This window comes from Nonomuraea sp. NPDC049504 (assembly GCF_040676845.1).
Lineage (GTDB): Bacteria > Actinomycetota > Actinomycetes > Streptosporangiales > Streptosporangiaceae > Nonomuraea > Nonomuraea salmonea.
The window spans coordinates 171,379-229,049 of the sequence record NZ_JBFAPT010000018.1; the positions used below are offsets into that span (position 1 = coordinate 171,379).

Sequence of the window (57,671 nt, forward strand, 5' to 3'; positions counted from 1 at the left end):
TCCCCGCGGGCGCGGGCCGGCCGCACATGGGCCTGGCCGAGCGCCGCATCGCAGCGAGCGTCATCAACCACGGCGTGCCGCGGGTGATCCCCGCCGCCGTCACTCCAGGGGTCGCACACGCCGACCTCGAGGAGGGCGCCCGCTGATCCCGAACCGCTCAACGGCGAGTGGTCGCCCGGAAAACCCACCCGAATCCGGTAGGAGAGCTCCCGTCATGCGAACCCCCCCGCACCTGCCCGCCCGATCCAGGCATGACCGTACCGACCGGGCCAGGCGCCACCCCTACGGGCTGGACATGCCCGCGCAAGCCGCGCCGCACGGCACGATCGACTTCACCGCGGACTTCCCCGCCGACTACGCACCCGGCCGCTTCAGCACCCCGTTCGACGCGCCCCCGCCACCCGAGGCGGACGAGTTCGTCGAGCAGCGGCTGCTCGGCATCAGGGAGATGTCCAACCAGGCCATCGGCTCCATCGACGACCTGCTTCAGCACACCGTCTGAGTCGTGCCCCAGCGGCCCCCGACGCAGGGAGCCGGAAGAGCGAAACCGCACCACTTGAGGAGAGTCATGCAGGACCTTTCGCGCCCGGAGCTGCGGTCGCGTGACGTCGGGGGCCACCAGCCGCGCACCGTGGCGGGCGTCGAGACGCCACGCACCCTGGACGAGGTACGCACCCTCGTCAGGCAGGCGACGGCGGACCGCCGCCGTCTCTACCCGATCAGCACCGGCAGGAACTGGGGCATGGGCTCGGCCATGCCCGTCACCGACGACAACCTGGTCGTCGACCTCGGCGCGATGAACCGCATCCGCGGTCTCGACCTCGAGGCCGGCTACGCCGTCATCGAGCCCGGCGTCACCCAGCGCCAGCTCGCCGAGGTGCTGCGCGGCACCCCGTGGATGCTGAACGTCACCGCCTCGTGCGCCGACACCTCCGTGATCGGCAACGCGCTCGACCGCGGCGACGGCTGCATCCGCTCCCGCGTCCACGACGTGGCCGGGATCGAGGCCGTGCTCGCCGACGGCAGCGTGGTCACCACCGGCGGGCTCGACCCCGCCGGCCGCTACCACGGCAGGGTCGCGGGGCCCGACCTGACGCAGGCGTTCGTCCAGCACAACCTCGGCATCGTCACGGCGATGGCTGTCTCGCTGGTGCCGCGCCCCGAGACCATCGCGCTCGTGCACGGCCGCATGCCGGCCCACCAGGCCGGGGTGGCGCTCGAGGCGATCGCCGGCTTCCTGCGCCGCGGCAACCCCGCCGACGGCCTGATGCGCGTCCGCGAGCTGGCGCTCGTCCCGTCCCACGGCGACTGGACGCTCCCCGGCGGCGTCGACCCGAGCCTGTTCACCGTGCTCGGGCCGCTCATGGGCGGCGACGCCACCGTGGAGCTGGCCGAGGAACTGCTGCGTAAGTCGCTCATCGAGGTCGAGGGCGCCGAGGCGCTGCGCGTGGTGGACGCCGCGGAAGTCGGCCCGCACGACCCGCTCTACGCCAGGGCGCTCATGTCGCTGGGCATCCCCACCTGCCTCGGCGTGCACAACGCGCTCGGCGTGACGTCCTGCGACCAGATCGATGACGGCCCGATGGGCTTCCTCGCGCTGCTGCCGCTCATGCCGCTGCAGGCACGCAGGACCGAGCACCTCGTCGGCGCCCTGCAGAGCGCCGTGGACGCGCACACCACCGCTCTCATGATCGAGTGGAACCTGGTCAGCCCGCACATCGGCAACGGCGTCATGCAGATCTTCTTCGACCGCGGCGCCCCCGGCGCGGCACACCGCGCGCACCAGCTCCGCAACGACGGCAACTGCGTGCTGCGCGGCAACGGCTGCGCCATCTACCGCTCCGACATCGACCACGCCGCCGCCGACGTCTGGTCCGAGACCAGCACCGCCGGCCTCGGCATGCTGCACCGGCTCAAGACGGCGCTCGACCCGGACGGCCTGCTGTCGCCCGGCCGGTACGGCGCCTGACACTCGCCGGCAGACCTCGCAGATCGCGCCGCCCCGGCGCGCGGCCGGAGCGCCCCGGGGCGGGAGAACGGCTCGACGCAATCCAAGGAGGACCCACGTGCGTTCGTCACCAGCGGCCGTCAGGCCCACCACCACGAGCCGGCGTCACGGCGTGATGCTGCGCCTCGTCGGTGCCGGTGTCATGTTGACGGTGATGGCCGACACCACGGCCACCACCCTGGCGGTGGGAGTACTGAAGTACACGCCCGCAGGCGCCGGCATGCCGCTCGGTGATTTGGTCTGGCTGACCAGCGCGGCGTTCATCCCGATCGCGGCGCTGCTGGCCACCGCCGGCCGCTGGGCCGACCTGTTCGGCCGGCGGCGCGTGCTGGCGGTCGGGCTCGTGGTGTTCGTGCTGGGCGGCATCGCCACCGTCGCCGTGGAACCCTGGTCGTACGTGCTGGCCGCACGGGCCGTCCAGGGCGCGGGCGCCGCGGCGATGATCCCGGCCAGCCTCGGGCTGCTGCTCGGCGAGCTGCCCGAGTCGCAGCGCAGGGGCGCGATCGCGCTGTGGAGCTCGGCTTCAGGGCTCGGCTGCCTGCTCATGCAGGCCGGCGGCGGCTGGCTGGCCGTGGCCGTCGGCTGGCGCGCCCTGTTCCTCCCCAACGTGGTGATCGGCGTGCTCCTGCTGATCGCCTGCATCGGGCTGCCGGCCGGCAAGCGCGGCAACGCCAAGGGCGTGCCGGACGTCCTCGGCGCGTGGCTGCTGGCCGCCGGCATCGCGGTGATCGTGCTCGCCATCTCCAAGGCCATGGCCTGGGGGACGGACGTGCTGTGGCTGGGGCTGGCCGCCCTCGCCCTCATCGGCGGCGCGCTCGCCCAGGCCAGGCACCACCGGCTGCCCGCCATCGACCTGGCGCTGTGGCGGCGGCCCAGGTTCGTCTGGGGCTGGCTGGCCACCTGGGGCTTCGGCGCCCTGTCGTACGGGCTGCTCACCGTGCAGCCGCTCTACCTGCTGCACCTCGGCTACCCGATGCTGGAGGTGGCCATGTGGCTGACTCCGACGTCGGTGGCCGTGGTCGTGACGAGCTTCCTGGCCGGAAAGCTGGTCAAGCGGGTCGGCGCGTACGGCCTCATCTACGCCGGGTCGCTGCTCTGCGGCGGCGCCTGCGTGCTCGTGCTGACGCAGGCCGGGCCCACCGTGTGGGGCCTGATCGCCAGCGTCGTGGTCGGCATGGGCGTCGGCGCGCTCGCGCCGGGCACCTCCGTCGCCACCACCCTGGCCGCCCGCCCCCACCAGTACGCCTCCGCGGTCGGCGCGGCCACCATGGCGCGCATGGTGGGCGGGGCCGTCGGCGTCGCCGTCGTGTCGGTCGTGATCGACCACCCGTTCATGACCGGGCCCTTCGCGGGCCTGGCCGGCGCGCTCGCCCTGTGCGTGGGGATCTCGGTGCTGATCGGCGCGCTGGCGCTAACCAAGATCACCAGGCAGCGGCCCGACCCTGGCGACGTGATGGTGAAGGTGCCCCGCCGGATGCTGCTCGAACTGCGCATGACCCTCGCCACCGTGGCGGCGGAGGCCGACGCGCTGCTGCCGGTCGAGACCCGTGCTCCCTCCGCAACTCCGTCCGCGCACCCCTCTGCCGCCCCGCACACGGATCATGTCCCGCGGCCGCGTGCGGCCGAACCGGGGCCGCTCGCCGGGACCCGCGGACATACGAACTAGTTCCACCCATTCAGAAGGGCTCTCGTCATGGCTACCACATCGTGCGACGTAGCGATCGTCGGCGCCGGGCTCGGCGGCTGCTTCCTGGCCTTGCTGCTGGGCCGCCGCGGGCAGCGCGTCGTCGTCATCGAGCAGGGACCCTCGGTCCCGAGCGCGGGCGCCGACTTCCTCAAGCCCCCGGGACTGCGGGTGCTCGCCCGGCACGGCCTGGCCGACCTCGTCGGCCGTAACGGCCTGCGGCGCGACACCATCCGCTACTACCACGATGGCGACCCCATCCAGGAGATCCGCTTCCCCGACGGCGGCTTCCTCATCCGCCCCTACCGCGAGCTGGTCGAGCTCATCTACACCTCGTGCGCGATGGCGGGCGTGGAGTTCTGGTTCGACGCCGGCATCGACGACCTCGCCACCGGCGAGGGCCGCCCGGCCGAGCTGACCCTCCACGACGGGCGGCGGTTACACGCGGGCGTGGTCATCGGCGCCGACGGCACCAAATCCGCCGTCCGGCAGGCGCTCGCCATCGAGCAGTGCACGATGCCGTACGAGCGGGTGCTCATGCGGGTGGCGACCGTGCCGCTCAGCGCCAGCGTCGCGCAGCTCAACCGGCTGTACTTCAGCTCCGACGGCTGGTTCACCTACTTCTACCCGATCAGCAGGGACGAGGCCCGCGTCTTCGTCGGCCTGCCCCCCGAGGACGACAAGGAGATCTTCCAGGACGGCATCCCCGCGCTGCTCGACGAGCTGAAGAAGTTCGTTACCGACAGCTCCGACACCTTCAACCACCTCCAGGCGGCGACCTGGCAGCGCATCAAGGTGTCGTCGCTGCGCGTGGAGGCGTACCACCGGGGCAACGCCGCGCTGCTCGGCTCGGCCGCGTTCGCCTGCCACCCGATGACCGGCATGGGCATGAGCTACACGCTGCGCGACGCCGAGATACTCGCCGACGTCATCTGCGCCGCCGGCGGCGACGCCGAGCTGCTCGACCGGCTGCTGTACGCCCGCTACGAGCCGCGCAGGCACGCCCACCGGCAGCTCATCGACTACGGCGACGCGCTGGCCGCGACCTTCCGCGACCGGGCGTCCTACCTCGCGGCCTTCCGCCCCGACCTGCACATCCACGGAGAGGCCTGTGCCGTGCCCGACGCGCCGCAGCTCGTCTGAGCCGCGCCCCCGCCGCCCGCCGTTCCCCACCTGGTGAGGTCGTCCAGTGCCGCGCTGAGTGCGGTGGCAGCCCGATACCCAGGCGGCGGGGGCGCACATACGGTAGTGCTGGCCCTACCGTGAAATCGGGTGACAGCCGGGGTTCGCAGGACGCCTATCGACCGGAATGCTGGGAAGAGATCACATTTTCCCCTCGGCATCCCGGAGACGCATGTGACTGTGACGGAGACCTCCCGCCCCGGCTCTGGGCAGCGGGGCAGCGACTACGCGCGGCTGTCGCGGCGTATCGCCCAGGCTGGGCTGCTCGAGCGGCGGCCCGGCTACTACGCGGCCAGGATCACCCTGGTGGCCGCGCTGTTCGCGGGCACGTGGGCGCTGTTCGCCGCGCTCGGCGACTCGTGGTGGCAGCTCGCCGTCGCCGTGCTGCTCGCGGCGGCCTTCGGGCAGGTCACGCTGCTGGCCCACGACCTGGCGCACGGGCAGATCTTCCGGTCCCGGCGCACCAGCAGGAACGCCGGGCTGATCGTCGGCAACCTGGCCGTCGGGCTCAGCTACGGCTGGTGGATGGACAAGCACACCCGCCACCACGCCAACCCCAACCACGAGGACCACGACCCCGACGTCTCACCCGACTTCCTCCTGTGGTCGGAGCGGCAGGCCGCGGCCAGCAAGGGGCTGCCCCGGTTCATCGGGCGCTACCAGGCGTGGCTGTTCTTCCCGCTGCTCACCCTAGAAGGCGTCAACCTCAAGGTGTCGAGCTTCCGCGCGCTGCGCAGGCCCACGCTCAAGAACCGCGCGATCGAAGGGGCGCTGCTCGGCGGGCACGTGCTGGCGTACCTGGGGGCGCTGCTGCTGGTGCTGCCGCTGCCCAAGGCGCTGCTGTTCTTCGCCGTGCACCAGGCCTGCTACGGCGTCTACCTCGGCTGCACCTTCGCCCCCAACCACAAGGGCATGCCCGTGCTCACCGCTGAGGACGAGCTGGACTTCCTCCGCAAGCAGGTGCTGACCTCCCGCAACGTCCGCGGCGGGCATCTCGTCACCACCGCGCTCGGCGGGCTGAACTACCAGATCGAGCACCACCTGTTCCCCAGCATGCCCACCGCGAACCTGCGCAGGGCACGGCCCATCGTCCGCGACCACTGCGCCTCGCTCGGCATCGACTACGTCGAGTGCGGGCTGCTGGAGTCGTGGGGGCAGGCGCTGCGGCACCTGCACGAGGTCGGCCGGCCGCTGCGCCGGGTCAGGACGTGACGATCAGCTCCAGGCCGTCGAAATCCTCCGTGACCTGGTGACCGGCCTCCACCAGCACCGTGCGCAGCGCGAGCTGCACCGCGTCCCTGATGGTGGAGTACCTGACCAGCTGCTCCGCCGAGCGGCCCCAGGTCACCACCACCCCGCGGGCGGGGTCGTGCCAGACCCCGAGCCCGCCGTCGGCGGTCAGCAGCGACGGCTCGACGCTGAAACCCGCCTCCGTCAGCTCCTGCCGGACCACGCGTTCGAGGTCCTGGCCGGCGCCCGTGGCGACGCTCGTGGCGACATCCGTGGGGGTGTCCATCCGGATCCGCTGCCCTCACCCGCGCGCTCCGAACCTCGGGACCGCGAGAAGTGTGTGGAAGGATGTCGCCTGTGTCCCCCGCGACATCCCAGGCCCCATCCCCGGCCTCGCACCCGGTCCCGCACCCGGTCCTGCAGCCGGTCCCGCACCCGGTCCCGCACCCGGTCCTGCAGCCGGTCCGCCCAGCGGCCCGGACCCTAGGCCCGGCCGACGGCGCGCCGGCGATGGGTGCGCGGCCGGCCGCTGTGCCAAGGGCCGGTGTGTCGAGGGCCGGTGTGTCGAGGGCCGGTGTGCCGAGGGCCGGTGTGGTGCTGCGGCTGGCGCGGGCCGTCGTGTTCGCGACGGTCTGCGGTGCCGTGTCGGTGGGCGGGCATGCGCTGGCCGGGGGAGGGGCGGTGCCGTTCCCTGTCTATCTGGCCGCGGTGCTGGCGACGCTCGCGCTGGCGTACCTCGCCGACGGGCGGGAGCGCGGCCCCGGCGCGGTGCTCGCGGCGACCGTCGGCACCCAGATGCTGCTCCACCAGCTCTTCGACCGCCTGGCGCCCGGTGAGGCGGCCGGGCACGTCCACGGTCATCCGGCCGCCGGCATGCTGCTGGTCCATCTCACGGTCGCGGTGCTCAGCGCCTGGTGGCTGCACCGCGGCGAGAGCGCGCTGTGGCTGATTCTCCGCCTGTACGGCACCCCGTTCCCGGCCGTCCGGCTGCTCGTCACCGCGGTCGCCGTACCCGATGCCCGGCCGCCCGCCTGGCGCCCGGCCACTCCCGAGACCGCGCCCCTTCTGGGCCGTCTCGTCTCCCGCACGATCAGCAGGCGAGGACCGCCCGCCGGCGGGCGTCACTGACGCCCCACGGCGCCTTTTCACCCTTGGCCTGTGTCCGGACGTCCGGCGCCACGGGCGCGGTCGTCCGGAAGATCATTCTGGAGACCTGACATGGCATTCTCGCCCCATTTCGCTGGGCTGCGCTCTCTCCTCGCCACCCTGTTCGCCGCCGCCTTCATAACGGGCCTCATGGCATCGCCCGCGCTGGCCCACGATGCGCTCAAGCGCAGCTCGCCCGCGAAGGACGCCGAGGTCACGGCGCTGGAGGAGATCGAGCTCGAGTTCACCGCGAGCGTCAAGTTCCCGTTCGTGGTGCTGCACGACGCGTCCGGCAAGCAGCTCCAGCTCGGCGAGCCCGAGCTCGACGGCCCGCTCGTCACCGCCGGCGTCACGCAGCCCCTGGCGCCCGGCTCGTACACGATCGGGTGGCGGGTCGTGTCCTCCGACGGACATCCCATTGAGGGCGAAATCCCGTTCAACGTGAAAGGATCTACATCTCCGTCCGCCTCGCCCACGGTGACCGGCGAGACGGCCGCGGCACCGGCGACCGGAGCCACGGCCGGACCGTCCGAGCCGGGGAACCCCGGTGCGGACACACCGGCAGGCGCCACGACCACCGACGAGGCGCCGGCGGGTGTGCCCGCCTGGATCTGGGGCGTGCTGGCGGTGCTCGTCGTGCTGGGCGTGCTCGTCTGGTTGAAGACTTCGCGCCGCGGCCCCGACCGGGAGGAGCTGGATGCGGATTGAGCAGGCGAGGCAGGTCGCCCGGCAGTGGGTGCTCGAGGAGGGCGCGAAGCTGCCGGGGTTCGGCGGGGCGTTCCTGACCGGGTCGGTCCTGTGGGCCGACCCCGGCGACGAGCTGGCCGTGTCCTCCGACGTGGACGTCATGGTCGTCGCCGACCCCGCCGCTCACATAGGGCACATCGGGAAGTTCCACTACGAAGGGGTGCTGCTGGAGGTCTCCTCCATGGTGGCGCCCCGCTCCGTCCACGACGTGCTCAGCGACTACCACCTGGCCGGCAGCCTCCATCTGCCCGGCCTGCTCGCCGACCCGACCGGACGGCTGAGCGAGATCCACCGCGTCGTGGCCCGCGACTTCGCCGAGCGCCCCTGGGTCCTCGCCCGCTGCACCGGCGCCATGGACCGCGTACGCGGCTGGATCAACGGCATCGACGAGTCCGCCTCGCTGCCCGCCCAGGTCACCTCGTGGTTGTTCGGCACCGGCGTCACCACTCACGTGCTGCTCGTGGCCGGGCTGCGCAACCCGACCGTACGCCGCCGCTACGCCGCCGTCCGCGACCTGCTCGCCGAGCACGGGCGGCTCGAATACCACGAGAGCCTGCTCGACCTGCTCGGCTGCGCCCACCTGAGCCGCGCCCAGGTCGAGGGGCACCTCGCGATGCTGGAGAAGGTGTTCGACGCCACCGCGCCGCTGCGGGTGCCCGCCTACCGGTTCGACACCGACCTCAGCCCGGTCGCCCGCCCCGCCGCCATCGACGGCACCCGCGAGCTGATCGCCGCCGGCCTGCACAGGGAGGCGGTGTTCTGGCTGGTGGCGACGTACGCGCGGTGCCTGGACAAGCGGGCGCTGGCGGGGGAGCGGGGCTTCGAGGACGGGTTCGGCGAACTGCTCGCCGACCTCGGCGTGGCGACGCCGGCCGACCGCCGCCGACGCGCCGACCGGGTGCTGGCCGCCCTGCCCGGCCTCTGGCAGACCGCCACCACGCTCTTGTCAGCTTCTCGGTCGTGAACGACCGAGCTTGCAGCTCCTCGCCGTCGATGGCTTCGACGGTCCGGTCCGCGTCAGGCAGCGTGACTCACTGCCCAGCCCGTCGCACCGCGTGAGGCGATGTTCCGGGCTGCGTTGACGTCGGCGTGCTCAGCGAAACCGCACGACGTACACGAGAAGGTGGCCTGGTCAGGCCGGTTGCGCTTGTCCACATGCCCGCAGTGCGAGCACTGCTGTGAGGTATGGGCCGCATCCACGGCGATCACTCAAAGGCGTTTCTGCCCGGCTCCTGCGCAAGGAGTACGGCGCCCTCCCGAGCGTGAACGCCCGGGGCTCCACGCCACATTCGGCTGAACCGGCATGAACCGGCAGGGCTCAGGCGCGGCGCAGGGTGCGGGTCAGGCCGGTCGCGATCGTCGTCGCCAGCACCCACCCGGCGGCGATCAGACCGTAGGCCAGCCATTGCGCCCCGCCACCGGGGTTGAACGCCTTCTCCTGCCCGAAGTCGATGATCGGCAGCAGCAGGTCGAGCGTGTAGACCAGCGGGTTGAACTCGGGCGCCTCGCCGCGCTTGAGCGGCGGCGGCCGGTCGAGCCAGAACACCGCCGTGCCGACGGCGAGCAGCGCCAGCAGCCACCCGGCCGCGCGCAGCGGGCGGAAGCCGTAGCCGACGGTGACGTCCTGCAGGTGGCCCCAGGCGCGGGCGTACCAGGGCAAAGTGGCGCGGCGCTGCTGCTGCCCGGCCAGCATGGTCGCGCGGGCGTCGGCGTCGCCGCCCAGCCGCCGGTACATCGCGGCGAGCTGCTCGTAGGCGTTGGGACGGTAGCCCTCGGGGTCGCGGCGCAGCCAGGCGATGCGCTCGGCGGCCGGCAGCATGGGGTCGAGCACCTCGTACGACGCGCCGTCCATGCGCAGCTCGCCCGGCCAGACCGCCGGGTCGTCGCGGAGGACGCCGATGCGGGCGTGGCCCAGCTCGACCCGGCCGCGCACCGGCGCGGCGGTGCGCATCGCCAGCTCGCGGGTCTCCAGCCGCCAGCCCTTGAGCGCCACGTCGCCGGGCGCGGCGAGGGTGGCGTCGTCGAGGCACAGGCGGCTGCCGATCTGGGCGTTGGTCAGGCGGACCCGGCCCTCGGCGGTGAACCCGTCGCACAGGTTGAGCACCTTGCCGACGGTGATGCCGTTGGCCGACAGGGCCGCGCCGCCGGGGTTGACCAGCCGCGCGCCCTCGAAGTGGGCGGGCCCGCTGACCGAGGCGTCGAGCAGGCTGATCTCGCCCTCGGCGACCAGGCCGTGCCGGCCCACCAGGGCGCCGTCGACGGTCAGGCCGTCGCCGGCCAGCGCCTGCCCGCCGGGGTTGACCAGGTGCGCGCCGTCGAGGCTGAGCGTGCGGCCGACGGCGGCGGCCCGCAGCCACACGGCGCCCTCGGTCTCGGTGTGCGCGAGGAACAGTCCGCTCTCGGCCTTGAGCCCGCCGCCGTGCACGGCCAGGCCGCCGGGGTTGCGCAGCTTCGAGCCGCGCAGCGTGAGCGGCCCGCCGACGCGCGCGAACCGCAGGCTGACCTCACCCTCGACCTCCATGCTGCGGGCGAACAGCCCCACCTGCACGTCGAGGTTGGAGCCGCCGAACGCCAGCCCGCCCGGCGCGCGTAACCTGGCGCCGTCGAAGTTCACCGCCGCGCCGACCCTGGCGGCGGTCAGCACGATCTCGCCGTCGCAGACGAAGCCGTCCTGTGCGCGCAGGCTGCTGCCGACGTCGAGGTGCTCGGCGTTGATCGCGGCGCCGCCCGGATGGTCGAGCCGCGCGCCGCTGAGTGAGAGCGTGCCGTTGATGTGGGCGCCGGGCAGGCGCAGCTCGCCGGTGACGTGGCAGCCGTTGAGCCGCAGGTTGCCCTCGACCTGCGCGTTGGACGCGATGAGGCCGGGCAGCGTGGAGCCGGTCAGGCTGATGAAGCGGGTGCGGGCCTGGTAGAGGTCGGGCACCTCGTCGAAGACGCAGTCGTGCAGCAGGATCGGCAGGTCGAGCTCGGCGAACGCCAGGTGCAGCCGGCCCGTGACATGGGCGCCCGACAGCCGCAGCGCCGGCTTGGCGCCCGGCTCCGTGCGCTCGGCGAGCAGCAGCTCCGCCAGCACCTCCGCGCGCACCGGTCCGAGCGGGCCCGCGTCGACCTTCGCGCCGCGCGGGATCGCCTCGGAGACGGCCTGCTCTGCCGGGGTCAGCTCGCGCACGGCGTCACCCGCGTACGTCGAAGCCCAGGCCGGCGGCCACGATGGCGGCCTGCGCCGGGTCGATGCGGGTCTCCTTCAGCGTGACCTCTCCGGGCTCCAGCGTGAGCAGATCGCTGCCCCGCAGGTCGCACCGGGTGAGGTCGGCGCCGCGCAGCAGCGCCCCCGACAGGTCGCACGAGCGCAGGGACGCCTTCTCCAGCCGGGCCTCCGACAGGTCGGCCTCGCGCAGGCGCACGCCGTCGAAGGTGCTGCCGCGCAGGTCGGCGCCGTAGAGCGAGGTGTAGGACCAGTCGCCGCCCGTCGCCTTGAGCAGCCCGAACGTGCAGTCGGCGAAGACGGCGCCGGTCAGCTTGCAGCCGGTGAACGTGGCGTCGAAGAACGAGCAGTGCGTGAAGACGCAGCCGGCGAAGCTCGCGTCCCGGTGGACCGAGACGTTGAAGCGGACGTTCTCGAACCGGCACTCCTCGAACGAGCAGCCCTGGTCGGTCAGCTCGGTCATGTCCACCTCCTGGAACAGCACCCGGTGATGGCGCTCGCCGGAGATCTCCCGGCTGTCCCAGTCGGCGGACCTGACCGTCCGCTCCATGGAGCCCTGTCGTTCTGTCATCCGAACACGGTATCGGATGCGGGTGACGCTACGCCGCCCGTTCCGCGATGGCGGTGATCAGCGGCTGCACCAGCTTGGCCGCCAGCGGGCCGAACGCCGCGAGGATGAGCACGTACGCGGCGGCCAGAGCACCCAGGTCGGGGTGCACGCCGGCGCCCACCGCCAGACCGGCGATGACGATGTTGAACTCACCGCGCGGGATCAGGGCGATGCCGGCACGTGCCTGACCGGCCTTGGCGATGCCCGCCCGCCTGGCCGCGTACGCACCGGTCAGCAGCTTGGTGATCATGCTGACCAGGGCGAGCAGCGCCGCGAGGCCCGCCACCGGCAGGATCTTCGCCGGGTCTGTCTGGAAACCGAAGAAGACGAAGAACACCGCCGCGAACAGGTCGCGCAACGGCGCCAGCAGCGCGTGCGCGTCCTCGGCGAGCTGCCCCGACAGGGCGATGCCGACCAGGAAGGCGCCGACCGCCGCCGACACCTGAAGCTGCTGGGCGAGGCCCGCGACCAGCAGGGCCAGGCCGACCACCTTGAGCAGCATGACCTCGTTGTTGGGGCTGCGCACGAACGCCTCGATGTAGCGTCCGAACTTCAGCGCCACGACGAGGACGATACTCACGGTGAGCAGCGCGATGCCGACCGAGATGGCCCCGCTGAGCAGGCTCAGCCCGGCCAGCATGGTCGTCAGGACCGGCAGGTAGATCGCCATCGTCAGGTCTTCGAAGACCAGCAGCGACAGCACGGTGGGCGTCTCCCGGTTACCGATCCACCCCAGGTCGGACAGCACCTTGGCGGTGATGCCCGACGAGGTGGCGTAGGTGACGCCCGCCATGGCGATGGCCGCGACCGGTCCCCAGCCGAGCAGCAGGGCGATGATGGCCCCTGGCGCGGCGTTGAGCACCAGGTCGACGATGCCCGCGCGGAAGTTGCTGGTCATGCTGGTGACCAGCTCGTCCGCGTTGTATTCGAGGCCGAGCGTGAGGAGCAGCAGGACCACGCCCATCTCGGCGCCGGTGGAGATGAACGCCTCGCTCGTCGCCAGCGGCAGCACCCCGCCGGTACCGAACGCCAGTCCGGCGATCAGGTACAGAGGGATGGGAGAGATGCCGCCGCGCAACGCGAGCGCGCCAAGAATCCCCAGGCCGAGCAGGACAGCGCCGAACTCCAGGAAGATGATCGCGGTTTCGTGCACCCGCGGCCCTACCCGTTCGCCAGGATGCCGGCCACGTCGGACGTGCTGTCCTCGCTGCCCACCACGACCACGACGTCACCGACGGCGAAGACGAAGCCGGGTCCCGGGCTCGCGAACACCTGCCCGCCTCTGACGACGGCGACGATGGACGCGCTGGTACGGGTGCGCACGCGGGCGTCACCCATCGGACGCCCCGCGTAGGGGGAGCCGGCCGGGATCGGCAGCTGCACGCTCATCAGGCCTTCGACCTGCTGGTGCAGCTGGTTGAGCCGCTGCACGATGCGAGGCGCGCCGAGGAGCTCGGCGAGGGCGTCGGCCTCCTCGTCGTTGAGCTTCACCGTCTGGCAGACCGCGTCGGGATCGTTCTTGTCGTAGATGACCAGATCCCGGCGGCCGGTGCGATGAGAGACGACACCGACCCGCTGTCCCTTGCGAGTGGTGAAATCGTGCCGTAGCCCGATGCCCGGCAGTGCTGTTTGTTCGACCTCCACCTGTCCCACCCGTATAGATCCGGATATTTTCGGATAACCCTACCAATGGTGTGACTTGCCCTTGCCAGGGCTTCGCACGGCCTTGACCTTGGACCGTCCACACCGGCCTGGACCTGGGCGAAGGCCGGTGCTCCGCAGAGCATGGGAGACTGGGTCAAGGCGTCGCGGACCCAGGCGCCCCAGCCCGTGCCGACCCGGCAGCACGCCACGCCAAAAGGGACCTCACCATGCCGCCCCCTCCTCCGATCCGGCTGGTTCTCGTGGAAGACCACGCGATGGTCGCGGAGGCCCTCGGTCTCGCCCTCGGCCGCGCGCCCGACATCGAGGTGGTGGCCCAGGCCGGCACCGTCGCGCAGGCGCTCGCCGAGACCGGCAGGTGCCGCCCCGACGTCGTCGTGCTCGACCGGCGGCTGCCCGACGGCGACGGCATCGCGGCCATCGACCGGCTGACCGCGCTCGCGCCCAAGGCCCGGGTGCTCGTGCTGACCGGCGAGGCGAGCGCCGCCGTCGCGGCCCGGGTGGTGGCCGCCGGTGGTGCCGGGCTGGTGGTGAAGTCGTCCCGGCTCGGCGAGCTGGAGTCGGCGGTGCGCGAGGTGGCCGCGGGCGGGGTGGTGTTCGCGCCCGGGTTGCTGCCCGGGGTGTTCGACCGCCTGACCGGGCGCGCGGGTCACGTCGGGGCGGCGCTGACCGCGCGCGAGCGGGAGACGCTGCTGCTGCTCGCCGAAGGGGTCAGCACCGACGAGCTGAGCGACCGGCTGGGGGTCGCCCGCAACACCGCGCGCAACCACGTCCAGCATGTGCTGGAGAAGCTGGGGGCGCGGTCCAAGCTGGAGGCGGTGGCGTTCGCGCGGCGGGACGGGCTGCTCGACTGATGCGGCTGCACCAGGTCACGTCCCACATGCGTACCAGGCGGCCTGGGGTGCCTGCGTCTCGTGACCGGCCGCCGCGCTCCACGAAAGTAGAGGCGTGGAACGTGCGGAGGCCGAGACATACCAGGTGGACACCCCTTTGCCGGAGGAGATGGCCAGCATCACGGAGGCGCGCAGGCTGGCCCGCGAGGCCCTGGTGACGTGCGGCTTCCAGGGGCGGCACGAGGACGTCCTGCTGGTGGTGTCCGAACTGGTGACCAACGCGCTCGTGCACGGCGACGGCTCGCCCGTGCTGCGTGTGCGGGGGAGCGCCGACCGGGTGCGGATCGAGGTCGGCGACGCGGGTGCAGGGGTGCCGCGGACGCGCGAACCCGGGCCGGCCAGCGGGTGGGGGCTGCACGTCGTACGGCTGCTGTCGGCCGGGTGGGGCATCTCACCCGCGGACCCCGATCACCTGGGTGGCCCGCTAAGGGGCGGCGGTCCCGGTGACGGTCCCGGTGACGGTCTCGGGGGCGGTCCCGCGGAGGGTGTAAGCGGCGGTCTCAGTGGCGGTCTCAGTGGCGGTCTCAGTGGCGGTCTCAGTGGCGGTCCGAGTGGCGGTCTCAGTGGCGGTCTTAATGGCGGTCTTAATGGCGGTCTCAGGGGTGGGAAGGTCGTGTGGTGCGAGCTCGTCGCGGGCCTCTCCGACGCCCAAGCGCGCACCTCAGAGGCATGACGGCGGAGCATGGCCGGCAGGGCGTGATCGGCTTTGGCGTCGCGCGCCACGCGTGAGAAGGTGCGGTATGCCCGAGCATGACCCGTCGCCGGATGTCATGAGCCAGCTCGTCCAGAGCATCCGCGATCCCGCCATCCTCATGCTCGACCCGCACGGCGTCGTCCTCAGCTGGAACGCCGGCGCCGAGCGCATCACCGGCTACACCGCGGGCGAGGCCGTCGGCGCCCACTTCTCCCTGTCGTACCCGCCCGCCGGGATCGCGGCCGGCGACCCCGCCCGCGCTTTGGCGGCGGCCGCCTCCGGGGGCCGCTGGGAGGAGGAGTGCTGGCGGGTGCGTAAGGACGGCACCCGCTTCTGGGCCGGCGTCGCCATCACCGCCTTGCGCGACGCGGCGGGCGCCTTGCGGGGCTTCGGCGAGGTGACCCACGACCTGACCACCCACCACACCCCCGCCGGGCCGCCCGGCGAGCGCCCGAGCAAGAGGCCCGCCACCGCGGGCGGCGAGCGCGGGCTGACCGAGCAGCGCGCCGCCGGCACTGCGGCCGGTGAACGTGAGCTGCGCGAGCGGGGCGCCGCCGGGACTGCGGCCGGTGAACGTGAGCTGCGCGAGCGGGGCGCTGCCGGCGGGGCGGCTGGTGAGCGTGAGCTGCTGGTGTCGCGGCAGGCGCAGGAGCGGGAGCGGCGGCGGATCGCCTCCGGGGTGCACGACGACACCATCCAGTCCATGGTGGCCGTCGGGATGCGGCTGCGGTCGTGGGGTGCGAGCCTGCCGGCCGAGCAGGCGGCCACCGTGCGGGCGCTCGACGACGACGTCAACGCCGCCGTGCTGCGCCTGCGCGACCTCGCCTTCGCTCTGCGCCCGCCCGCCGACGGCCTGGTGGACAGCCTGGCCGGCTACCTCGAGCGGACCATGCCCGCCGCGGGCCTCACCCACGAGCTGCGCCACGACCTCGACACCGAGCCGCCCGACGAGACCGTGCTCGCCGTCTACCGCATCTGCCAGGAGGCGCTGACCAACGTCCGCAGGCACGCCGCCGCCCGGCACGTCACCGTCATGCTGCGCTCGCTGGGCGCGGGCGTGCACGTCCGCGTCCGCGACGACGGCGCCGGCCTGTCCCCGGCCGCCACCGAGCCCGGCCACTTCGGGCTGATCGAGATGCGCGAACGTGCCGAGACCGCCGGCGGCTGGTGGACGATCCTCGGCCCGCCGGGGGCGGGCACGACGGTCGAGTTCTGGATCCCCACCCCACCACCAGCCGGCCACACCTGACCTCCCGCATCCCTGCCGCCCACGACCGCCGTCCTGGGCCCGCCGTCGCCCCCGACCAGAGCCGTCGCCCCCGACCGGAGCCGCTGTCCCGGACCAGCCGTCGCCACCGACCAGAGCTGCCGTTCCGGAACCCCCGCCGCCGGCCCCGATCAGGGCTGAGCGGGGGCTTCGTCGCCGTTGACGAGGGCGCTCGCCTGGCGGGCGATCTCCCATTCCTCGTCCGTCGGGATCACCAGGACGGCGACCTCCGCCCCTTCACCCGAGACGGCGCGTTCGGCGTCCGAAGGGGCTTCGTTGCGCTCCCGGTCCAGGGTGATGCCGAGGCGGGTGAGGCCGGTCAGGGATTCGGCGCGGGTGGCGGGGTCGTTCTCGCCGATACCGCCGGTGAAGACGACGGCGTCCACGCGGCCGAGCAGGGCGTAGTAGGCGCCGACGTACTTGCGGATGCGGCGGGTGTAGACGGCGAGGGCCAGGAGCGCGTCCTCGGCCCCGGACCTGGCGCGGGCGCGCACCTCGCGCATGTCGCTCGACCCGGTCAGCGCGAGCAGGCCGCCCGCGTGGCCGAGCGCGTTCTCGGCGCTCTCGGCGTCCATGCCGTCCACGCGCGCCAGGTAGCCGGGCAGCGCCGGGTCCACGTCACCGGAGCGGGTACCCATCACCAGCCCTTCCAGCGGCGTCAGGCCCATCGAGGTGTCGACGCTGCGCCCGCCCGAGACGGCCGTGGCGCTGGCGCCGTTCCCCAGATGCAGCACGATCAGGTTCAGATCGGACAGGTCGCGGCCGAGGAAGGCGGCGGCGCGGCGGGAGACGTACGCGCAGGAGGTGCCGTGGAAGCCGAACCGCCGCACCCCGAGCCGCTCCCGCCACTCGCGCGGCACCGCGTACGTGTACGCCTCGGGAGGCAGCGTCAGCTGGAACGCCGTGTCGAACACCGCCACCTGCGGCACGGACGGGAACGCCGCCCGCGCCACCCTGATCCCGGCCAGGTTGACCGGATTGTGCAGCGGCGCGAGCGGAGCCAGCTCCTCGACGGCCGCGATCACCCCGTCGTCCACCAGGACGGCCCGGTCGAACCGGGCGCCGCCGTGCACCACCCGATGCCCGACCGCGACGGGATCGAGCGCGGGACCGGCCGCCGCGAACGCCTCCATCATCGCCGCCAGCCCTTCGTCGTGACCGGGAAAGGGCCGCTCCCGCACGTACGGGGGGCCGTCGCCGTGATGGTGGACGAGCCGGCCGTGCTCCTCGCCGATGCGCTCCACCAGCCCCCTGGCGGGGCGCTCCCGGCTGGCCACGTCCACGAGCTCGTACTTGATGGACGAGGAGCCGGTGTTCAGGACGAGAATGTGTCCGGCCATGTCCACGACCTGATCTCCGCCGGATCCTCGCCGTGCTCCCGCGTGTACGCGCGGGCCCGCAGCCGCTCGTCGCTCATCAGCTGGCGCAGGTGGGCGGCCTTGCTGCCGAGGCCGGGCACCCGGTCGATGACGTCCATGACCAGGTGGAAGCGGTCGATGTCGTTGAGCATGCACATGTCGAACGGCGTCGTCGTCGTGCCCTCCTCCTTGTAGCCGCGCACGTGGATGTTGTCGTGCCCGTGGCGGCGGTAGGTGAGCTGGTGGATCAGCGACGGGTAGCCGTGGAAGTTGAAGATCACCGGCCGGTCCACGGTGAACAGCGTGTCGAACTCGGCGTCCGGCATGCCGTGCGGATGCTCGGACTCCGGCTGCAGGCGCATCAGGTCCACCACGTTGACGACGCGGACCTTCAGCTCGGGCAGGTGCTCGCGCAGCAGCGCGGCCGCGGCCAGCGTCTCCAGGGTCGGTACGTCGCCCGCGCAGGCCAGCACGACGTCGGGCTCGCTGCCCTCGTCGCTGGAGGCCCATGGCAGGATGCCCAGGCCGCGCGTGTTGTGCGCGATGGCCTCGTCCATCGTGAACAGGTCGAGCACCGGCTGCTTGCCGGCGACGATCACGTTGATGTAGTCGCGCGAGGCCAGGCAGTGGTTGCCGACCGACAGCAGCGTGTTGGCGTCCGGCGGCAGGTAGACCCGCACCACCGACGCCTTCTTGTTGACGACGACGTCGAGGAAGCCCGGGTCCTGGTGGCTGAAGCCGTTGTGGTCCTGGCGCCACACGTGCGACGACAGCAGGTACGTCAGCGACGCCACCGGCCGCCGCCACGGGATCTTCTGCGACGACTGCAGCCACTTGGCGTGCTGGTTGAACATGGAGTCTACGATGTGGATGAACGCCTCGTAGCAGTTGAACAGCCCGTGCCTGCCGGTCAGCAGGTAGCCCTCCAGCCATCCCTGGCAGAGGTGCTCGCTCAGCACCTCCATGACGCGGCCGCCGGCGCAGAGGTTCTCGTCGGTGGGCAGCGTCTCGGCGTTCCACGCCCGGTCGGTAACCTCGAACACCGACGACAGCCGGTTCGACGCCGTCTCGTCCGGCCCCATCAGCCGGAACGTCCTCGGGTTGGCCGCGATCACGTCGCGCAGCAGCCCGCCGAGCACCCGCGTCGGCTCGCTCGACTGCGTGGCCGGCGCCTTCACCTCGACCGCGAGGCGGCGGAAGTCGGGCAGCCGCAGCGGTTCGAGCAGCTCACCGCCGTTGGCGTGCGGGTTGGCGCTCATCCTGCGCTCGCCGCGCGGCACCGTCTCCAGGATCGCCCCGACCGGCTTTCCGTCCGCGCCGAACAGCTCCTCCGGCCGGTACGACCGCATCCACTCCTCCAGGAGCGCCAGATGCGTGGCGTTCTCGCGGACCTTGGCCAGCGGCACCTGGTGCGACCGCCACGTGCCCTCCACCGGCAGCCCGTCGACCTCGCGCGGTCCCGTCCAGCCCTTCGGCGTGCGCAGGATGACCATCGGCAGCCGGCCGGCGTCGCCCGCCTTGTACGCCGCCAGCTCGTCGAACGCGGTGTCCAGCGTGCCCGCCATCTCCTCGTGGTCGGGGCCCACCAGGTGGGGGCGGTAGCCGTACCCCTCCATGAGCTTGATCAGCTCGTCCGCCGGGATGCGGGCGAGGACCGTCGGGTTTGCGATCTTGTAGCCGTTCAGATGCAGGATGGGCAGCACCGTCCCGTCGCGGCGGCGGTCGAGGAACTTGTTGGAGTGCCAGCTCCCGGCCAGCGGGCCCGTCTCGGCCTCGCCGTCGCCGATGATGCAGGCCACGACCAGGTCGGGGTTGTCGAAGGCGGCGCCGTACGCGTGCGCCAGCGCGTACCCCAGCTCGCCGCCCTCGTGGATCGAGCCCGGCGTCTCCGGCGCGACGTGGCTCGGGATCCCGCCGGGGAAGGAGAACTGCCTGAACAGCCGGCGCATGCCCGTGACGTCCTGCGACACGTCGGGATAGCGCTCGGAGTACGACCCCTCCAGCCAGGCGTGCGCCACCGCGGCGGGACCGCCGTGACCTGGCCCCGCGATGTAGATCATGTCCTGGTCCCGCTCGCGGATCACCCGGTTGAGGTGGGCGAAGCAGAAGTTCAGGCCCGGCGTCGTCCCCCAGTGGCCGAGCAGCCGCGGCTTGATGTGCTCCGGCCGCAGCGGCTCGGTGAGCAGCGGATTGTCCAGCAGGTAGATCTGCCCGACGGACAGGTAGTTCGCCGCCCGCCAGTACGCGTCGATATGGTCCATGCTCCTGCTGCTTCCACCACAGGATTGCCGCAATCCCCCCGGAACGCCAATTCCACTGAGCTGCTAAAGACTCCGCTCCGCCATGCGCGGAATCAACCGTGCGGGGTACACGGTTACGGGACGATGGGACCAGGCATGATCGGCTTGGCGCCACGAGGTTTGGCGACACGAGGAGGCAAAGCGTGAACGGCGACATCACCCAGAGCCAGGAGTGGGCGGCCCTGGGCAAGCACCACGAAGAGCTGGCGGGCAGGCACCTGCGCGAGCTGTTCGCGGACGACCCGGGCCGGGCCGGGCGCATGACGGTGACCGCCGGCGACCTCTATCTCGACTACGCCAAGCACCGCGCGACGCAGGAGACGTTCGACCTGCTCACGGCGCTGGCCGAGCGGGCCGGGCTGCGCGAGCGCATCGACGCCATGTTCCGCGGCGACCACATCAACGTCAGCGAGGACCGCGCGGTCCTCCACGTCGCGCTGCGCCTGCCGCGCAGTGCCGAGCTCGTCGTCGACGGGCAGGACGTCGTGGCCGACGTGCACGCCGTGCTCGACAAGATGAGCGGCTTCGCCGACCGGGTCAGGTCCAAGGAGTGGAAGGGCGCCACGGGCAGGCCCATCGAGACCGTCGTCAACATCGGCATCGGAGGCTCCGACCTCGGCCCCGCGATGGCCTACGAGGCGCTGCGCGACTACGCCGACGCCGGCATCACCGCCCGCTTCGTCTCCAACATCGACCCGGCCGACATCACCGGCAACCTCGCCGGCCTCGACCCGGCCACCACGCTGTTCGTGGTCAGCTCCAAGACCTTCACCACGCTCGAGACCCTCACCAACGCCAGGGTCGCGCGCCGATGGCTGGTCGAGGCGCTCGGCGAGGAGGCCGTCGCCAAGCACTTCGTGGCCGTCTCCACCAACGCGGCGAAGGTCGAGGAGTTCGGCATCGACACCGCCAACATGTTCGGCTTCTGGGACTGGGTGGGCGGCCGCTACTCCTACGACGGCGCCATCGGCCTGTCCCTGATGATCGCCATCGGGCCCGAGCGCTTCCGCGAGATGCTCGACGGCTTCCACACCATCGACGAGCACTTCCGCACCGCGCCGTTCAAGGCGAACATGCCGGTGCTGATGGCCCTGCTCGGCATCTGGTACACCGACTTCTTCGACGCCGAGACCCGCGCCGTGCTGCCCTACAGCCAGCGGCTGCACCGCTTCCCCGCCTACCTCCAGCAGCTCACGATGGAGTCCAACGGCAAGTCCGTACGCGCCGACGGCACCCCCGTCACCGCCACCACCGGCGAGATCTTCTGGGGCGAGCCAGGCACCAACGGCCAGCACGCCTTCTACCAGCTGCTCCACCAGGGCACCCGGCTCGTGCCCGCCGACTTCATCGGCTTCGCCGAGCCCCACGAAGACCGTGAGGGCATGCACGACCAGCTCACCGCCAACCTGCTGGCCCAGACCTCCGCGCTGGCCTTCGGCAAGACCGCCGACGAGATCGCGGCCGAGGGCACCGCGCCCGAGATCGTGCCCCACAAGGTGATGCCGGGCAACCGGCCCACCTCCACGATCCTCGCGCCCAAGCTCACCCCGTCCACGCTCGGCCAGCTCGTCGCCCTCTACGAGCACATCGTGTTCGTCGAGGGCACCATCTGGGGCATCGACTCCTTCGACCAGTGGGGGGTCGAGCTGGGCAAGAAGATGGCGCTCGACCTCGCGCCCGCGCTGATCTCCGACGCCCCGCCCACCTCCTTCCCCGACCCCTCCACCGAACAACTCATCCGCCGCTACCGCGCGCTGCGGGGAAGGCGCGTCTGACATGAACGCCACGGGGGAGTCCCCGACACCGGCCCCGACACCGGCCCCGACACCGGCCCCGACACCGGCCCCGACACCGGCCCCGACACCGGCCCCGACACCGGCCCCGACCACTCCGACCGCCACAGCGGGTGCGGTGTCAGGCGAGGAGCCCGGTGCGGCGGGGGCGCTGGTGCTGTTCGGCATCACCGGCGACCTCGCCCGCAAGATGCTGCTGCCGGCCCTCTACCGCCTGACCGCCGACGGCCGGCTCGACCTGCCGATCATCGGCGTCGCCAGGACCGACCTCGACCTCGACGGGCTGCGCGAGCACGCCCGCGAGGCGTGCGGTGGGCCGCACGACGCCGCGTTCGACAGGCTGGCCGGCAACCTGCGGCTCGTCGCAGGCGACTACCGCGACCCCGAGACCTTCACCCGGCTGGCCGACGAGGTCCGGGGCAAGGGCTTCCTCGTTCACTACCTCGCCGTGCCGCCCGCCCTGTTCGCCCCCGTCGCCGAAGGGCTGGCCGGGGCGGGCCTCAACCACGACGCGCGGCTGGTCGTGGAGAAACCGTTCGGCCACGACCTCGGCTCCGCCCGCGCGCTCAACGACCAGCTGCTCCAGCACTTCGACGAAGACCACCTGCGCCGGGTCGACCACTTCCTCGGCAAGGAGCCGGTCGAGGACCTCCTGGTCTTCCGGTTCGCCAACATGCTGCTGGAGCCCATCTGGAACCGCTCCTACATCCGCAGCATCCAGATCACCATGGCCGAAGACTTCGACGTACGCGACCGGGGCGCCTTCTACGACGCCAACGGCACCGTCCGCGACGTCGTCCAGAACCACCTGCTGCAGCTCCTCGCCCTCCTCGCGATGGACCCGCCGCCGTCCACCGACGCCCGGGCCACGCTCGACGAGAAGTGGCGGGTGCTGCGGGCGGTGCAGACCATCGACCCGGCCGACGTCGTACGCGGCCAATACACCGGCTACCTCGACACCGACGGCGTGCGCCCCGGCTCCACCACCGAGACCTACGTCGCCCTGCGCGCCTACATCGACAACTGGCGCTGGGCCGGCGTGCCCTGGTGCATCCGCTCCGGCAAGGCGCTGCCCACCACCGACCTCGAGGTCGTCGCCGAGCTGCGCCGCCCGCCGGTCACCATGTTCAGCGACGCCCACGCACCCGGCAGCCCCAACCTCATCCGCTTCCGCCTGCAACCCGACGCCGGCGTCACCTTCGACGTCCTGGCCAAGGAGCCCGGCAAGCAACGCACCCGCCCGGTGCCCGTCAGCGTCGACTTCACCAAAGAGCTCGGCCCGATGGACGCCGCCTACGAACGCATCATCGCCGACGCGGTCAGCGGCGACCCCCGCAGGTTCGCCAGGTTCGACCTGGTGGACGAGTCCTGGCGCATCGTCCAGCCCCTCCTCGACCTGCCGGAGCCACCCTTGCCGTACGACCCCGGCACCTGGGGCCCCGCGCCGGCGGCGGACATCGCCCCGGGCGGCTGGCACAAAATCTCCACCACCTTCGACTGACGCACGACTTCAACCGAACCACGACGGGGCGCACCGCGCACGGGCTCACCTCGCAGGGGCCGTCCGCACGGGGGCCGTTTGCGTGCGGGGGCCGTGCGTGTGGGGGCCGTGCCGTGCCGCGCCTTCCGACAAGTGCCGGCGCCCCTGACGGGTGCTGGCTGGCAATCCCAAGAGGCGGCCGCGCACGAGGGCCGTCCGATCGAGGGCCGTGCCGTGCCGCGCCTTCCGACACGTGCCGGCGCCCCGGACGGGTGCCGTCTCGTTCGCCCCAAGGGGCGGTCGCTCGGCGGTGAGCAGCGTGTTCGACGGGGCGACGTCCGGGGGTGACGATGGGGTATGGACCTCATAGAACTGGTCGAGAAGTCGAAGGACGCCGCGACGGTCAGCCGGGTCTTCGGCGAGCCCGTCCGGCACGGCGACGTCGTCGTCATCCCGGTCGCCAGGGTCGCTCAGGGCGGCGGTGGAGGGCACGGCCGGGGCACGGGTGAGAGGGGCGACGAAGGCGGCGGCAGCGGCGGCGGCTTCGGCTACAGCGCCACCCCTGCCGGTGTCTTCGTCCTGAAGGACGGCGAGGCTCTGTGGCGCCCCGCGATCGACGTCAACCGCATCGTCATCGGCGGCCAATTCGTCGCAGTAGTCCTGCTCCTGACCCTACGCTCGATCTTGAAACGCCGCCGCCGCAAGCGCTGACCCCACACCCCCGCCGCCCACCCTTCAGGAACGCCGGCTTCGCGGTGACAGGCCCACACTGCCACCGCGACCGGCCAAAACCCGGACCCCGCCCACACAGGCAACCTCCGCCCCCCACTCCGCGCTTCAGCCGAACAGGCCCACCCATTGCGCCGAAGACCGGCGAGACCCGCCTCCCGCTTCGAGGCCGGCGATGCCGGTTGCCTTTCCGAGGGTTGGTCAGGTCGGACCCGATGTTCGGGGCTCGGTGAGGTGGGTCCCGTTGCCTTCCGGCGGGGTGATGCCGGCTTCCCTCATCGGAAGTTGGACTGGCCGGCTTCGTTGGCCCGGGGTGGGTGAAGGAGGCTCGGCAGTGGGTGGGGGTTGGTGGAGGGGAGGTCGTAGGGTGGGCGGGTGACGGCTTTGGGGCAGGTTGTGGCTTTTGGTGGTGTGGTGGTGCTCGGGGCGATGTCGCCTGGGCCTGACTTCGCGGTGGTCGTGCGGCGTTCGGCCGTTTCCGGTCGCGTGCACGGGATGGCCGCCGCCTCTGGAATCGCGGTGGGCGTCTTCGCCTGGGTGGTCGCCGCAGCCACCGGGGTGGCCGCGCTGCTCGCGGCATCCGCCGCCGCCTTCACCGTCGTCAAGGTGGTCGGCGCGGCCTACCTGCTCTATCTCGGCGTACGGTCGCTGCTCGCGGCCTGGCGCGGTGGCGGCACCCTGCGGCTGGACGTCCCGGACGCGGGCGGGCGGGGGCCGGGGGCCGCGTTCATGGAGGGCTTCCTGACCAACGTGCTCAACCCGAAGGCCGCCCTGTTCTTCGTGGCGCTGGTGCCGCAGTTCCTCGGCGCCGGGGCACCGGTGGTGGCGCTCTCGGCGGCGGCGCTGGTCGGGACGGTCGCCTGGTTCCTGGTGGTGGCCAACGTGGTGGGAGCCCTGCGCAAACTGTTCGCCCGTCCGGGCGTACGCCGCGCGGTGGACGCCCTGACCGGCGTGGCCCTGGTGGCTCTGGGCCTCAAACTCGCCACCTCCACCCGCCCCTGACCGCACGACGCGAACGCGCGGTGTGCTGCGTTCGCGCGTTCGCGTGGTGCGGGGGCGGTGTCGTTAGCCCAGCCCGTACGGCTCACGCGTCAGGCGATGGCGACGCCCAGGAGGTGGCCCAGGCCGAAGGTGACCGTGGCGGCGCCGACGCCCAGGGCGAGTTGGCGTAGACCCCCGAGCCACCATGGGCGGGCCGTCAGGACCGCCACGACCGCGCCGAAGCCGAACAGGGCGATCACGCTCACCAGCAGCGCCACCATCAGCCCGGACGCCCCGAACAGGAACGGTGCCAGCGGCACCAATGCGCCGGCGGCGAAGGCGCAGAACGACGAGCCGGCGGCCACGTACGGGGACGGCAGGTCGTCGGGGTCCACGCCGAGCTCCTCGCGGACGTGCACTCGCAGCGCCTGCTCGGGGTCGGCGGACAGGCCGTCGGCCACCCGTTCGGCCAGCTCGGCGTCGAGGCCCCGCGAGCGGTAGAGCGCCACCAGCTCGGCGCGTTCACCGACCGGGTTGCGGGCCAGCTCGCGGCGCTCGACCGCGATCTCCGCCCGCATCAGCTCGGTCTGGGACTTCACGGACGTGTACTCGCCGGCCGCCATCGAGCACGCCCCGGCGAACAGCCCCGCGAACCCGGCCAGCACCGCCCCCTGCCCGGCCCCCGCCGCGCCGACCACTCCGGCTATCAGCGCGAAGTTGGACACGAGCCCATCCATCGCCCCGAACACCGCCGGCCGCAGCCATCCACCGGTCACGTCCCGGTGGGTGTGGTGCTGCTCGGGAGAGTGCGGACGAGCGAGCTCGATCGTCATACGTTTTCCTCCGATTTCGGATCTCTCATGAAAAATGTGGCATATGCTCCACAAGATCCGCAACGAAGGCGAGCCTTGCCTGACCTGCGGTGTTGACGGGCTTTCCGGCGTTCTGTGCTCGCCCGGTCATGGACGGTGACGCCGCTCCGACCGTCTCTCAACGACCGCTCCGATCGTCTCTCGGCGACCGGTCGGACCGTCTATCGACGACCGGTCCAACCGCCCGTCGGCGACCCTCGGACGGTGCCGGACGGCCCTGCGAAGGTGCCCGATGCTCACAGGCTGCGGGGTGGGTATCGCAAAGCTCGACGAGAGAGCGCAAGTCAGCGATTCGCGCGGGAAAGGATCAGTGGGCGGCGGGTTCACGAGCTGATCAGTGATTGGCGGAACTCGTCCGAGAGGTGATCTGAGCCGTGGCGATTGCTTGATCTTCGGGCGCGAACTCCGATCTCATGACCTCCCCTCGCCCCGCCGGGTTCCTGATCTCGGGCGTAGGAAAGGCCAGAACCGTCGATGGGAATGCAGGCCGATGGCCTGCCTTGGTGCTGTCGCCGCAACCAACGAATGCGCTGTCGGCCACCAAAGGGCGTGAAGTCACGACGCGCCCCTGGTGAATTCCGAGTCCGACGTGTGCGACGGCGCAGTGGCTCTGCCGGCGGTGGTGGGCCGCGGCCAGGTGTCGGGCGCGGGGGATGCCCCCGCACCCGGAGAACGAGGCTGCGGTCCTGACGTGTCAGGCGTGGGCTGGGGCCGGAGCTTCAGTCGTGGCGGGGCGCATGAGGGTGGCGCATTCGTCGATGGTCTCCTCCAGCAGCCTGCGGAGCAGGGCGTCCGGGTCCGGGATGCAGGCCTGGACGATGCCGACCACCGCCAGCTGCACCGCGTTCGGGGCGGCGTAGCGGCGGAAGCCCTTCTCCGTGATGCGGGCGGCGCGGCTGAAGCGCCGGGCCTGTTCGGCCGCGTGCGGGACCTCGGCCATCGCGCGGCGGCTGCGCTCGCTCATCCGCCCGGACGGCGCCCCGTCGAGGCGGGCGAGCATCTCCTCGGCCGCGAGCACCGACACGGCCAGCGCGAGCTGGCGTTCGGCGGCGGCGACCGGCAGGGCGGTGGTGGCGCAGCGCAGCGCGATGTGCGCGTCCACGTGCAGGTCGTCGCTGTTCAGACCGATGATGGACGGTACGAGATGGACGAGTTTGGCCCGGTTCTCGTCGTCGGTGTTGTCGTTGACGAGCCTGGCGAGCGCGGCCAGCAGCGGATGTGTGCAGGCCGGGTGGTCGCTCCAGCGCTCGCCGGCCAGGTAGGAGGCGAGTTCCATGAAGCAGGCACCGCGTTTCGGGTTGCGATGCCTGCCACGGGAAAGGACCGGCAGGTGATCAAGGTGATTGTCCACGGGTGCTCCACTGCTCCACGCGATCGCCGTCTATCCAGTCTGCGCCGTCGTGCGGCTCATTGCCAGTGATGCGATGAACGTTCCCTCTACCCCGTACAGCCACACTCCAACGCGGACGAACCACCCTTTACGGCTCCACGAAGACGGCGACCGTGCGGGCCGGAACGGTCAGCGTGCCGGTGGACGGGTCGTACGACGACGACCGTACGACCGGATCGGCCGACTCCGCCTGGACGGGATGGAGCGTCACGGGCGACGCGGCGGCCTGAGCCTGAGGTGACGGCGTGGCGTTGAAGACCACCATGACCGACCGCCACCGCTCGTCCAGGCCCGAGGTGTCGATGCGCATCGTGATCACCCCTTCGGCGGACTCGGGGAACGTCAGCCGCCGCCGCACCTCCTCGGCCGTCCCGAGCGCGAAGGCCGGCGTCGAGGACCGGATCCGCAGCAGTTCGCCGACCATGGCGCGGGCGGCCGTGATGTCGGCGGGACCGGGCCGCAGGGACGGGTCGGCGAGCAGCGGGCGGGCGTACGGCCAGCGGGCCTCGTTGTCGCGCCGCGGCGGCAGCCCGGCGCCGAAGCCGTTGCCCTGGGCGCAGTCCCACAGCAGCCGGTTGAACCAGTCGCCGGAGTCGTAGGAGTTGCGGTCGAGCGACTTCGAGCGCAGCCGTTCGCTGCCCGCGTGCAGGAACGCCATGCCCTGCGCCAGCAGCACCACAGCCAGCGACAGCACCTGCATGCGCACCCGGTCGGCCATCGGCGTGTTCTGCGGCAGTTTGTAGGCCAGCGCGTCGTACAGGGTCTCGTTGTCGTGCGCGTCCACGTACGCGACCGCCTCGCCCGGCGCGGTGGTGTACCCGGCGGGCATGCCGTTGTACCAGACCTCCGAGCCCGCCCGCCCGGACGGCAGCACGTAACCGGCCAGGGCGCCGGTGAGCCCGATCCTGATGAGCTCGCAGTAGCGCGCCAGCCGCTCGCGCTGCTGGTCGGGGCCGCCGTTGACGGGGGCGCCGTTCGGCGCGCCGGCCAGGCCCGAGCCGAAGCCCTGCACGCGCGGGTCGGCGTCGAAGGGGGCGCCGCCGCGCACCGCGTCGCGCAGCCGGTCGTTGAACGTCGCGATGGCGGTGCCCGCCAGGTTGGCCTGGGTGGCCTGCACGAACCGGGCGTCACCGGCCACCTCGCCGAAGCTCCACCCCTCCCCGTACAGGATGATCGACTTCCCGTCGACCCCGTCGGCGGCGGGCGTGAGCGCGTCGAGCGCGCGGCGGACGGCGAGCAGGTTGGACTTCGGGTGGTGGCCCATGAGGTCGAAGCGGAAGCCGTCGACGCGGTAGTGGCGGGCCCAGGTGACGACGGAGTCGACGACGAGCTTGCCCATCATGAGGTGCTCGGGGGCGGTGTTGGCGCAGCAGGTGGAGGTGGCGAGCGAGCCGTCGTCGAGCAGCCGGTGGTAGTAGCCGGGCACGATGGGATCGAGCACGGCGGTGGAGTGGGTGTGGTTGTAGACGACGTCCATGACGACGCGCAGCCCCGCGTCGTGCAGCGCGGCCACCATGGCGCGGAACTCGCGGACGCGGGCGTCCGGGTCGGTCGCGTACGAACCCTCCGGCACCGTGTAGTGCAGCGGGTCGTAGCCCCAGTTGTAGGAGTCGTTGGCGGCGGTGCGGGCCACGATCTCCTGCTGCCGCTCGGAGTCGGGCGGCAGCGCGGCCAGCTCGCCGGCGGGAGGCTCGGTACGGTCCTCGCGCCGCTCTGGGATGGTCGCCACGTCGAAGACCGGCAGCAGGTGCACGTGCGTGACCCCGTCGGCGGCCAGGGCGCGCAGCTCGCGCGTCCCGTCGGAGTCGAGGGCGAAGGCCGCGTACGTGCCGCGCAGCTCCTCGGGCACGGTCGGGTCGGCGGCGGAGAAGTCGCGGACGTGCAGCTCGTAGATCACCGCCCGGTGCTGCGGCACCGGCGGCGGCGCGGCGCGCCGGTCCCAGCCGGGCGGTTTGAGCGCCGCCCTGGTCAGGCAGACGATCCTGCTGCGCCGGCCGTCGGCGGTGACGTCCACGCCGTACGGGTCGGTGACCTCGTTCGTCACCACCGCCCCCGCTTCGGGCGAGTAGACGGTCACCAGGTACGTGTACTCCAGCCCCCACCACGCGGGCGGCCCGTGCACCGTCCACACGCCGGTCTCGTCGTCGCGCCGCATGCGGTGCACCCGCCGCCCCGCGGGGCCGTACAGGGCCAGCTCGACCTTCCGCGCGGTCGGCGCCCACACCGCGAGCTTCGGGAACATCCTCCCCGAAGGCCCCAGCACGGCGTCGGCGGCGGCCGCGTACAGGTCGTCGAGGACGCCGGGCAGCTGCACGCCGGTGACGGCCTCGACCCGGCCCTCGGGATCGCGCCGCACGGCCACCACCTGGCCGCGCAACGCCTCAGGGACGAGGTCGGCGTCCTGCGGATCCACCTTGTACGCCGGATGCCCGGCCAGGTGCGGCCACCTGACGCGCTGCTGCCCGGTGAGCCTGCCCGCCATCAGCCGGATCAGGCAGGCTCCGCAGTCCTGCTCGCCGTGGCCCCACGGCACGTCGCCGGGGTGGAAGACCAGGAACGCGCCCTCCTGGCAGGCCGGCTCGCCCGGCCACACCACCGTGTCGCGGTCGATCCAGTGCGCCCTGGCCTCGCTGAGGCGCCCGTCGTCCCCCTCGGCAGGGCGCTCCTGCGGCGCTTCCCTGTCGTCGCGTCTGCGAATGATGTCTCTCAGGCTCTCCGCCCCCTCGCCCATCGGGCACCCCCGCACCCCCGTACGGACGCCACAGCGTCCTCGTTCCCACCTGAGCGGCGGTGAAGCGAAGCGCCCCGGAATACTCCTCTTTGCCATGTTTGCCGCAGCGTGACCATGGCCGTAAACACGACGAGTATTTGACCAATCACAGTAAGTGATTAGATGCTGGGTTGGTGGACGGTTTTCTCGACGAGACCTACGACGGTGTGACCGAGCTGCGCGTGCACGGCGTCTCGGGCACGCCGCCGGCCGGCATCCTCGCGCATCCCCACCCCAGGCTCGTCGCGGGCGACGGCACCACCGGGTTCTATCGCCGCTGGTGGGAGGGCGGGCCGCCGGCCGGAGAGCACGCCGACGTGCCGGGGGTGCGTCACCGTGAGGCCTACGCGTGGGGCAACCTCACCTCCGGGGGCCGGGCCATCGCGCTGTGGCTGCTCCTGCTGCCGTTCTCGCTCGCCAACCTGGCCTACTTCATGCTCCCCAGACCCGCCGGGGCCAGGCGGCTGCGGCACGTGACCGAGGCGGGGCAGCGGCTGTTCGCGCTGCTGCTCACCGGCACGCTGGTCGGCGCGGTCACCCGGGTCGGCGTCGATCTCATCGGCTGGCAGTGCACCGCTTCCGGCCGGGCCTGCGCCGCCGACACCGCGCCCGTCTGGGTGCGGTGGCTCGCCGTCCTCTGGGGCGACGAGCCGTCCAGGCGGCTGGCGGTCACGTCGCTGCTGCCGCTGGCGCTCGTGGTCCTGCTGTGGTGGCTCGCCCGGCGCACGTGGCGCCGCGACGAGAACACCCGCCCTCCGGACGGTCCGGCGACCCCACCTGCGGCCGGCGTCCCGGCTCCGCGCACCCAGACGGACGACACCCCACCCCCCGCACCGGCCGCGGGGGAGCGGCCGGGTGATGCGCGGGTGAGGGAGCGGCCGGGTGGTGGCGCGGAGCCAAGGGTGGAGGAGCGGCCGGGTGGTGGTGTGCGGCCCGGCGGCGGGGTGCTGTTGGGGAGGCCGAGGCTGTGGCATGGCGGGGCGCCGGTGTGGCGGCTGCGGGTGGTGCATGTGGCCTTCGCCGTCGCCTCCATCGGGGTGGCGGTGGTGGCGCCGTTCGCCGGTACGGCCTTGGGGCTCGTGCTGACCGTCGCCAATGCGGCGATCCTGGTCGCCGCCGTCGTGCTGGTGACGTTGCCGTGCATCGCCCGCCGGGTCGATCCGCAGGCGGGGCGGCGTACGCCGGTGCTGCTCGACGCCGCGTGCCGGGCGTTGCGGGTGGCGGCGCCGGTGGTGTTCGTCGCCACGGCCGGCGCCGCGCTGGCGGGTCTTGAGCCGGGTGACGGTGGCACGCTCGCCTGGCAACTCCCCGGCGTCGGCATTGGAGCGTTCCAGTACGCGCTCACCGTCGGCCTCGGGCTGTTCCTCCTGATCACCACCTTCGCCCTGGCCCGCGCCGCCAAGGACGAGGAGGGCGGGCCGCGGGCGATGGCCGGGATGGCGGCCTGGTTCGTGCTCATGGTGGCCGTGGGCGCCGCGAACGTGCTGGCGCTCGGCCTGCTGTTCTGGACCGCCGCGTTCTTGGGCGTCCCCGGCACCGCCGCGGAGCCCGGCCCGCTGGGGCGGGCGCTGCTGATCGACGACTCCGCCTGGTGGACGGCGGCCCTGGTGCCGCTGCTCGCGTTCGGCCTCCTCGCGCTGGCGGGCGTGCTCTGGCTGATCAGGAAGGCGGCGGCGGCCCGGCTGGCGCCCGAGCTGAAGCCCTACTACGGCGAGCGTGACGACGCGGAGACGGTCGCGAGCGCGTGGGCGCTGGCCGCGCTCACCGACCGGGCCGGGCTGGTGCTCGGCGTGCTCACCGCGCTCGGCGCGGCCGGGTCGGCGGTGGTGACCGTGCTGCACCGGCTCGGTCCTTTCACCCCAGGAGGCGGCGTCTCGGGCATGCTCGCCTCGGCGGGCGGCTGGGTCATGGTGGCGGCCGTGGTGACGCTGGTGCTGGTCGGGCGGCGTACGTACAGCGACGCCCGGCTGCGCAGGACGATCGGCATCCTGTGGGACATCGCCACGTTCTGGCCGCGCGCCATCCACCCGCTCGCGCCGCCCTGCTACACCGAGCGGGTGGTGCCCGAGCTGGTCGCCAGGGTCCGCAGGCTGGCCGCGAAGGACGGCGACCAGGTCGTGCTGTCGGGGCACAGCCAGGGCAGCGTCATCGCCGCCGCCGTGGTGCTGCAGCTCGATCCGCAGGCCCGGCGGCGCGTGCGGCTGCTCACGCACGGCTCGCCGCTGCGCCGCCTGTACGCCGCCTACTTCCCCGCCTACTTCGGCGGCAGGGAACTGACGGCGGTACGCGAGGCGGTGACGTGGTGCAACCTCTACCGCCTCAGCGACCCCATCGGCGGCCCCGTCTTCCGCCGCGTCGACCCCCTGGCGGGCGGCGAGCAGGACGCCGTCGACCGGTTCTGCTGGGACCCGCGCAGGCCCGGCCCTGGCGAGCCGCTGCCCGAGGCCCGGCGGCACACCGCGTACTGGCTGGATCCGCTCTACGACGAAGCCCTGACCAGGCTCATCACCGTCGAGCGCGCCGTCTGACGGTCCCGCACTGTAGGGTGTCCCGCGGTCTGGAGTCGGTGAGCCATGGGGGCTGACGGTGCGGTGGGTGCTCTTCCTGGTGGTGCTGTTCGCGGGGTTATGGGTCACGCCCCCCGCCGATGCCGCCCCGGAGGGCGGCAGGGTCGCCTTCATCGGCGTGCCGGGGCTGCTCTGGGACGACCTCGACCCGCGTGACACCCCGCGCATGTGGGAGCTGGCCGGGCAGAGCGCGCTCGGGTCGCTCTCGGTCAAGGCCGTCGGCACCGTCACCTGCCCGTACGACGGGTGGCTGAGCGTGTCGGCGGGCGTGCGCCAGGCCGTCGACCGCCGCTGCGGCCTGCCGCCCGAGCCGATCGCGCAGGGCGCGGGCGCCGTCGTGCCCGAGGTGCCCGAGCTGCGCGCCACCACCAACGGCATGTACGCCGGCGCGCTCGGCGGCGCCGTGCACGCCGCGGGCCACTGCACGGCCGCCGTCGGCAGGGGCGCCGCGGTGGCGCTGGCCGACCAGCAGGGCAGGGTCGACCTCTACGCCTCCGAGCCCGCGGGGCTCTCCGACTGGACGCGCTGCCGGGTGCTGGCCGTCGACGTCGCCGCGCTCGTGCAGCCGTACCTCGAAGACGGCAGGCTGCCGCAGGAGCCCGAGGTGATCTCACCCGAGCAGCGTCGCGAGCTGGCCCGCCAGGCCGACGCCGAGGTCGGCGCGGCGCTCGACCGGCTGCCCGCGGACACCGAGGTCGTGCTGGCCGGCATCGGCGACCACGGCTCGGTGCCGCACCTGCGCGCCGTGCTGTGGCGGCGGGCGGGCACCGACGCGGTCACCGGCGAGGCCGGGCCGTCCATCGGGGCCGGTTCCACCATGCGCGACGACCTCGTGGTGCTGCCCGACATCACGCCCACGCTCCTGGGCGCCGCGGGCATCACGCCGCCGTCCGGCGTCGTCGGGGTGCCGTGGCGGCTCGGCGACCCCGTCACGCCCGCCGACCTGGTCAGGGCCGACGTGGCGGGCACCTCCGTACGCGGCATGACCGGCTGGTTCTTCACCGCCTACGCGATCCTCCAGGTGGCCTTCTACGTGGGGGCGTACCTCCTGCTGTCGAAGCGTCGCAGGCTCGGCCTGGTCGGGACCGTCGCGGTCGTGCCGGCCTGCGTGCCCGTCGCGACGTACGCGGTGAACGTGCTGCCGTGGGACCGCAGCCCCTACCCGGTGGCGACGCTGATCGGCGCGGTGCTGGCCATGACGGCCACGATCGCCGCCGTGGCGCTGCTCGGCCCGTGGCGGCGCGACCCGCTCGGCCCGCCCGCCGCGGTCACCGCGATCACCGCGGCCGTGCTCGTGGCCGACCTGCTGACCGGCACGACGCTGCAGTTCAACAGCCTCATGGGCTACACCGCCGTGGTCGGCGGGCGCTTCTACGGCCTGGCGAACATCCCGTTCGCGCTGCTCGTCACCTCCGTGCTCATGTGCTCGGCGATCGCCGCCCAGCATCTCGTACGCGCCGGGCGGCCGCGCGCGGCCGTGGCGGGGGTGGTGGCGTCCGGCGTGGTGGCGATGCTGCTGGCGGGCTGGCCCGGCGTGGGCAGCGACTTCGGCGGCGTGATCGCGTTCGTGCCGGGCATCGCGGTGACCGCGCTGCTGGTCGCGGGCCGCAAGGTGTCGCTGCTGAAGCTGGCCGGGTTCTGCGTGCTCGGCGGGGTGGCCGTGTCGGTCATCGCCGTCCTCGACCACCTGCGCCCGCCGGCCGCGCAGACGCACCTCGGCAGGTTCGTGGGGATGGTGCTCGACGGCACGTTCCTGCCGATGATCGCGCGCAAGCTGGGCGCCATGCTCAACACCCTGCTCTCGCCCAACCTCATGCCGATCGTCATGGCCGGGCTGATCTTCCTGATCTTCGCCGTGCTGCGGCCCGGCAAGGTGAGCGCGGGCGTGGTGCCGCTGGCGTTCGAGCGGCTGCCGATGCTGCGCGCCGGGCTGCTCGGGGCGCTGGCCAGCGGCGTCGTCGGCATGCTGGTCAACGACTCGGGGACGGCGGTGCTGTCCATGGTGGTGGCGCTGGCGGTGCCGCTGGTGCTGCACGCGGGCGTCCGGCTGCCGGAGCTGGCGGGGCAGGAGGAGGAGCCTCCGGGGGACACGGTGGGGGAGCGTGTGGCCACCAAGATCTGAAATTTTCTTTTAGTTCATGTCAAAGCCTTGAAAGTTATAACCACGAGCGATTGCATTCGGGGCGTGCAGACCCTCCGATTGCTGGCCGCCGCCGCGCTCGTGTTAGCCCCCGTGGCCATCAGCGCGCCCGCGCAGGCCGATCCCGTCTCTCCCGCAGAGGACGCGTCCCAGGCGTCGTCCTACCCCGCCTCCTCCACGCTGCTCGCCAAAGCCTCCGAAGGCCGGCGGCTGGAGACCGCCAAGACCACCCGGCCGGTCGCGCCGGGCCTCTCCCTGACCTCCTTCGACACCTTCGACGAGCTCGGCTGGCTGCGTGCCGACGCCGTCACCGCCGACCTCGGCAGCGTCAAGGCCGACTACGTCTTCTCCGGCGAGGTGTCCAAGACCGAGCCGCTGTCCGGCCCGGCCAAGCGCTCGCGCGCGGTCGCGGCCGTCAACGGTGACTTCTTCGACATCAACAACTCCGGCGCCGCCCAGGGCATCGGCGTGCAGAACGGCACGCTCGTCCAGTCGCCGATCGCCGGCCACGAGAAGGCCGTCGCGATCTCCGGCGACGGCGTCGGCCGGGTGCTCGCGATGTACTTCGAGGGCACCGCCACCCCCGCCGGCGGCGCGCCGATCACGCTGACCCAGTTCAACCAGATCGTCCAGCGCGACGGCGTCGGGCTGTTCACGCCGCTGTGGGGCTCGTACACGCGGGCCCGCGCCGTCGAGGGCGCCACCGCGGTCGCCGAGGCCGTGCTGGTGGACGGCGTGGTCTCCGAGGTACGCGACGCCGCGGGCAGCGGCCCCATCCCGGCCGGCAGCACGATCCTGCTCGGCCGCGACGCGGGCGCCACCGCCGTGGCCGCGCTCCAGCCCGGCGACAAGGTGGAGGTGAAGTACCAGCCCAAGCCATCCGACGGCACGTCCGTCAAGGCGGCCGTCGGCGGCAACTGGGTGCTGCTCAAGGACGGCGTGGTGCAGAACTCCACCGACACCGCCGCGCACCCGCGCACCGCGGTCGGCTTCTCCGCCGACGGCAGGAAGATGTACCTGCTCACCGTGGACGGCCGCCAGGCCGACAGCCGCGGCGTCACCCTGAACGAGCTGGCCGCCATGATGAAGGAGCTCGGCGCGGCCGACGCGCTCAACCTCGACGGCGGCGGCTCCTCCACGATGCTGGCCCGCGAGCCCGGCTCCGCCGACGTGCAGGTGGAGAACAGCCCGTCCGACGGCGGCGAGCGCCACGTGCCCAACGGCCTGGCCCTCTACGCGCCCGAGGGCAGCGGCAAGCTCAAGGGCTTCTGGGTGGAGACCGCCTCCGACCCGGCCAAGGCGCCCGGCGCCGCCCCCGTCGGCGGCGGCCGTCCCGACCGCGTCTTCCCCGGCCTGACCAGGCGGCTGACCGCGGCCGGCTACGACGAGACGTACGGCCCCGCCGCCGGCACCCCGTCCTGGCGCGCGAAGCCGGCCGTGCACGGGGTCGTCCGCGACGGCCGCTTCCACGCCCTGCTGCCGGGACAGACCACGGTCACCGCCGCCCGCGGCAAGGCCAAGGGCGAGATCGAGCTGACCGTGCTGCAGCCGCTGGAGCGGCTCGGCGCCACCGCCGACCGCGTCGGCATCGCCGGCCAGGACGGCACGGCCGCCTTCGGCGTCGTCGGCTACGACCGCAACGGCAACTCCGCGCCCATCGAGCCCGCCGACCTCAAGCTCTCCTACGACAAGAACCTCTTCGAGGTCACCGCCGCCGAGCACGGCTACTTCACCGTCAAGGCGCGCCAGGCCACCGGCTCCGGGCTGATCACCGCCAAGGTCGGCAAGCTCAGCACCGCCGTGCCGGTGACCGTCGGGTTCGAGGACAAGCAGGTCGCCGACTTCGAGGACGCGGCGAAGTGGACGTTCGCCGCAGCCCGCGCCACCGGCTCGCTGTCGGCCGCGCCCGGCCACGACGGCGGCGGGCTGAAGCTCTCCTACGACTTCACCACCTCCACCGCCACCAGGGCCGCCTACGCCGCCCCGCCCGGGGAGCTGGTCGTCGAGGGGCAGCCACAGGCGTTCGGATTGTGGATCAACTCGACCGGCAAGGGCGAGTGGCCCAGCCTGGAGTTCTACGACGGGCTCGGGCAGTCGCAGATCCTGCGCGGGCCGTACATGACGTGGACCGGCTGGCGCTACGTCGAGTTCCCGGTGCCGCCGGGCGTCAACTACCCGCTCAAGCTGCGCCGCTTCTACGTCGCCGAGACCAAGGCCGACGCCTCGTACACCAACGAGATCATGATCGACGGGCTGGTGGCCAAGGTGCCGCCGTCGGTGGAGGCCCCGGCCGCGCCCAAGGTCGCCGACCCGGTGGTCAGGGCGGACGTGGCGGACATGCCGTGGCGGTTCGCGGTCATGTCGGACGCGCAGTTCGTGGCCAGGGACCCCGACAGCGACCTGGTGAAGAACGCGCGGCGCACGCTGCGCGAGATCAAGGCCGCGAAGCCGGACTTCCTGATCGTCAACGGTGACCTGGTGGACGAGGCGTCACCGGAGGACTTCGCGCTGGCGAAGAAGATCCTCGACGAGGAACTCGGCGGGACGGTGAAATATCACTACATCCCGGGTAACCACGAGGTGATGGGCGGCCAGATCGACAACTTCAAGGCCGTCTTCGGCGACACTTACCGCACCTTCGACCACAAGGGCACCCGCTTCATCACGCTGGACACCTCGCGCCTGACCCTCAGGGGCGGCGGCTTCGACCAGGTGGCGATGCTGCGCGACCAGCTCGACCAGGCCGCGAAGGACGCCTCGATCGGGTCGGTCGCGGTGCTGTTCCACGTGCCGCCGCGCGACCCCACGCCGGGCAAGGGCAGCCAGCTCGGCGACCGCAAGGAGGCCGCGCTGGTCGAGGACTGGCTGGCCGCCTTCCAGCGCGAGACCGGCAAGGGGGCCGCGTTCGTCGGCGGGCACGTCGGGACGTTCCACGCCGAGCACGTGGACGCGGTGCCGTACGTCATCAACGGCAACTCCGGCAAGAACCCGGCCACCGCGCCCGACGACGGCGGCTTCACCGGCTGGTCCCTCTGGGGCGTCGACCCGGTCAGCAAGGCCGAGGCCGAGCTGGTCAGGCGGAGCTGGTTCACCGACGCGCCCACCTGGATCGGCACGCAGGTGCGCCCGCACGTGGACGAGCTGACGCTCACCGCGCCCGCGAGCGTCGCGGTCGGCAGGCCCGCCGCCGTCAGCGCGTCCGTCGTCCAGGACGGCCGGACGGTGCCCGCCGCCTACCCGGTGTCGGTCACCTGGTCGGGCTCGCCCAACCTGCACGTCGGCGGCCGCGCCTCGGCCAGGCCCCGGCACGTCGCCGTCCTCGACCCGGCCACCGGCACGCTCACCGCGCTGCGGCCCGGCCAGGTCACGGTGGCCGTCACCGTCAACGGCGTCACCCGCCAGGCGACGGTGGCCCTGACCGCCAGGGCCGCCGCCTGATCTTCCCCTTTCAGCGGGCCCCTGGGAACGTCTCCCGGGGGCCCGCCCCTGTGTTGGGGGCCTCGGCGGGCGGGTACGAGATCGAATCAGCGCCGTCTGATCGGGAGGACCGGCGATGTCGATGGAGCTCGAAGTCGTGCCCGCCGGGCTGGCCCGCGTGCTGGAGGAGCTGCCGCTGGTGGACCACCACGTGCACGGGGCCACCTCGCACGACCTGTCGCGCACCGCGTTCGAGGAGTTGCTCGGCGAGTCCGACCGGCCGGTGCCCGACTGGATGACCCGCTTCGACTCCCAGCTCGGGTTCGCCGTGCTGCGTCACTGCGCGCCCGTGCTCGGCCTCGAACCGTTCTGCCCGCCGGAGGAGTACCTCGCCAGGCGGGCCAGGATCGGCGCGCACGAGGCCAACCGGCTGCTGCTCGGCGCGTCCGGCGTCGGGCACTTCCTGGTCGAGACCGGCTACCGCGCCGAGGAGCTGCTCGGCCCCTCCGGGATGGCCGAGGCGAGCGGGGCGCCCGCCGACGAGGTGGTGCGGCTGGAGAGCGTGGCCGAGCAGCTGGCCGCCGCCGGGTGCGGGGCGGGGGAGTTCGGGCGGCGGTTCGCCGAGGCGTTGTGGGAGCGGACCGGGGACGCGCGCGGGCTCAAGACCGTCGCCGCCTACCGGTGCGGGCTCGACTTCGATCCGGCGCCGCCGTCCGCCGACGAGGTGGCGGCGGCGGCCGGGCGGTGGCTTGAGGAGGGCGGGCGGCTGCGCGACCCCGTGCTCGTCCGTCACCTCATCTGGACGGGACTCGAACGGGGGCTGCCGCTGCAGTTCCACATCGGGTACGGCGACCCCGACATCGACCTCAAGCGGTCCGACCCGCTGCTGCTGCGCGGGCTGATCGAGCTGGCCGAGCCGACCGGGGTGCCGTTGCTGCTGCTGCACTGCTACCCCTTCCAGCGGCACGCCGGGTATCTGGCGCAGGCGTACCCGGCGGTGTTCTTCGACGTGGGGCTGGCGCTCACCCACGTCGGGGCGCGCGGTTCCGCGCTGCTGGCCGAGAGCCTGGAGGTGGCGCCGTTCGCGAAGATCCTTTACTCGTCCGACGCGTGGGGGCCCGCCGAGCTGCACCATCTCGGCGCGTTGCTGTGGCGGAGGGGGATGGCGCGGGTGCTCGGGGAGTTCGTGCTGGAGGAGGAGTGGTCGGTGGCGCAGGCGGTGCGCGTCGCGACCATGATCGGCGCGGAGAACGCGCGCCGCGTGTACGGCCTGGGCGGCTGACGTTCCTTTGGGGACGGGTATGGGACGGCCATAAGGGCACGTATGCGGACATTGCACATATTCGATGGAGAGGAGAGACGGTGACGGGGGCAGCACGAGCGGCCGGGAACGGACATCGGGCGGCGGGGCTGGAGGCGGCGCTGCGGGCCGCCCTGCGGCGGGAGCTGCCGGCGGCCGTCGCCCTGCGCCGCGAACTGCACGCGGCGCCCCGCGTGTCCGGGCAGGAGGGGCCGACGCTCAAGCAGGTGCTCGACGCGCTGCCCGACGGTCTCGTCGAGCACGTGGCGGGCACCGGAGCCGTGCTGCGCGTCGGCGGACCCGGCGCCGCCGTGGGGGTGCGGGGTGAGCTGGACGCGCTGCCGATCGTCGAACGTACGGGCGTGCCGTGGGCCGCCACCAACGGCGCCATGCACGCCTGCGGCCACGACGTGCACCTGGCCGCCGTGGTCGCCCTGGCCCGCGCCGTCGCCACGGTCGCCGCCGGCGGCCCGGCGGAGGCCCGGGAGGTCCTGACGGAAGCCGCCGCCCAGGGCGCCGCGGAAGCGGTCACGGACGCGGACCCCGCCGGCGGATCCTCCGCACGCCCCGCCGCCACCGGAGTGGTGGAGGAGGTCGCCGAGGCCGCCATGGCAGGGGCCGCCGAGGCGGTCGCCGAGGTCGTGGGTGGGGCGGAGCCGATGCCCTTGCTGGTGGTGTTGCAGCCGCGCGAGGAGACGTACCCGTCGGGGGCGCAGGACGTCGTGCGGTCCGGCGCGCTGGACCGGCACGAGCTGCGGGCGATGGTCGGGGCGCACGTGCAGCCGGTGCTGGAGGAGGGGACGATCGCCTGCACACCGGGGCCGGTCAACGCGTCGTCCGACGAGTTCAGGGTGCGGGTCACGGGGGCCGAGGGGCACGCGGCGTACCCGCATCTGACCCGCGATCCCGTGCTCGCGATGGCGCAGGTGATCGTGGCCGCGCAGCAGCTCGTCAGCCGGGCCGCCGACCCCATGGTGCCGACGGTGGTGACGTTCGGGACGGTCATGGCGGGCACCACCCCCAACGCCGTGCCCGGCGAGGCGCTGGCCACCGGCACCCTGCGCACGATGTCGGAGAGCTGGCGCGAGGAGCTGCACGTCAGGTTCAGGCAGGTGATCAGGGACACCGCCCGCGCGTACGGCTGCACGGCCGACGTCGAGATCCTGCCCGGCGAGCCGATCCTCATCAACGACCACGACCTCGCGCTGCGCGCGGGGGAGCGGCTGCGGCATGAGGGGTGGACGGTGTCGGACGAGCTGCGTTCGTGCGGGGCCGACGACTTCGCCAGGTACGGCGCGGTGGCGTCGTCGCTGATGATGTTCGTGGGCGTGGACACGGTGGCCGGGCTGCACAGCCCCCGGTTCCTGCCGGACGACGAGGCGGTCGGGGCGGTGGCCGAGGCGCTGCTGGCGGGCTACCTGGCCGCCTCCGGCCCGTGACCCCCGTACAGTCCGGACGAAGGACCCCATCGCTGACGAAATCTCCCCCAACCTCTAGGCTCAGCGGCGATGGATCTCGAAACCTTCACCCCCGGCTCGGGCCGGCTCGCCCCCCGCGCGGCCCTCCACTCCGACGCCCCCGCCATCAGCCTCAACGGCACGTGGCGCTTCCGCCTGTCGCCGGCCGCCGACGTCCCCGAGGACTTCACCGCCCCCGGCTACGACGACTCCGGCTGGGACGACCTCCCCGTCCCGTCCCACTGGAACCTGCACGGCCACGGCGCCCCCGCCTACACCAACGTCTCCTTCCCCATCCCGATCGACCCGCCGCACGTCCCCGGCGAGAACCCGACCGGCGACTACCGCCGCGTCTTCGAGCTGCCGGACGGCTGGCAGGGCGGGCGGCAGGGCGGACGGCAGGGCGGGCGGCAGGGCGGGCGGCTGCGGTTCGAGGGCGCCGAGTCGTTCGCCCGCGTCTGGCTCAACGGCCACGAGCTGGGCTTCTCGACCGGCAGCCGGCTGCCCGTCGAGTACGACGCCGCCCCCTACCTGCGGCCCGGCCGCAACGTGCTGGCCGTACGGGTGCACCAGTGGTCGGCCGCCACGTACCTGGAGGACCAGGACATGTGGTGGCTGCCCGGCATCTTCCGCGACGTCACGCTCACCAGCTCCACCGCCGACGTGTACGTCCGCGCGGACCACCGCGACGGCCGCGGCGTGCTCGCCTACCTCGAAGGTCCCGGCCCGCTGAGCATCCCCGAGCTGGGCGTGACCGGCCTGGAGCCGGGCGGCGAGATCACCGTCGAGGCTGAGCCGTGGACCGCCGAGACCCCCCGCCTGTACGAGGCCGTCGTCGCCGGCGACGGGGAGACCGTGCGGCTGCGGGTCGGGTTCAGGACGATCTCCATCGAGGACGGCGTGCTGCTCGCCAACGGCAGGCCGCTGCTGCTCAAGGGCGTCAACCGGCACGAGTTCCACCCGGAGCACGGCCGGGCGGTGCCGTACGAGACCATGCGCGAGGACGTGCTGCTGATGAAGCGGCACAACGTCAACGCGGTCAGGACCAGCCACTACCCGCCCCACCCGCGCTTCCTCGACCTGTGCGACGAGCTCGGCCTGTGGGTGATCGACGAGTGCGACCTGGAGACGCACGGCTTCTGGGAGGTCGGCTGGCGCGCCAACCCCACCGACGACCCCCGCTACGCCGACGCGCTGCTCGACCGCATGCGCCGCATGGTCGAACGCGACAAGAACCACCCCAGCGTCATCATGTGGTCGCTCGGCAACGAGGCGGGCGTGGGCCGCAACCTCGCCGTCATGGCCGACTGGGCGCGCGAGCGCGACCCGTCCAGGCCGCTGCACTACGAGGGCGACCGCTCCTGCGCCCACACCGACGTCTACTCCCGCATGTACGCCTCCCACGCCGAGGTCGAGCTCATCGGCAAGCGCGAGGAGGACCCGCTCGACGACCCCGAGCTGGACGCGCGCCGGCGCACGCTGCCGTTCCTGCAGTGCGAGTACGCCCACGCCATGGGCAACGGGCCCGGCGGCCTCGCCGAGTACCAGGAGCTGTTCGAGCGCCACCCCCGGCTGGCCGGCGGGTTCATCTGGGAGTGGATCGACCACGGCATCGCCCACCCGGTCCACGAGTACGCCTACGGCGGCGACTACGGCGAGCCCGTCCACGACTCGAACTTCGTCATCGACGGCCTCGTCTTCCCCGACAGGACGCCGTCGCCCGGCCTGACCGACCTGAAGAAGGTGTTCGAGCCGGTCCGCTTCACGTTCGACGGCGATGACGTCGTGCGGGTCGTCAACGGGTACGGCTTCCGCGACCTGTCCCATCTCCGGTTCACCGCGACCGTGCAGGTGGAGGGCGAGACGGTGACCGAGCACGTGCTCGGCGTGCCGGCGGACGGCGGCGAGGTCGCGCTGCCCGGCGCGGGCGGCGGGCCCGAGGGCGAGCGGTGGCTCACCGTACGGGCCGAGCTGGCCGAGGACCAGCCGTGGGCGCCGGCCGGGCACGAGGTCGCCTGGGGCCAGACCCGGCTTGCTGCGGCCACACCCGCGCCCGCGTCCCGCACGACCGCGTTCACCAGGGACGGGCTGATCACCGCCGGCGACTGCGCGTTCGACGCGTCGGGGCGGCTGGTGCGGCTGTTCGGGCTGGAGGTCGAGGGGCCCAGGCTCGGCCTGTGGCGGGCGCCCACCGACAACGACCGCTACGGCGGGCTGGAGGGCCGCTGGCGGGCGCTCGGCCTGCACCGGCTCACCCACCGCGTGGACGAGGTCAGCGTGGGCGACGAGCTCGTCGTACGGACGCGGGTCGCGGCGGCCGCCACCGACCTCGGGATGCGGGCGACCTACAGGTGGACGTACGACGGCGGGCTGCGGCTGGCCCTGGAGATCGAGCCGGAGGGCGAGTGGCCGGGGCCGATCCCGCGGCTCGGCGTCGACATGACGCTGCCCGGCGCCGCCGTGGACCGGGTGACCTGGTTCGGGCCGGGGCCGGGGGAGTCGTACCAGGACACCGGGATGGCCGCCCGCGTCGGCCGCTGGTCGGCCACGGTGGAGGAGCTCCAGACGCCGTACGTGTACCCGCAGGAGAACGGCCACCGCGCGGACGTCCGCTGGGCCGTGCTCACCGGCGAGCAGGGCGGGATCCGGGTGTCGGGCGAGCCCGCGTTCGGGCTGACCGCGCGCCGGTGGAGCGCTGCCGAGCTGACCGCCGCCCGGCACCGCCCCGACCTGGTGCCGGGCGACCGCCTGCACCTCCACCTCGACCTCGCCCACCAGGGCATCGGCACCGCCACCTGCGGCCCAGGCCCCCTGCCCGCCTACGACCTGCACCCCCAACCGGCCACCCTGCGCCTCCGCTTCACCCCCGCGTGAGGACGCGCCCATGAGAACGGCCGTCCCGGTCGTGATGACCGGGACGGCCGTTCAGGGGGGTCAGGCGGTCAGGACGGTGCCCGCGCCGACCGTGAGGCCGCCCTCACGGATGGCGAAGCCGAGCCCCGCCTCCAGCGCGACCGCCTTGCCCAGCGTCACCGTCACCTCCACCGTCTCGCCGGGGGCGGCGCTCTCGACGCCGTCCGGCAGGGTCAGCTCACCCGGCACGTCGGTCGTGCGCAGGTAGAACTGCGGCCGGTAGCCGGAGGCGATCGGCTTGCGCCGGCCGCCCTCCTCCGGGGTCAGCAGGTAGACCCGGGCCGTGAACGCCCCGAGCGCCCGCTGGCTGCCCGGCGCGGCCAGCACCATCCCGCGCCGCACCTGCTCGCGGCGGATCCCGCGCAGCAGCACGGCCGCGTTGTCGCCGGCCTCGCCCTGCTCCATCGTCTTGCCGAACGTCTCGACGCCGGTGACGACGGCGGTGAACCCCTCGCCGAACCCGACCACCTCGACGGTGTCGCCGACGCGGACGGTGCCCCGCTCGATGGCGCCGGTGACGACCGTGCCCCGGCCGGTGACCGTGAGCACGTTCTCGACCGGCATGAGGAACGGCGCGTCCACGTACCGCACGGGCACGGGGATGTGCTCGTCCACCACCCGCAGCAGCTCCTCGACGGAGGCCGTCCAGACCGGGTCGCCCTCCAGCGCCCGCAGCCCGGAGACCCGCACCATCGGCACGTCGCGGTAGCCGTGCTCGGCGAGCAGCTCCTGCAGCTCCAGCTCGACCAGGTCGACGAGCTCGGGGTCGGCGCCGTCGGCCTTGTTGACGGCGACGACCAGGTGCTCGACGCCGACCCGCTTGGCCAGCAGCACGTGCTCCTTGGTCTGCGGCATGATGCCGTCGTGCGCGGACACGACGAGGATCGCGCCGTCGAGCTGCGCCGCCCCCGTGATCATGTTCTTCACGTAGTCGGCGTGGCCCGGCATGTCGACGTGGGCGTAGTGGCGGGTGTCGGTCTCGTACTCGACGTGCGAGATGTTGATCGTGATGCCCCTGGAGGCCTCCTCCGGGGTGCGGTCGATCCGCTCGAACGGCGTGTACGTCGCCTGCCCACGCTGCGCCAGCACCTTCGTGATGGCGGCGGTCAGCGTCGTCTTGCCGTGGTCGACGTGACCCATGGTGCCGATGTTGAGATGCGGCTTGTTGCGTACGTAGGCCTGCTTGGCCATCGGTTCCCTTTCCCTGAAACCTGCGGAGTGAGTGACCCGTGTGGGCCGGTTCGACCTCCCCCCGCCGGGTCACTTCAGGGACTTACGGGAAGAGGTCGGCGCTCCAGGCCGTCGCAGGCACGCCCGGACGCGCCCGGCAGTGCGGGCGTCGCGAGGTGGGCGAGCGGGAACATGATGTTCATAGTGCGGTCGTCAGCAACGAACCGCAACGGATTATTCCGCCGCGTGGGTCAGGGGCGGCCGACCCCCATGTAGGTGTAGCCGAGCCCGCGCATCTCCCGCGGATCGAGCAGGTTGCGCCCGTCGAACAGCACGGGACGCCGCATGGTCGCCGCCATGCCCGCCCAGTCGGCCTCCTTCAGCTGCGGCCACTCGGTGACCACGATGGCCGCGTCGGCGCCCTCGACGGCCAGCTCGGGGGTGGCGAGGCGGGTGGTGGAGGTCCACGGCTCGACCTCGGCCGGCCGCGCCATCGGGTCCCAGCAGCGCACCTCGGCGCCCTCGGCCAGCAGCCGCCCGGCCAGCACGGTGCTGGTGGCCTCGCGCATGTCGTCGGTGCCCGGCTTGAACGTCAGCCCGAGCAGCGCCACCCGCATGCCGGTGAGCGTGCCCAGCTCGTCCTTCAGCTTCTGGATCGCGCGGCGCTTCTGCAGGTTGTTGACCTCGATGACGGCCGACAGGAGCTGCAGGTGGTAGCCGGTGTTGGAGGCGAGCTGGCGCAGCGCCTCGGAGTCCTTCGGGAAGCAGGAGCCGCCCCAGCCGATGCCGGGCCGCAGGAAGTGGGGGCCGAGCCGGTGGTCGAGGCCGACCGCGCGGGCGACCTCCTCGACGTCGGCGCCGGTCTTCTCGCACAGCGTGGCGATCTCGTTGATGAAGCTGATCTTCGTGGCGAGCAGCGCGTTGGAGGCCAGCTTGACCATCTCGGCCGAGCGCACGTCCATGACGACCACCGGGCCCTCGATGCCCTCGTGCAGCTCGGCGACCAGGGCGGCGGTGGCGTCGTCGGCCGAGCCGATGACGATGCGGTCGGGCCGCATGAAGTCGCGTACGGCGCTGCCCTCGGCGGTGAACTCGGGGTTGGCGGCGTAGCCGACGTGGGACAGGCCGGCCTCGTCGAGCGCGGCCCGCACGCGGGTGCCGGTGCCGACCGGCACGGTGGACTTCATCACGACCGCCCGCAGGTGCTCGGCGCCTTCGAGGGAGCGCACGACCGACCAGACGCGCGACAGGTCGGCGTCGCCCGAGGCGGACGGCGGGGTGTCGACGCACACGTACGCGATCTCGGCGCCGTCGAGCGTCTCACCGAGGTCGGTGGTGAAGGACAGGCGCTCCTTGTTCCTGGCGATCATGTCGCCGAGGTCGGGCTCGTAGATCGGCACGTCGCCGGAGCGCAGCAGGGCGACCTTGCCGGGGTCGATGTCGCGGACCACGACCCGGTGACCCAGCTCCGCGAGGCAGGCGCCGGTCACCAGACCGATGTAACCGGCACCGAACACGGCCACCTGCCGTTCCGGCGTGCGTACCATGCTTGAACCATCCATTCTCGGGAAAACTCGGGGGAAATCAGGCGCCGGGGACCGGCGGGGGATCTTAACCTTAACGTTCGCCCCGTCATTCTCCCCGACCGGCGGGACCACCTGGTTCCCCGGCCGCTTGTAGCGGGGCACAACCAGGGGCCGGGCGTTCGTCCGGGAGGCCGAAGCAGGGCCGATGCCGGTGGCCTACGGTTCGCATATGCGACGTCTCACCCTGGACGACCTGTACGGCTTCGCCGTCCCCTCCGATCCGGCCCTGCGTCCCGACGGCGGCGCGGTGGCGTACACGCTGACGAGCGTCGTCCGCGCGGCCGACGAGAACCGCACCGAGGTGTGGCTGGCCGTCCCCGGCGGGCAGCCGCGCCGGCTGGCGGAGGGCAGCGCGCCGCGCTGGTCGCCGGACGGGCGCACGCTCGCGTTCCTGCGCCCGGTGGACGGCGCCGCGCAACTGCACCTGCTGCCCATGGACGGCGGCGAGCCCGCGCCGCTCACGAAGGCGCCGCTCGGCGCGGGCCCCGCCGTGTGGTCGCCCGACGGCACGAAGATCGCCTACGCGGGCCCGGTCGGCCCTGGCGACGGCGGGCCGCCCGACCCGCACGCGCCCGTGGTGGCCGACCGGCTCGACCACAAGGCCGACGGCGCGGGCCTGCTGCGCGGGATCACCACGCACCTCTTCGTGATGGACGTCGCCTCAGGCGAATCCACCCGGCTCACCGAGGGCGACCTGCACGCGGGCGAGCCGTCGTGGTCGCCGGACGGCGCCACGCTGGTGTTCACCGCGGCCCTGGAGCCCGACCCCGACCTGGAGCTCGACGCCGGCGTGTACGCGGTGCCCGCGACCGGCGGGAAGCCCGAGCGGCTGACCGACCCCGAGCTGCTCTGCGCCGGCGCCTGGTGGCTCGGCGACCGGCTGGTGGTGGCCGCGCAGAAGGGCGAGCCGGTGGGCCACGTCCGGCTGTTCGAGCTCGGCCAGGACGGCGCCGCCGAGGTGGAGACCGGGCTCGACCGCAACGTCATGGTCGGCCACCCCGGCTACCCCGGCGCCGTCCCCGCCGCGCACGGCGACGACCTGCTGTTCTGCGCCCGCGACCGCGGCCTGACCCGCCTCTACCGCGCCCCCGCGCACAGGCTGGTGCCCGGCGACGTCAGCGTGGCGGGCGCGAGCGTGGCCGCCGGCAAGGTGGCCTACGTCGCCGCCACGCCCCGCAGCCCCGGCGAGGTCTTCCTCCTGGACCTCGCCGGCACGACGCCCGAGCGGCTCACCCGGCACACCCCGGCGGACATCGAGCCATACGTGCCGGTCAGCCGCACCTTCACCGCCCCCGACGGCACCGAGGTCGAGGGCTTCGTGCTGCGCGACGAGAGCCTCGAGGAGAGCCGCACCGGGCCCGGGCCGCTGCTGCTCGACGTGCACGGCGGCCCGCACAACGCCTGGGCGCCCGTGCTCGACGGCTTCCACCTCTACCATCAGGCGCTCGCCGCGCAGGGCTGGACGGTGCTCACGCTCAATCCGCGCGCCAGCGACGGCTACGGCGAGGCCTTCTACAAGGCGACCGCGGGCGCCTGGGGCCTGGCCGACACCCAGGACTTCCTGGCCGCCGTGGACGCCCTCGTCGCCGACGGCGTCGCCGACCCCGAACGGCTGGCCGTCACCGGCTACAGCTACGGCGGCTACATGACGTGCTGGCTGACCGGCGTGACCGGCAGGTTCAAGGCCGCCGTCGCGGGCGGCGCGGTCACCGACCTGAGCAGCATCTCCGGCACCTCCGACCTGGGCCACCTGCTCAAGACGTACGAGTATCACGGCGACCTGGCCGCCCAGTCGCCGATCACCCGCGTCGGCGAGGTCACCGCACCCACCCTGCTGCTGCACGGAGAGAACGACGACCGCTGCCCGATCGGCCAGGCCGAGCAGTGGTTCGCCGCACTGCGCGAGCGCCGCGTGCCGGTCCGGCTCGTGCGCTACCCGGGGGCCTCCCACCTGTTCATCCTGAACGGCCGGCCCTCACACCGGTACGACTACAACGAAAGGATCATCGCGTGGCTGGAGCAATGGGTCAGCAGCGGCTCGCCGAGCTGATCGCCCGGTACGAAGTGCCAGGAGCGGCGCTGGCGTACCTGCACGAGGGAGAGCTGACCGAGGTCGCCGCCGGCACGCTCAACGCCGCCACCGGCGTCGAGGCCACCCCCGACGCGCTCTACCAGATCGGCTCGATCACCAAGGTCTGGACGGCCACCCTGCTCATGCAGCAGGTCGAGCGCGGCAGGCTGACGCTGGACACCCCGGTCGCCGAGGTGCTGCCCGAGTTCAGGGTGGCCGACCCCGAGGTCAGCAAGACCGTCACCATGCGGCACCTGCTCTCCCACACCAGCGGCATCGACGGCGATCTGTTCCTCGACACGGGCCGCGGCGACGACTGCGTGGCCAAGTACGTCGAGGCCTGCGCCGACCTGGCCCAGAACCACCCCATCGGGGCCACCCAGTCCTACTGCAACTCCGGCTTCGTCATCGCCGGCCGCGTCCTGGAGAAGCTGAGCGGCAAGACCTGGGACGCCCTGCTGCGCGAGGAGATCGCGGAGCCCCTCGGCCTGACCCACACCTGGACGCTGCCCGAGGACGTGCTGCGCTTCCGCGCCGCGATGGGCCACGTGGACGGCGGCGCGCCGGCCCCGGTGTGGGGGCTGATGCGCAGCGCCGGCCCGGCCGGGCTCATCTGCGCCCGCCCGGCCGACGTGGTCGCCTTCGCGCGGGCCCACCTGGAGGGCGGGCTGCTCGACGACCCGCAGGCCATGTGGGAGCCGCAGGTGGACGTGCCCAACCCGCACGGGCTCGGCCCCCAGTGGGGCGTCGGCTGGATCCTGGACGAGTGGAGCGGGCAGCGCGTGGTGTCCCACGGCGGCAACACGATCGGCCAGCACGCCATGCTCTGGGCCGTGCCGGGCACCGGGACCATCGCCTGCGTCACCGCCAACGGCGGCCACTCGGGCGCCTTCACCCGCGCCGTGGCGACCGAGCTGTTCGCCGAGCTGGACGGCCTCGCCGTGCCGCAGATGCCCGCCCCGCCGGAGACCCCGATCGAGGTGGACGCCACCCCGTACGCCGGCGTCTACGAGCGGGCCGGCGCCCGCATCACGGTGTCGGTCAAGGACGACGGGCCGTGGCTGACGATGGAGGCCACCGGGGCGCTGGCCGAGCTGGAGCCGGAGCCGGTGAAGCGCAGGCTCGTCCCCGTGGAGGGCGGCGAGCGGCCGCTGTTCGCGTGCAAGGAGCCCGACGCTCCCGACTGGCTCGCGGTCGTCTTCTACGAGCTGGCCGACGGCTCCCCGTACGTGCACATGGGCGCCCGCGCCACGCCCAAGACGGGGTGAACTATCGTGACCCCATGAGAATCCGCCCGCGCGCCAGCCTCGGGCGGATCCTCGACGACCTCGGCACCACGGTGCTCGACGTCGCCGCCTCACCGGGCGACCTCGACGCCGAGGTCACGGGCGTGCACATCTACGACCCCCTCGACGAGCTGATCGTGCCCGAGGGCGCGATGGTGCTCGCGGTCGGGGTGCAGGGCGCCGCCGACGTCTGCGCGCTGCTGGCCCGCGTACCCCACGCGGCCGGCGTCGTCGTCAAGCTGCCCGTCGACGTGGACGAGCGCGTGCGCGCCGCCGTGCTGGAGACCGGCGTCGCGGTGCTCGGCCTGACCAGGGCCGCCTCCTGGGCGCAGGTGGCGGCACTGGTGCGCTCGCTGCTCGCCGAGGGTGACCTGGCCGAGCCCGGCGAGGGGGCGCACGGCGACCTGTTCGCGCTGGCCAACGCCGTGTGCGCGCTGCTCGACGCGCCCGTCACGATCGAGGACAGGTCGTCGCGGGTGCTGGCGTTCTCCGGCCGGCAGGAGGAGGCCGACCAGGGCCGCGTCGAGACCGTGCTGGGCCGCCAGGTGCCCGAGCGCTACCTGCGGCTGCTCGACGAGCAGGGCGCCTTCAAGCGGCTCTACCAGAACCGCGAGCCCGTCTACATCGAGCTGCACGACGGCAGCGTGATCAACCGGGTCGCCGTGGCGGTGCGGGCCGGCGACGAGATCCTCGGCTCCATCTGGGCGGCCGTGCACGAACCGCTCACCCCGCAGCGGCAGCGCGCGCTCGCCGACGCCGCCAAGGTCGTCGCGCTGCGGCTGCTGCACGAGCGGGCCGGCGCCGACACCCAGCGGCGGCTGCGCGCCGACCTGCTGTCCACCGTGCTCGCGGGCGGCGCCGACGCCGCCGAGGCGGCCGGCCGGCTGGGCATCGCGACCGCCCGGCTGTGCGTGCTGGCCGCCGAGCTGACCGGCCCGCCTGGCGACGGCGCCCGCACCTCCGGGCACGCCTCAGATCGGGCCTCCGACCGGCTCTCCGATCACCTCGCCGACTACGCGGCCGACCACGCGCGCAGCGAGAGCGAACGGCAGCGCTTCTGCGACGCCCTCGCCCTGCACGTCGCCGCCATCCACCCCAAGGCCGCCGCCGCGCTGGCCGGCTCCGTCGCCTACGCCGTGCTGCCCCTCACCCCGGGCGGTGGCGAGGAGGAGCGGGCCGTCCGCGTCGCCGAGAGCTTCCTCGCCAGGGTCGGCCCCCGCCACGCCGCCAACGTCGGCGTCGGCCGGCTCGCGCTCAACCTCGCCCAGGTCGCCCGTTCTCGCGCCGACGCCGACCGGGCCCTGCGCGTGCTGCGCACCCGGGGCGCCAGCGGGCAGGCCGCCGGCTACACCGCCGTGCACTTCGAGTCGCTGCTGCTCCAGGTCTCCGACGTGGCCGCCGCCGAGGAGCAGGCCCCCACCGGCCCCTACCAGCGGCTGCTGGAGCACGACGCCGAGCACGGCACCGAGCTGGCCGCCACGCTGGGGGCGTACCTCGACGCGTTCGGCGACGTCAACCTGGCCGCCGCCCGCGTCCACGTGCACCCCAACACCTTCCGCTACCGGCTCAAGCGGCTCACCGAGATCGGCGGGCTCGACCTGAGCGACCCCGACGCCCGGCTCACCGTGCAACTCCAGATGCGGATCTTCGGACGCCAGCACTAGACGGCCGAGCTTTTTCGTGGCCGGCACCGAAGAACGCGCCACGGCGCAGCCGCGAAGGTGGACCTCACCCCCACGCTCGTCTGGAGTACCCATGAGAACACCATTCGCGGCGGGCCTCGCCGCGCTCGCCCTGCTCGCGGCCGGCTGCGGAGGGACGGGGGCGGAAGGCGGGCCGGCCGGGGGCGGCACGTTCACGTACGCGCTGCCCGCCGACCCGGGCGTGCTCGACCCCGCCATGGGCGTGCTCAACGTCACCAACACCACGCTCTCGCTCGCCTACGACACGCTGGTCAGCGTGGACGCCGAGGGCAAGATCGTCCCCGCGCTGGCGCAGAAGTGGGACGTCGAGCCCGACAAGGTCACCTTCACCATGCGCAAGGACGCCGTCTGCTCCGACGGCTCGCCCGTCACCCCCTCCGACGTGGCCGCCAGCGTCGACCACATCACCGACCCCGCCACCAAGTCGTCCATCTACGGCGTGCTGGTCCCCACCGGCATGAAGGCAGAGGCCGACGACGCGGCCGGCACCGTGACGCTGTCCATGCCGGAGCCGTTCAGCTTCATCCTGGAGACCGGCCGCGCGATCTTCGTGGTCTGCGGCAAGGGCGTCAAGGACCGCTCGCTGCTGGCCCGCTCCACCTCCGGCAGCGGCGCCTACCAGCTCACCGAGGCGGTGCCCGGCGACCACTACACGTTCAAGGTGCGCAGGGAGTACGCCTGGGGCAGGCCAGGCAGCTCCATCAAGGAGGCGCCGGAGACCGTCGTGCTGAAGATCGTCCCGAACGAGCAGACCGCCGCCAACCTCCTCGTCGCCGGCTCGCTCAACGGGATCACCCTTTACGGCCCCGACCGTGCCCGCGTGGAGGCCGCGCCCGGCGTCACCAAGGCGGTCACGCCGGTCGCCAACGGCCAGTTCTTCTACCACCAGGGCGACGACAGGCCCACCCGCGACCCCGCCGTGCGCAAGGCGCTCACCCAGGCCATCGACCTCAAGGAGCTGGCCGGCATCGCCTCCAGCGGCACCGGCAAGCCGCCCACCGGGCTCGTCCTGTACCCGCGTCCCTGCCAGGGCGACACCGTCACGGGCCACGTGCCCGCGCACGACCCGGCGGCCGCCGCCGCGGCGCTCGACGCGGCCGGCTGGAAGGCCGGCCCCGACGGTGTGCGCGTCAAGGACGGCAAGCGGCTCACCCTGCGCTACCTGTACGCCACCACCCGCGGCGCCGGCGTCCAGGCCGCCGCCGAGTACCTGGCCACCGCCTGGGGCAAGATCGGCGCCGAGGTGAAGCTGAACGGCGCCATCGACACCAAGCTGTCGGAGTCGCTCAACGCCACCCAGGACTGGGACGTCGTCTGGCTGCCCATCGGCGTCACCCTGCCCAGCCAGCTCGTCGGCTTCCTGTCCGGCCCCGGCGCGCCCAAGGGCGCCAACTTCGCGCACCTGGCGAACAAGCGCTACCAGTCGCTCGTCGCCGAGGCGTCGAAGGTGCCCGCGGCCGAGGGCTGCGACAAGTGGCTGCAGGCCGAGTCGGCGCTGTTCGAGGACGCCGACCTGGTTCCGGTGGTCGAGACGAACGTCCTGGAGGCGGCCAAGGGCGCCACGTACGAGATGCTCGCCGGGATGTTCACGACCACCTCCATCCGCCTCACGCAGGGGGGCTGATGAGCCGTCGTGTCGGCGTACGGCGGCTGGTGCGCTTCCTGGTGTCCCTGGCCGTGCTCGTGGTGGCGACGTTCGCGATGATCCACCTCATCCCCGGTGACCCCGTGCGCGCCGCCCTCGGCCCGGCCGCGCCGGTCGAGCTGGTGGAGGCGCGCCGGGCGGCGCTGGGCCTGGACCGGCCGCTGCCCGAGCAGCTCGTCACCTACGTGACCGGCGTCTTCTCCGGCGACTTGGGGACCTCGTTCGTCACCGGCGAGCCGGTCGGGGAGGTCATCCTGACCCGCCTGCCCAACACGCTGAGCCTGGCCCTGCTCGCCACCCTCGTGGCCCTGCTCGTGGCCGTGCCGCTCGGCATGTGGGCGGCCATCCGCACCGAGAACGGCCGCAACCGCGGCACCGAGCTGACCTTCAGCGCTGGCACGGGTGCGGCGGTGGCGGTGCCGGAGTTCCTGTACTCGATCGCGCTGGTGGCCGTCTTCGCCATCGGGCTCGGCTGGTTCCCGCCCGCGGGCAAGGCGGGGGCGATCACGTACGTGCTGCCGGTCGCCGCGCTGGCGATCGGCCCGGCCGCCATGATCGCCCGCATCTCCCGCGTCGAGACGCTGCGCGAGCTGGGCAAGGACTACGTGCGGCTGGCCCGCGCCAAGCGCCTGCCCGCCGCCCGGCTGCACCTGCGGCACGTGCTGCCCAACACGCTCACCGCCACCCTCACCGTCGGCGGCCTGCTGCTGACCTCGCTCATCGCGGGCGGGGTGCTGGTCGAGTACGTCTTCGCCTGGCCGGGACTCGGGCTCAAGATCGTCGAGTCGGTCACCCAGAAGGACTACCCGGTGGCCCAAGGCGTGGTGCTGGTCTACGGGGCGATCGTGCTGGTCGTGAACCTGGGCGTCGACCTGGTGCTCGGCACGCTCGACCCGACGTCCGCGATCAAGGAGGCATGATGACCCCGCTGCTGGGGCGGCTGCGGCGGAACGCGCCCGGCGTGGCCGGGGCCGTCATCGTGGCGGCCATGGCCCTGCTGGCCGTGCTCGGGCCCATCGTCTGGGGCGCCGAGGCCGACCGCATCGACGCCGCCGCCATCCTCCAGGGCTCCTCGCCAGGACACCCGCTCGGCACCGACAACCTCGGCCGCGACCTGCTGGCCAGGGTGCTGGTCGCGGGCCGCTACTCGCTGCTGCTGGCCCTGGCCGCCACCCTGATCGGCGCGTTCGCCGGCGTCGTGCTGGGCACGCTGCCCTCGATCCTGCCCAGGCGCGGCGCCCGCCTGGCCACCGGCACCGTCAACGCGCTGGTGGCCTTCCCGGGGCTGCTGCTGGCCATGTTCACGGCCGTCGTCAGCGGGCTCGGGGCGCGCGGCGCGGTGCTCGGCATCGGCGCGGCCATCGCCCCCGGCTTCGCCCGGCTCACCCAGACCCTGGCCGCCACGGTCGCCGGCGCCGACTACGTCTCCGCCGCCCGCATGCTCGGCGTGCCGCGCCGCCGCATCCTGACCAGGCACGTGCTGCCCAACATCGCCGAGCCGCTCATCCTGCACCTCACCCAGGCGCTCGGCGGCGCCCTGCTGGGCCTCGCCGGGCTGTCGTTCCTGGGGCTCGGCGTGCAGCCGCCGGACTTCGACTGGGGGCGGCTGCTGTTCGACGGGTTCCCGCGCATCTACGTCACCCCCGAAGTGGCGCTCGGGCCCGCCGCCGCCATCGCGCTGGCCGGCATCGGCTTCAACCTGCTGGGCGACGCCCTCGCCAAGGCCGCGGCGCGCACCACCGTGCCGCGCGGCCGGGCGGCGCCCGCCGCGCCGCCCGGTGAGCCGCCCGAGCCCGACCCGGAGGCCGTGCTGGAGGTGCGCGACCTGACCGTCTCGTTCCCCGGCGGCGCGTCCCCCGTACGGAACCTGTCGCTCACCGTCGCGCCCGGCGAGATCGTCGGCCTGGTGGGGGAGTCCGGCAGCGGCAAGAGCATGACCGCCGCCGCCATCGGCGGCCTCGTGCCCTACCCCGGCGCCGTCACGTACGCGGCGCTGCGGCTCGGCGGCAAGGACGTCGCCACCCTGTCGGGCAAGGAGCTCGGCACCGCGCTCGCCATGGTCTTCCAGGACCCGCTGGCCGCGCTCAACCCCGCGCTCAAGGTCGGCGGCCAGCTCGCCGAGGTCGCGGTCGTGCACGAGGGCGCCACCCGCGCCGACGCCCGCCGCCGCGCCGTGGACCGGCTCGGCCAGGTCCACCTGCCCGAGCCGGAGAGACGCGCCGGGCAGCACCCGCACGAGCTGTCCGGCGGCATGCGGCAGCGCGCCGTCATCGCGATGGGCCTCATGGGAGCGCCCCGCCTCGTCATCGCCGACGAGCCCACCACCGCCCTCGACGTGACCGTGCAGCGGCAGATACTCAAGCTGCTGCGCGAGGTCGTCGAGGAGACCGGCGCGGCCACGCTGTTCATCTCGCACGACATCGCCGTCGTGGGCGAGCTGTGCGACCGGGTCGTCGTCATGTACGCCGGCCGCGTCGTCGAGGAGCTGCCCGCCGACCGGCTCGCGGGCGGGGCCGCGCACCCGTACACGAAGGCGCTCATCGCGTCCCTGCCCGACCTCGACACCGACCGCGACACGCCGCTGGCCGGCATCCCCGGCACCCAGCCCGCGCCCGCGGACGTCGGGCCCGGCTGCGCGTTCGCGCCGCGCTGCGAGCTGGCCACCGCGCGCTGCGCGAGCGAGCGTCCCGAACTCGTCACCCTCGGCCCCGGCCGGCGGGCCGCCTGCTGGGAGGTCAAGTGATCGTCAAGAACCTGAGCGTGCGCTTCGGCGCCTTCACCGCCGTGGACGACGTCACGCTGGAGATCCCCGACGGCAAGGTGGTCGGGCTCGTCGGCGAGTCGGGGTCGGGCAAGTCCACCCTCGCCAGGGCCGTGTGCGGGCTCGTGCCGCACACCGGCAGCGTCGAGGGGGCGCGGCGGGTGCAGATGGTCTTCCAGGACCCGTACGCGTCGCTGAACCCCCGCATGACCGTCGGCCGCACCATCGCGGAGGGCTGCGGCCCCGGCGAGGTGGAGCGGCTGCTCGGCCTCGTCCGGCTGCCCGCCGAGCTGGCCGGCCGCTACCCGCGCGAGCTGTCCGGCGGGCAGCGGCAGCGCGTCGCCATCGCCCGCGCGCTCGGCGGCGACCCCGAGCTGCTGGTGGCCGACGAGATCACCAGCTCGCTCGACGTGTCGGTGCAGGGAGCCGTGCTCAACCTCGTGCGCGGCCTGCGCGACGAGCTGGGCCTGTCGATGCTGTTCATCTCGCACAACCTGGCCGTCGTGCGGTACGTCGCCGACGTGGTGGCCGTCCTGCACCGCGGCCGGCTGGTCGAGGTCGGGCCCGCCGAGCAGGTCGTCGGCGAGCCCGCGCACGACTACACCCGCGCCCTGCTGGCCGCGGTGCCGCGGCTCAGAGAGTGATCCACTCCGTGGCGGTGGTGACCTCCTCCAGCACGCCCGGGATCGGCTCGACCCCGAGCCCCGGGCCCGTGGGCACCTCCAGGTGGCCGTCCACCAGCTCGAACGGCTCGGTGACGTCGGTCGCGAAGTAGCGGCGCGAGCCGGAGGTGTCGCCCGGCAGCGTGAAGCCGGGAAGCGCGGCCAGCGCCACGTTCGCCGCCCGGCCGAGGCCGGTCTCCAGCATGCCGCCGCACCACACCGCGATGCCGTTGGCCCGGCACAGGTCGTGGATGCGCCGCGCCTCCAGGTAGCCGCCGACGCGGCCCGGCTTGATGTTGACGATCGAGCACGAGCCGAGCGCGATCGCCGCGGCGGCGTGCTCGGCCGACTCGATCGACTCGTCCAGGCAGATCGGCGTGCGCAGCCGCTGCGCCAGCTTCGCGTGCTGCACCAGATCGTCGTTGGCCAGCGGCTGCTCGATCAGCAGCAGGTCGAACGCGTCGAGCCGGGCCAGCCTGGGCGCGTCGGACAGCGCGTACGCGGCGTTCGCGTCCACCTGGAGCAGCAGGTCGTCGCCGAACCGCTCGCGCACCGCCCTGACCGGCTCGACGTCCCAGCCCGGCTGGATCTTCAGCTTGACCCGGACGTACCCCTCGTCGACGTAGCCCGCCACCGCGTCCAGCAGCTGCGGGATCGAGTCCATGATGCCGACCGACACCCCGCACGGCACCCGCGTCTTCGCCGCGCCCAGGAACCGGCCGAACGACTCGCCCGCCGCCCGCAGCTGCGCGTCCAGCACCGCCGTCTCCACCGCCGCCTTGGCCATCCGGTGGCCCTTGATCGGCTCGAGGGCGCCGGCCACCTGGTTCGCGTCCAGGCCGGCGGGCAGCGCGGGCAGCAGGAAGCGGCGGATCACCTCGGCGGCGCCGTCGACGTACTCGGAGGAGTAGAGCGGCTCGCTCATCGCCACGCACTCGCCCCAGCCCTCGGAGTCGGGCGTCACCACCCTGACCAGCAGCACGTCACGCGCG

The 57,671-nt window shown here is 73.1% G+C and carries 43 protein-coding genes (2 of these 43 only partly in view); 29 read left to right on the forward strand and 14 right to left on the reverse strand.

Going from position 1 to position 57,671, the window contains the following annotated elements:
* The 6 genes from AB0K28_RS31200 to AB0K28_RS31225 form a co-directional block, all read left to right on the forward strand.
* Nucleotides 1-146 carry the 3' end of a hypothetical protein gene (locus tag AB0K28_RS31200; RefSeq protein WP_364377110.1) on the forward strand. Its footprint begins 751 nt before the window's first position, so the window shows 146 of its 897 coding nt (coding positions 752-897); its start codon lies off the left edge, out of view; its stop codon occupies nt 144-146.
* A gap of 68 nt (nt 147-214) precedes the next feature.
* Nucleotides 215-502 carry a hypothetical protein gene (locus AB0K28_RS31205; protein ID WP_364377112.1) on the forward strand — a complete coding sequence of 96 codons (288 nt, stop codon included), beginning with the start codon at nt 215-217 and terminating at the stop codon, nt 500-502.
* A 66-nt stretch (nt 503-568) separates the two neighbouring features.
* Nucleotides 569-1,969 (forward strand): FAD-binding oxidoreductase, encoded by a 1,401-nt coding sequence (locus AB0K28_RS31210; RefSeq protein ID WP_364377114.1) that lies wholly within the window; start codon nt 569-571, stop codon nt 1,967-1,969.
* A gap of 97 nt (nt 1,970-2,066) precedes the next feature.
* Nucleotides 2,067-3,674, forward strand: a complete 1,608-nt coding sequence (locus AB0K28_RS31215) for an MFS transporter (RefSeq protein WP_364377116.1) — start codon at nt 2,067-2,069, stop codon at nt 3,672-3,674.
* Between the two features lie 27 nt (nt 3,675-3,701).
* Complete coding sequence (locus tag AB0K28_RS31220) at nt 3,702-4,835, forward strand: FAD-dependent monooxygenase (RefSeq protein WP_364377118.1); 1,134 nt, start codon at nt 3,702-3,704, stop codon at nt 4,833-4,835.
* Nucleotides 4,836-5,048: 213 nt separating this feature from the next.
* Nucleotides 5,049-6,086, forward strand: a complete 1,038-nt coding sequence (locus tag AB0K28_RS31225; protein WP_364377120.1) for an acyl-CoA desaturase — start codon at nt 5,049-5,051, stop codon at nt 6,084-6,086.
* On the opposite strand, the gene AB0K28_RS31230 is transcribed toward AB0K28_RS31225, so the two are convergent.
* The gene (locus tag AB0K28_RS31230) at nt 6,076-6,390 is read right to left on the reverse strand and encodes a hypothetical protein (RefSeq protein ID WP_364377122.1); all 315 of its coding nucleotides are present in this window, start codon (nt 6,388-6,390) and stop codon (nt 6,076-6,078) included. The two genes, AB0K28_RS31225 and AB0K28_RS31230, sit on opposite strands and share 11 nt — an antisense overlap.
* A gap of 290 nt (nt 6,391-6,680) precedes the next feature.
* Here AB0K28_RS31230 and AB0K28_RS31235 point away from each other — a divergent pair, with 290 nt between their 5' ends.
* The 3 genes from AB0K28_RS31235 to AB0K28_RS31245 all read left to right on the forward strand — a co-directional run bounded on the left by AB0K28_RS31235 (nt 6,681) and on the right by AB0K28_RS31245 (nt 8,961).
* Entirely contained in the window at nt 6,681-7,232 is a 552-nt protein-coding gene (locus AB0K28_RS31235) for a hypothetical protein (protein WP_364377124.1), read from the forward strand.
* Nucleotides 7,233-7,322: 90 nt separating this feature from the next.
* Nucleotides 7,323-7,958 carry a copper resistance protein CopC gene (locus AB0K28_RS31240; RefSeq protein ID WP_364377126.1) on the forward strand — a complete coding sequence of 212 codons (636 nt, stop codon included), beginning with the start codon at nt 7,323-7,325 and terminating at the stop codon, nt 7,956-7,958.
* Nucleotides 7,948-8,961: a hypothetical protein gene (locus AB0K28_RS31245; protein WP_345403034.1), complete on the forward strand. Its 1,014-nt coding sequence runs from the start codon at nt 7,948-7,950 to the stop codon at nt 8,959-8,961. The genes AB0K28_RS31240 and AB0K28_RS31245 overlap by 11 nt, the downstream gene beginning before the upstream one ends.
* 53 nt (nt 8,962-9,014) lie before the next feature.
* On the opposite strand, the gene AB0K28_RS31250 is transcribed toward AB0K28_RS31245, so the two are convergent.
* From AB0K28_RS31250 to AB0K28_RS31270, 5 genes are all read right to left on the reverse strand, one after another.
* Entirely contained in the window at nt 9,015-9,206 is a 192-nt protein-coding gene (locus AB0K28_RS31250) for a zinc ribbon domain-containing protein (RefSeq protein WP_364377128.1), read from the reverse strand.
* 109 nt (nt 9,207-9,315) lie between these two features.
* Nucleotides 9,316-11,166 (reverse strand): hypothetical protein, encoded by a 1,851-nt coding sequence (locus AB0K28_RS31255; protein ID WP_345403040.1) that lies wholly within the window; start codon nt 11,164-11,166, stop codon nt 9,316-9,318.
* Nucleotides 11,167-11,170: 4 nt separating this feature from the next.
* Nucleotides 11,171-11,773, reverse strand: coding sequence for a pentapeptide repeat-containing protein (locus AB0K28_RS31260; RefSeq protein ID WP_345403043.1), 603 nt, complete (start codon nt 11,771-11,773; stop codon nt 11,171-11,173).
* Between the two features lie 28 nt (nt 11,774-11,801).
* Nucleotides 11,802-12,965, reverse strand: a complete 1,164-nt coding sequence (locus AB0K28_RS31265) for a cation:proton antiporter (protein WP_345403046.1) — start codon at nt 12,963-12,965, stop codon at nt 11,802-11,804.
* 8 nt (nt 12,966-12,973) lie between these two features.
* Nucleotides 12,974-13,456, reverse strand: a complete 483-nt coding sequence (locus AB0K28_RS31270; RefSeq protein ID WP_345403049.1) for a cation:proton antiporter regulatory subunit — start codon at nt 13,454-13,456, stop codon at nt 12,974-12,976.
* A gap of 227 nt (nt 13,457-13,683) precedes the next feature.
* Between AB0K28_RS31270 and AB0K28_RS31275 the strand changes: the two genes are divergently transcribed.
* The 3 genes from AB0K28_RS31275 to AB0K28_RS31285 all read left to right on the forward strand — a co-directional run bounded on the left by AB0K28_RS31275 (nt 13,684) and on the right by AB0K28_RS31285 (nt 16,310).
* A complete protein-coding gene (locus tag AB0K28_RS31275) occupies nt 13,684-14,328 on the forward strand; it encodes a response regulator transcription factor (protein ID WP_364377131.1) in 645 nt (214 codons plus the stop codon).
* 94 nt (nt 14,329-14,422) lie between these two features.
* Nucleotides 14,423-15,040 (forward strand): ATP-binding protein, encoded by a 618-nt coding sequence (locus AB0K28_RS31280; protein WP_364377133.1) that lies wholly within the window; start codon nt 14,423-14,425, stop codon nt 15,038-15,040.
* Nucleotides 15,041-15,107: 67 nt separating this feature from the next.
* Nucleotides 15,108-16,310 (forward strand): PAS domain S-box protein, encoded by a 1,203-nt coding sequence (locus tag AB0K28_RS31285; protein WP_364377135.1) that lies wholly within the window; start codon nt 15,108-15,110, stop codon nt 16,308-16,310.
* A 149-nt stretch (nt 16,311-16,459) separates the two neighbouring features.
* Here AB0K28_RS31285 and AB0K28_RS31290 read toward each other — a convergent pair whose 3' ends face one another.
* Complete coding sequence (locus tag AB0K28_RS31290; protein ID WP_364377137.1) at nt 16,460-17,668, reverse strand: acetate kinase; 1,209 nt, start codon at nt 17,666-17,668, stop codon at nt 16,460-16,462.
* Nucleotides 17,644-19,947, reverse strand: a complete 2,304-nt coding sequence (locus AB0K28_RS31295; protein ID WP_364377139.1) for a phosphoketolase family protein — start codon at nt 19,945-19,947, stop codon at nt 17,644-17,646. The genes AB0K28_RS31290 and AB0K28_RS31295 overlap by 25 nt, the downstream gene beginning before the upstream one ends.
* Nucleotides 19,948-20,129: 182 nt before the next feature.
* Between AB0K28_RS31295 and pgi the strand changes: the two genes are divergently transcribed.
* The 4 genes from pgi to AB0K28_RS31315 all read left to right on the forward strand — a co-directional run bounded on the left by pgi (nt 20,130) and on the right by AB0K28_RS31315 (nt 24,990).
* Entirely contained in the window at nt 20,130-21,761 is a 1,632-nt protein-coding gene (gene pgi, locus AB0K28_RS31300) for a glucose-6-phosphate isomerase (protein ID WP_364377141.1), read from the forward strand.
* A 136-nt stretch (nt 21,762-21,897) separates the two neighbouring features.
* Nucleotides 21,898-23,280 (forward strand): glucose-6-phosphate dehydrogenase, encoded by a 1,383-nt coding sequence (gene zwf, locus AB0K28_RS31305; protein WP_364377143.1) that lies wholly within the window; start codon nt 21,898-21,900, stop codon nt 23,278-23,280.
* 336 nt (nt 23,281-23,616) lie between these two features.
* Entirely contained in the window at nt 23,617-23,970 is a 354-nt protein-coding gene (locus tag AB0K28_RS31310; RefSeq protein WP_364377145.1) for a spore germination protein GerW family protein, read from the forward strand.
* 447 nt (nt 23,971-24,417) lie between these two features.
* Nucleotides 24,418-24,990, forward strand: coding sequence for a LysE family translocator (locus AB0K28_RS31315; RefSeq protein ID WP_364377147.1), 573 nt, complete (start codon nt 24,418-24,420; stop codon nt 24,988-24,990).
* 89 nt (nt 24,991-25,079) lie between these two features.
* Here the strand turns inward: AB0K28_RS31315 and AB0K28_RS31320 are convergent, their stop codons facing one another.
* The 3 genes from AB0K28_RS31320 to pulA form a co-directional block, all read right to left on the reverse strand.
* Nucleotides 25,080-25,802 (reverse strand): VIT1/CCC1 transporter family protein, encoded by a 723-nt coding sequence (locus AB0K28_RS31320; protein WP_364377149.1) that lies wholly within the window; start codon nt 25,800-25,802, stop codon nt 25,080-25,082.
* A 733-nt stretch (nt 25,803-26,535) separates the two neighbouring features.
* Entirely contained in the window at nt 26,536-27,117 is a 582-nt protein-coding gene (locus AB0K28_RS31325) for a hypothetical protein (protein ID WP_364377151.1), read from the reverse strand.
* A gap of 202 nt (nt 27,118-27,319) precedes the next feature.
* Nucleotides 27,320-29,962 (reverse strand): pullulanase-type alpha-1,6-glucosidase, encoded by a 2,643-nt coding sequence (gene pulA, locus AB0K28_RS31330; RefSeq protein ID WP_364377153.1) that lies wholly within the window; start codon nt 29,960-29,962, stop codon nt 27,320-27,322.
* 173 nt (nt 29,963-30,135) lie between these two features.
* Here pulA and AB0K28_RS31335 point away from each other — a divergent pair, with 173 nt between their 5' ends.
* The 6 genes from AB0K28_RS31335 (at nt 30,136) to AB0K28_RS31360 (ending at nt 43,756) form a co-directional block, all read left to right on the forward strand.
* A complete protein-coding gene (locus AB0K28_RS31335) occupies nt 30,136-32,529 on the forward strand; it encodes a hypothetical protein (RefSeq protein ID WP_364377155.1) in 2,394 nt (797 codons plus the stop codon).
* Nucleotides 32,530-32,587: 58 nt separating this feature from the next.
* Entirely contained in the window at nt 32,588-34,690 is a 2,103-nt protein-coding gene (locus tag AB0K28_RS31340) for a hypothetical protein (protein WP_364377157.1), read from the forward strand.
* A gap of 63 nt (nt 34,691-34,753) precedes the next feature.
* Nucleotides 34,754-38,146: a phosphodiester glycosidase family protein gene (locus tag AB0K28_RS31345; protein ID WP_364377159.1), complete on the forward strand. Its 3,393-nt coding sequence runs from the start codon at nt 34,754-34,756 to the stop codon at nt 38,144-38,146.
* A 115-nt stretch (nt 38,147-38,261) separates the two neighbouring features.
* Entirely contained in the window at nt 38,262-39,407 is a 1,146-nt protein-coding gene (locus tag AB0K28_RS31350) for an amidohydrolase family protein (RefSeq protein ID WP_364377161.1), read from the forward strand.
* An 80-nt stretch (nt 39,408-39,487) separates the two neighbouring features.
* On the forward strand, nt 39,488-40,864 hold the full coding sequence (locus AB0K28_RS31355) for an amidohydrolase (protein ID WP_364377163.1): 1,377 nt from the start codon (nt 39,488-39,490) through the stop codon (nt 40,862-40,864).
* Between the two features lie 69 nt (nt 40,865-40,933).
* Nucleotides 40,934-43,756: a glycoside hydrolase family 2 TIM barrel-domain containing protein gene (locus AB0K28_RS31360; RefSeq protein WP_364377165.1), complete on the forward strand. Its 2,823-nt coding sequence runs from the start codon at nt 40,934-40,936 to the stop codon at nt 43,754-43,756.
* A gap of 60 nt (nt 43,757-43,816) precedes the next feature.
* On the opposite strand, the gene tuf is transcribed toward AB0K28_RS31360, so the two are convergent.
* Together tuf and AB0K28_RS31370 are read right to left on the reverse strand one after the other, a co-directional pair.
* Nucleotides 43,817-44,986: an elongation factor Tu gene (gene tuf, locus AB0K28_RS31365; RefSeq protein WP_364377167.1), complete on the reverse strand. Its 1,170-nt coding sequence runs from the start codon at nt 44,984-44,986 to the stop codon at nt 43,817-43,819.
* Between the two features lie 230 nt (nt 44,987-45,216).
* Complete coding sequence (locus AB0K28_RS31370) at nt 45,217-46,512, reverse strand: UDP-glucose/GDP-mannose dehydrogenase family protein (RefSeq protein ID WP_364377169.1); 1,296 nt, start codon at nt 46,510-46,512, stop codon at nt 45,217-45,219.
* Nucleotides 46,513-46,720: 208 nt separating this feature from the next.
* Here AB0K28_RS31370 and AB0K28_RS31375 point away from each other — a divergent pair, with 208 nt between their 5' ends.
* The 7 genes from AB0K28_RS31375 (at nt 46,721) to AB0K28_RS31405 (ending at nt 56,661) form a co-directional block, all read left to right on the forward strand.
* Nucleotides 46,721-48,601 carry a S9 family peptidase gene (locus AB0K28_RS31375; protein WP_364377171.1) on the forward strand — a complete coding sequence of 627 codons (1,881 nt, stop codon included), beginning with the start codon at nt 46,721-46,723 and terminating at the stop codon, nt 48,599-48,601.
* Nucleotides 48,562-49,890 carry a serine hydrolase domain-containing protein gene (locus tag AB0K28_RS31380; RefSeq protein ID WP_364377173.1) on the forward strand — a complete coding sequence of 443 codons (1,329 nt, stop codon included), beginning with the start codon at nt 48,562-48,564 and terminating at the stop codon, nt 49,888-49,890. The genes AB0K28_RS31375 and AB0K28_RS31380 overlap by 40 nt, the downstream gene beginning before the upstream one ends.
* Before the next feature lie 14 nt (nt 49,891-49,904).
* On the forward strand, nt 49,905-51,572 hold the full coding sequence (locus tag AB0K28_RS31385; RefSeq protein WP_364377175.1) for a helix-turn-helix domain-containing protein: 1,668 nt from the start codon (nt 49,905-49,907) through the stop codon (nt 51,570-51,572).
* A 91-nt stretch (nt 51,573-51,663) separates the two neighbouring features.
* Nucleotides 51,664-53,235 (forward strand): ABC transporter substrate-binding protein, encoded by a 1,572-nt coding sequence (locus AB0K28_RS31390; RefSeq protein ID WP_364377177.1) that lies wholly within the window; start codon nt 51,664-51,666, stop codon nt 53,233-53,235.
* Nucleotides 53,235-54,176: an ABC transporter permease gene (locus AB0K28_RS31395; protein ID WP_345403133.1), complete on the forward strand. Its 942-nt coding sequence runs from the start codon at nt 53,235-53,237 to the stop codon at nt 54,174-54,176. The genes AB0K28_RS31390 and AB0K28_RS31395 overlap by 1 nt, the downstream gene beginning before the upstream one ends.
* Nucleotides 54,173-55,999 (forward strand): dipeptide/oligopeptide/nickel ABC transporter permease/ATP-binding protein, encoded by a 1,827-nt coding sequence (locus tag AB0K28_RS31400; protein ID WP_364377180.1) that lies wholly within the window; start codon nt 54,173-54,175, stop codon nt 55,997-55,999. Before AB0K28_RS31395 ends, AB0K28_RS31400 begins: the two co-directional genes overlap by 4 nt.
* Nucleotides 55,996-56,661 carry an ATP-binding cassette domain-containing protein gene (locus AB0K28_RS31405; protein ID WP_345403139.1) on the forward strand — a complete coding sequence of 222 codons (666 nt, stop codon included), beginning with the start codon at nt 55,996-55,998 and terminating at the stop codon, nt 56,659-56,661. Before AB0K28_RS31400 ends, AB0K28_RS31405 begins: the two co-directional genes overlap by 4 nt.
* Here the strand turns inward: AB0K28_RS31405 and menC are convergent.
* A protein-coding gene (gene menC, locus AB0K28_RS31410) for an o-succinylbenzoate synthase (RefSeq protein ID WP_345403142.1) crosses the window boundary here: on the reverse strand, nt 56,651-57,671 show its 3' portion. 80 nt of this gene lie beyond the right edge of the window; the window shows 1,021 of its 1,101 coding nt (coding positions 81-1,101); the start codon falls outside the window, past its right edge — the gene reads right to left on this strand; the stop codon is at nt 56,651-56,653. The two genes, AB0K28_RS31405 and menC, sit on opposite strands and share 11 nt — an antisense overlap.

Excerpts from the sequence above, each read along its gene's own strand:
- AB0K28_RS31205 (WP_364377112.1), top strand. The coding sequence starts at position 215 with ATGCGAACCCCCCCGCACCTGCCCGCCCGATCCAGGCATGACCGTACC.
- AB0K28_RS31210 (WP_364377114.1), top strand. The coding sequence starts at position 569 with ATGCAGGACCTTTCGCGCCCGGAGCTGCGGTCGCGTGACGTCGGGGGC.
- AB0K28_RS31220 (WP_364377118.1), top strand. The coding sequence starts at position 3,702 with ATGGCTACCACATCGTGCGACGTAGCGATCGTCGGCGCCGGGCTCGGC.
- AB0K28_RS31230 (WP_364377122.1), bottom strand. The coding sequence starts at position 6,390 with ATGGACACCCCCACGGATGTCGCCACGAGCGTCGCCACGGGCGCCGGC.
- AB0K28_RS31240 (WP_364377126.1), top strand. The coding sequence starts at position 7,323 with ATGGCATTCTCGCCCCATTTCGCTGGGCTGCGCTCTCTCCTCGCCACC.
- AB0K28_RS31245 (WP_345403034.1), top strand. The coding sequence starts at position 7,948 with ATGCGGATTGAGCAGGCGAGGCAGGTCGCCCGGCAGTGGGTGCTCGAG.
- AB0K28_RS31260 (WP_345403043.1), bottom strand. The coding sequence starts at position 11,773 with ATGACAGAACGACAGGGCTCCATGGAGCGGACGGTCAGGTCCGCCGAC.
- AB0K28_RS31275 (WP_364377131.1), top strand. The coding sequence starts at position 13,684 with ATGCCGCCCCCTCCTCCGATCCGGCTGGTTCTCGTGGAAGACCACGCG.
- AB0K28_RS31285 (WP_364377135.1), top strand. The coding sequence starts at position 15,108 with ATGCCCGAGCATGACCCGTCGCCGGATGTCATGAGCCAGCTCGTCCAG.
- AB0K28_RS31290 (WP_364377137.1), bottom strand. The coding sequence starts at position 17,668 with ATGGCCGGACACATTCTCGTCCTGAACACCGGCTCCTCGTCCATCAAG.
- AB0K28_RS31295 (WP_364377139.1), bottom strand. The coding sequence starts at position 19,947 with ATGGACCATATCGACGCGTACTGGCGGGCGGCGAACTACCTGTCCGTC.
- AB0K28_RS31310 (WP_364377145.1), top strand. The coding sequence starts at position 23,617 with ATGGACCTCATAGAACTGGTCGAGAAGTCGAAGGACGCCGCGACGGTC.
- AB0K28_RS31315 (WP_364377147.1), top strand. The coding sequence starts at position 24,418 with ATGTCGCCTGGGCCTGACTTCGCGGTGGTCGTGCGGCGTTCGGCCGTT.
- AB0K28_RS31320 (WP_364377149.1), bottom strand. The coding sequence starts at position 25,802 with ATGACGATCGAGCTCGCTCGTCCGCACTCTCCCGAGCAGCACCACACC.
- AB0K28_RS31325 (WP_364377151.1), bottom strand. The coding sequence starts at position 27,117 with ATGGAACTCGCCTCCTACCTGGCCGGCGAGCGCTGGAGCGACCACCCG.
- pulA (WP_364377153.1), bottom strand. The coding sequence starts at position 29,962 with ATGGGCGAGGGGGCGGAGAGCCTGAGAGACATCATTCGCAGACGCGAC.
- AB0K28_RS31350 (WP_364377161.1), top strand. The coding sequence starts at position 38,262 with ATGTCGATGGAGCTCGAAGTCGTGCCCGCCGGGCTGGCCCGCGTGCTG.
- AB0K28_RS31360 (WP_364377165.1), top strand. The coding sequence starts at position 40,934 with ATGGATCTCGAAACCTTCACCCCCGGCTCGGGCCGGCTCGCCCCCCGC.
- tuf (WP_364377167.1), bottom strand. The coding sequence starts at position 44,986 with ATGGCCAAGCAGGCCTACGTACGCAACAAGCCGCATCTCAACATCGGC.
- AB0K28_RS31370 (WP_364377169.1), bottom strand. The coding sequence starts at position 46,512 with ATGGTACGCACGCCGGAACGGCAGGTGGCCGTGTTCGGTGCCGGTTAC.
- AB0K28_RS31375 (WP_364377171.1), top strand. The coding sequence starts at position 46,721 with ATGCGACGTCTCACCCTGGACGACCTGTACGGCTTCGCCGTCCCCTCC.
- AB0K28_RS31385 (WP_364377175.1), top strand. The coding sequence starts at position 49,905 with ATGAGAATCCGCCCGCGCGCCAGCCTCGGGCGGATCCTCGACGACCTC.
- AB0K28_RS31390 (WP_364377177.1), top strand. The coding sequence starts at position 51,664 with ATGAGAACACCATTCGCGGCGGGCCTCGCCGCGCTCGCCCTGCTCGCG.
- AB0K28_RS31395 (WP_345403133.1), top strand. The coding sequence starts at position 53,235 with ATGAGCCGTCGTGTCGGCGTACGGCGGCTGGTGCGCTTCCTGGTGTCC.
- AB0K28_RS31400 (WP_364377180.1), top strand. The coding sequence starts at position 54,173 with ATGATGACCCCGCTGCTGGGGCGGCTGCGGCGGAACGCGCCCGGCGTG.